Below are 57,671 nucleotides of genomic sequence, written 5' to 3'. Positions count from 1 at the left end.
AATGGCGGCCAAGGGCGCCACGGGGTGCCGCGCCGGGGAGGGAAGGGGCCTGATCGGTCCATGCACGCACATCGACGAACCCGCACTCAACTGACAGCGAATCCAGCACGGACGCGCGTCAGCGCCGTCCTGCTCGCAGCCGCGCTGGTCGCCGGCACGATCACGGCGGGCGCGGGCGTGGCGCGCGCCGACACCGCCGCGCCGACACCGCCCGACTTCCCGGCCACGCAGGTGGACCCGACGGTGATCGCTGCGGAAACCGCTGCCTCGGCCAAGGCCAAGACGACGGGTTCGCCGGTGACCGTGGACGCTGAGACCGACACAGGCACGCTGGTCACCGCCAACCCGGACGGTTCCCTCACCCGGACGCAGACCTCCGCGCCCGTGCGCACGAAGCAGAACGGCGCGTGGGTACCCATCGACACCACCCTGTCCGTGCGGACCGACGGAACCATCCGCCCGGCAGCGACCGCCACCGGCGTGGCATTCTCCGACGGCGGCGACGGCCCCATGGCCACGCTGACGCAGGGCACGAGCACACTGTCGTTCACCTTTCCCAGCGCGCTGCCCGCCCCGACGCTCTCCGGCGCCACCGCGACGTACCCGGACGTGCTGCCCGAAGTGGACCTGCAACTGACCGCGAACGCAGGCGGCTTCAGCCAACTGCTCGTGGTTCACAGCGCGGCCGCGGCAGCCAACCCGACGCTCGACACGCTGACACTCGCCGTGAAGGCCGTCGGCGTGAACCTGTCAAGCACGCAGGACGGTGGCGCCGCGGCCACGGACGCTTCCGGGACGACCGTCTTCCACACCGACACCGCCACCATGTGGGACTCGGCGGGCGCCAACGGCGCGCCCGCATCGGCCGCGACGGCCGCCACGGGTTCAACCCTCAAGAGTTCGGCGGCCACCGCCCCGAACTCGGGCGATCACGTGGCCCGCGTCCAGGTCGCGGCCGCGACCGGCAGCGAGACGCTCACCCCGGACCGGACGCTGCTCGGCGCCTCCGACACGAAGTACCCGGTGTACATCGACCCGGCCTGGTCCGGTAACCCCAGCCAGTTGCATTGGGCCCGCGTCTCCTCCAACGGCTGGAATATCTACGACTCCACCTCCACCGCTACCGGCGACCACCCGCGAGTCGGCTACGACAACTGGCCGGGTGGCGCCGGGGAGGTGGCCCGCACCTTCTACAACATGAACACCGGCGGCTCAACCGGCACCAGCGGCATCGGCGGGGCCACCGTGACCGCCGCGACCATGTACATCAACGACGACTGGGCCGCGTCCTCGTCAGCCACACCTGTGGATCTGTACGACTGCACCCGCCCAGTCAACAACGGCTGGAACTCGGCCGACCTGAACTGGTCCAACCAGCCCCTCCCGAACGTCAAGCAGGACGAACGGACCAGCTACGAGACCAGCTCAGGCACCGTCAGCCCCGGCACGCTCGCCTTCAACATGCTCGACGCCGCCCAGTCGGCCGCCTCAGGCGACTGGCCCGACATCACCTTCGTGGTGCGCGCCCCCAACGAGAGCGACAACTCCCAGTGGAAGCAGTTCGCCTCAGGGGGCGGCGCGACCATCTCGATCACGTACTTCCGTGCCCCGTACCTGTCCGGCACCTACACCACGACGCCCGGCATCACGAACAGCGGCACGTTCTTCGCCACCTCCGGCTACGTCACCATGAGCGCGCTCGGCGGCGACACCGACGGCGAGAACGTGCGCAGCGGCTACGAGATCTGGAACTGGGCCAACGGCACCAACACCACCAACGTGGCCAACTCCCTGTTCACCTCCTACACCGCCACCGGCGGCGCCTACACCTACTCCGGCAACCTGCCGGACGGCACCTATGCGTGGCGCGGCGTGACCGAAAGCCAAGACGGTGGGCAGTGGTCGGGCTGGTCGCCGTGGCAGTTGTTCACTGTCGACACCTCCACTCCTCAGGCTCCCGGCGTCGAGTCGCCGCAGTTCCCGGCGAACCAGTTCGGCGCCGCCTACACCGACACCGGGTCATTCACCATGACCGTGAACGGTACGGACAACGTCTCCGGGTACATGTTCGCCCTCGACAACGACCTGGGCACCACGGTTTACAACCCGGCCTCGCTTCCCCCGACCTGGAGCGGGGGCACCATCACCCCCGCCAAGACCTACTGGGCCGCAGCCGTATCGGTCGGTGGGCCCGCCACGGTCTCCTTCGCGCCGCTGACCGTCGGACCGCATCGCCTGTTCGTCAAGGCCGTGGACCAAGCAGCCAACACCTCGGCCGAGACCACGTACCTGTTCTACGCCGGGCTCACATCGCCGGTCTACGTGTACGGTGACCAGCTCGTCAACGGCTGCGCAATCAACACATGCAACGGCAACACCGTCACGGTCCCCGCCGCCACCGCCACCGTCACGGCCGGCGCCTCGATCATCGCCCAGTCCAATTGCTGCTACATCGTCTTCGCGGACGGCAAGCAGGCCATGCTCGCCAACGGCAGCGGCAGCGTCGCCGTCGGCGACTCGGCCACCCTCAGCTTCTACCTGCCGAAGGCCGGGTACTGGGACTTCGGTGCGAACCTGACCCAATCCGGCGACTACGGCAAGTACAACCTGACGCTGGACCAGTCAACGAACGCGTACTCGCCGCTGCTGTCCGGCTTCGACGCGTCCAGCAGCCACGTCACGACCCGCTACCAGGACTTCGGCACCGTCAAGGACAACAACGGCAACCCGGTGCAACTGTCCGCGGGCCTGCACACGGTGACGCTGACGATCACCGGCAAGAACGCCGCCTCGGGCGGCTACCAGGCCGGGATCGACGCGCTGCGGCTCGCCCCGATGAGCGCCACCTGCGCCATCAACAACCTGACCAACTGCCTGAACAACATCGCGATCAGCTCGGACAGCAACCACGGCGCCGCCGACGCGGACGGCTACGGCAACAGCTTCTCGGCTGGGGATCTGGCCGCCGCCGGTTGGAACGCCAGCACCTCGACCACGCACAACCCGATCACCGTCAACGGCGCGCCGATGTACGTGCCCGCCTACGCTGTGGGCACCGGCGACAACATCCTTTCCTCCGGGCAGACCGTCACCGTGCCGTCCAGCGGTTACGCGAACACCGGCAACGCGGTCGAGTTCCTGGCCTTCGGCACCATGGGCGCGGTGACCGGCGCGACCGGCCAGATCACCTACGCCGGGACGTGCGGCCAGTCGAGCGCCCAGGCGTACACCCTCGACCAGGTCCCGGACTGGGTCAGCGGTCCGGCCTCGGCGGCGGACATCACGTTCCCGCACCGCAACCTGCCCGGAGCCGGCCAGGACACCAAGGCGCCGAAGTTCTACGCCATCAGCGTCCCGCTCGTCTGCCCGGGACAGGCGATCACTTCGATCTCGCTTCCGGTGGTGACGAACAAGACCCTGCCCGGAGTGGCGGCACTGCACATCATGGGCATCGGCATCCGCGCCTCGTCCTACACCGACAGTTCGCTGTCATCCAACTGGACCGGCAGCTTCGCGGCGAAACAGGATTCGACCATGGGCACCTGGGTCAACCAGACCCTGCGGCTGCCGGTCACCGTCACCGTGGGCAATGGGTCCAGCGGCGGCAAGGTGCGCCTGCATTTGTCCAACGCACTCGGCACGGCGGCCGCGTCCTTCCTGCACGTGTCGGTCGCGCTCCAGGACCCCACCGCGGGCGGGGCGAACGCCTCAGCAGCGCCGGTCCCGGTGACGTTCAACAACAACGCGAGCATCACGCTGCCCGCCGGCGGCGAGATCGTCAGCGACCCGGTCACGCTCACCGTCCCGCAGCAGTCGACGCTGCTGGTGAGCATCGACCTGGGCGGCACGGTCAACAACAGCCCGGCACACGCGGCGGCACAGACCACCTCGTACGCCACGGCGCAGAACACCGGCGACCACACCACCGACACCGCGGCGACCAACTACACGGTGACCATGTCCTACCAGCCCTACCTCACCGGCGTGGACGTGCTCGCCCCGGGGGCCACCTCCGGATCGCTGGTGCTGTTCGGAGACCAGACGATCAACTCCGACACGGCGGCCGGGAACGGCAAGAGCCACCTGTCCGACGACATCGCGGCCGCGCTCGCGAACCAGAGCCAGAACAACGGCACCGTGCCCTACGGCGTGCTGAACGAGGGCCAGAACAGTTGGACGGCGGGCAACAACCTGCTGCCCGCGCTGTCCGGTTCCTCGAATCAGTACTCACCACTCAACGCGATGAACCCGGCGGACCGCTACATCCTCGACAACGCGAACGTACGCACCGTCCTGATCTCCACCGGGACCGCCGACATCCTCGCCGGGGACACCGCGGGCGACATCGAGAACAAACTGGCCGCACTCAGCCAGCAGGTCCGGCACTACTACACCGATGACGTGACCGACTACAGCGTCAACATCAACAACTTGGCCGGCCTGCTGACGGTATACATCGCCACCATCCCGCCAGACCCGGGCGCGAACTCGAACACGGGCCTGACCGCCGCGCAGGAACAGGTGCGCGAGTATGTCAATAACTGGATTCTCGGCACGTCCGACAGCTACGCGGCCGGCAACGCGGACGGAGTGATCGACTTCGCCGCGGCCCTCAGCAGCACCGGCACCGACGCGGGAACAACGGTCAACCCGGCGTATCTGTGGACGGATTCGAACGGCAACGTCCTGCCGAGCACGGCCTACTACCAGCAACTCGCCCAGCAGTACCTGATCAACACGGCCGCGCCTCCGGCCACGACGGGCACGGTCAGGTATCGACCGATGGCGCTGAGGGCGTCTTGACGCAGGTGCTGCGCAGTTGAACGCGCCGCGGAGCGTGTGAGTCAACAGGGGCCGGGCGTCTTCCCCGTCGGGAAGGCGCCCGGTTCGCCAGGTCAGCTGCGGTGTTCGGCTGCCTTCGCGCGCCAGCGCTGGACCAATTGGGCGGCGAACTCGGCGCTGACCTCGACGTGGGCCTGGTCGTTGTGCCCCAACCAGTAGAGGTACAAGTACTCGGTCGGGTGCCAGTCGAGATCGTTGCCAATGGCCTCGTCGGTCGGTACCGGACGGGTGTGGGTACGGCGCACGAGTCCAGTCGCGTCATCGGCCGTTCCGCCGTCACTGATAAGGGCGAAATACCGCACGGCCGGCTCGTCCTGCACCATGCTCACCAGCCTATCGGGCACACCTGGAATCCTGGGCTGCTCGTATAGCTCGGGGTAACCGTCTTCGCCTCAAAGCTTTCGCATGCGCGGCTTCTCGACACGCAAACGGTGGGACACTGCCGCGTGAGCACCCGTAGGGCGGCGTTCATCGCGGTTCTGCCATGAGGGCTCGTGGTACGAATGTTGATTCGGATCGAAGTTCCGGCCGAGGACACCGAGACGGAGTCTCCGCGAGTCTTCGAGATCCCTTCCGACGAGCACGACCACGACGAAGTACGGCGTCGCAGGCGACTCATCGCGGCCGCTGCGGCCCGTTGTCGAGTAAGGAACGAGGAGAGCATGGCGAAGTACGACGTGACGCAGAAGGCCGTCGAGAGTCTTTTGGCAGATGTCAAAGACGACAGGATCGCCATCCCCGAGCTTCAGCGTCCCTTCGTGTGGGACAGCATCAAGGTTCGCGACCTCATGGACTCGCTGTACAAAGGCTATCCGGTCGGCTACCTGATCACGTGGCAGTCCGTCGGAGCACACCTCAAAGGGGGCCAGGTCGCGGCGCATCAGCAGATCCTGATCGACGGCCAGCAGCGCATCACCGCGCTTCGCGCCGCGGTAGCCGGTCTGAAGGTCGTCAACAAGCGCTACAAGTCAGTGCGCATCATCATCGCGTTCAACCCCGTCACCGAGCAGTTCGCGACACTGACTCCGGTGATCGCCAAGAACCCGGAGTGGATCTCCGATATCAGTGAACTGTTCAACACGACCGCGATCTTCGGTTTCGTCAGGGCCTACTTCGAGGCCAACTCGCACGTCGACCGCGTGGCGGTCGAGACCAACATCACTCGTCTGGTAAGCATCAAGAACGCGCAGATCGGCATCATCTCGCTCAACGGCGACCTCGACGTCGAAACAGTCGCCGAGATCTTCATCCGCATCAACTCCAAGGGCGTGCCACTGAGCAGCGCCGATTTCGCCATGAGCAAGATCGCGACCTACGGCGAACGCGGCCGCAACCTGCGTAAGCTCATCGACTACTTCTGTCATCTGGCCGTCGCTCCACACGCTTACTCCGACATCCAGGAGAACGACGCCGAGTTCGCAGCCACGACGTACCTGAAGGCCATCGCGTGGCTGAAGGACGACGCCGAGGATCTGTACGATCCCGCATTCAGCGACATCATCCGCGTCGCCGGGCTTCTTGGCTTCAGCCGAGGCAAGGCGTCCTCGATCGTCAGTGAACTGTCCGGCAGGGACCCCGAGACCCGCAAGGTCGACGAAGCCCGGATCCCGGACGCCTACGGCAAGCTCGAATCCGCGCTGCTCGAGATCGTGAAGAAGTACCAGTTCGAGAACTTCATCATGATCATCAAGTCGGCCGGCTTCATCACCGCCGACATGATCGGTTCCAAGAACGCCCTCAACTTCGCTTACGCGCTTTACCTGCGTCTGCGCGCGGACAACACACTCTCGGAGGGCGACCGCCAGCACATCGTCCGGCGCTGGTTCGTGATGTCGATGCTGACCGGACGGCACTCCGGAAGCTTCGAGTCGACCTGGGAGCAGGACATCCGGCGGATCGGATCAGTGGGCGCCGCCGCCTATCTGAAACAGATCGAGGAATCGGACCTGACCGACGGGTTCTGGGACGTCGCGCTACCGGCGGCTCTTGAGACCACCAGCAACGCCAGCCCGTACTTTCAGACGTTCCTCGCCGCGCAGGTCGCCACCAAAGTGCGCGGATTCCTCTCCAGGAGCATCACCGTGGCCGCCATGCACGAACATTCCGGGGACATCCACCACATCGTCCCGAAGGACTACCTGCGGAAGAACGGCTTTCCGGACCGGGCCGACTACAACCAGGTCGCCAATCTCGCACTGACCGAGACGTCGATCAACATCAGCATCGGCAACAAGCCTCCGACTCAGTACATGGCCGACGTGGCCGCTCAGATCGAGTCGGGCCATCTCACCCTCGGACAGATCACGGACGCTGCGGACCTCGAGCGCAACCTGATCGAGAACGCCATCCCGGCGACGCTCGGCACGGTCAGCGCAAGCACGTACCCGCAGTTCCTGGCAGAGCGCCGAAAGCTGATCGCCGACGTCATCCGCTCCTACTTCGACCAACTCTGAACTGTCGGGAAACCGTGACGTGCTCGACGCGCCCGGCTTCGCTCGCACCCGGTGCGGGCCGAGCGGCGACCTACTCGGCAGGCTCGCACCCGGCAGCCCGGTCAGCGAACGCGGTACCAACGGCCAACTGCGCGTCGTGAGGGAGTATGAGGCCAGGCTTACCGGCCATATGAGAGCCCTGCAACGCACGGTGGACGGTCTGCGTATCACGACCGAGACGGTGAAAGCCGAGGTCGCGCTGGCCCGCGCGCGGCGGTTGGACGGCGATGTCGCAGACGGCTGAATCCGTTTACGTTCGCCGAACCGGAGCGGGTGGATGCGCCACGACATGACCACGCCTGCTGTGCTGATGCTGGTGCGGGTCGGGTGCCTGCTGACGCCGACACGCTTCCTGAATCAGTGCCCGGACATCAGGGCGATCACGAAGAGCACAACAGCCGCGAGGAGCAGCAGCGTCAAGTCTCGCGAAAGACCACCCCGGCGACTGTATCGGCGGCTATATCTACGACTGTTCCGGCGACGGTAGTGGTGACTCGCGAACAGCCTTCTGCGATGTGGATAGCTGCGGGCGTAGGGCATTGCTACCTCCTGGCTCCGGTACCCGGCCTGCGTCGGGACGGCATCTGTTACCCAAGCGACGGCGTTTCATGTGGCGCCGCGTCCCGCCGCGTCCCGCCGCTTCGCCCGGGTGCGGCGGCCGCTTCGCCCGCGGCCGGCGTGCAGGTTGTCTGGACACTGGTTCACCGGCTCTGGAAGACTCACCAGCTGAAGCTTTCGGACGAGGGGACGGGGCATCGGAATGAGCATCGAACTGCCCGGCGAGGTCGTATGGTTCCTCAACCTGATCGGCGTGCAGTGGCCGAACGTCGACGAGGACCAGGTGCGGGCCTTCGCCGGCCACGTGCGCGACTTCGCGACCAACCTGGACAGCACGCACCAGGCCGCGACCTCGACGATCCAGCAGATGAGCTCGGCCTACACCGGCAACTCCTACGAGCAGCTGGTCGAGACCTGGGCGCGCATGTCGAACGACCACATGAAGGAACTGGTCGAATCCTGCCACGTGGTGGCCACCGCGCTTGACGTGGCGGCGGACGCGATCGTGGCGGCGAAGGTCGCGGCGATCGCGGAACTGGTCGCCCTCGTCGCATCCTTCGTCGCCGACCAGGCCGCGGCCGTGCTCACCTTCGGCGCCGCCGAAGCGGCCGAGGCGCTGGTGATCGAAGCCGGCAAGAAGCTGATCAACGCCCTCATCCAGCAGTTGGAGCAGCAGATCATCGGCCAGGTGATCGAAGCGGCGGTCGGCCCGCTCGAGCAGGTCGTCGAGCGGGCCCTGGGCGGCCTGGTGTTCAAGGGCCTGGAAGGCGCGCTGGGGGTGTCCGCGGGCGGCGGCGGCTCGGTCGGCGCGAGCTTCAGCATCATGCCCGAGGCGCTGGCGTCGCATGCGACCGCACTACAGGGACACGCTGACGCGGTCGCCGGGCACGCCGAGACCTTCGCGGCGAACGTCGCGGGGGTCCGCTTCGGCGACTGAAGTCCACGCTCCGACAGCGCGGTGGCGGACGGCCGCCGTGGCGCCGGTAGCGGCTGAAGCGGCTGAAGCGGCTGAAGCGGCTGAAGCGGCGACGAGCCTCGTTCCGACCAGGCGCGGCAAGGCGTTGCGTCGCGTTCTGCGCGGTCTCTAGGATGAACTCGTCGGTTTACGTTGACAAATGTTGGAATTGAGAGCCCTGTGATTGACAGCGCCGGGATCGAGAGCGCCGGGAACGAGAGCGCCGGGAACGAAGCAGACCAGGCCGGGACGGTCGCGGCCGCGACCGGGTTGATCGCGCTGAGCGCGGCCGGAGCGAGCCTCGTGCTCGACGCACGGGGCCCCGGGCTGCCCGAGGTACTGCACTGGGGCGCGGATCCGGGCTCGTCGCAGGGCACGGCGGCGCTCCTCGCGCTGCGCCCGCCGGGACCGCCGCGCCCGCTGATCCCCTCGCAGGGCGAAGGCTGGTTCGGCCGGCCCGCGCTGAGCGGGCACCGCGACGGCACCTGGCGGCCGACACGGTTCGAGCTCACCGAACCACTGGCCGCACAACCGCCTGCTGCCGGCGCCGGCGCGGACGCCGGCCCCGGCGCGGGCGGGAAGATCGTCGTACGGGCCGCGGACCCGCAGGCCGGGCTCGCGTTGGACAGCGAACTGGAGTTGACCGCGCAGGGCGTGCTGCGCGTTCGCCACACGCTGACCAACACGGCGCAGACCCCTTATACGCTCGACCGGCTCGCCGCGCTGATGCCGGTGCCGGCGCAGGCCGTCGAGATACTCGACTTCGCCGGCCGCTGGTCCCGCGAGCGCTCGCCGCAGCGCGCCGCACTGCGGCAGGGCGCGTGGGTGCGCGAGAACCGGCGCGGGCGCACCGGCTTCGACGCCGGGCCGCTGATCGCCGGGAGCGCCGGCTTCGCTTTCCGCAGCGGCCAGGTGTGGGCGGTGCACACCGCCTGGAGCGGAAACCACGTGCAGTACGTGGAACGGCTCGCCGACGGCCGAGCCGTGCTCGGCGGCGGTGAACTGCTCGAACCCGGTGAGATCAGGCTGCGCACCGGGCAGTCGTATCAGAGCCCGTGGGTGTACTTCGCGTCCGGCGAGAGCGGGCTGGACGAACTGAGCGCGCGGCTGCACCGGATGCTGCGCGGCCGTTCACACCACCCGGCCACGCCGCGCCCCGTCACCCTGAACATCTGGGAGGCGGTCTATTTCGACCACACGCTCGACCGGCTGCTCGACCTGGCCGACAAGGCCGCGGCGATCGGCGTCGAACGCTTCGTTGTGGACGACGGCTGGTTCCGGCACCGGCGCACCGACGACGCGGGGCTCGGCGACTGGTACGTGGACGAGACGGTGTGGCCCGGCGGCCTGCACCCGCTCGTGGAGCGGGTGCGCAAGCACGGCATGCAGTTCGGGCTCTGGTTCGAACCGGAGATGGTGAACCCGGATTCGGACCTGGCACGGGCACACCCCGACTGGTTCCTGGCCGATCCGGCGCGCCTGCCGGCCGAACAGCGCAACCAGCAGGTGCTCGACGTGGCGCGCCCCGAGGCGTTCGGCTACCTGCTGGAGCGGCTCGACTCGCTGGTGGGCGAATACCGGATCGACTACATCAAGTGGGACCACAACCGGGACATCGCCGAGCCGCTGCACGACGGCACCCCGGGCGTGCACGCGCAGACGCTCGCCGTCTACCGACTGCTCGACGAACTTCGCGCGCGCAACCCGGGTCTTGAGATCGAGTCCTGCTCCTCGGGCGGCGCGCGGGTCGACCTCGGCGTCCTGGAACGCACCGACCGGGTGTGGGGCTCGGACAACATCGACCCGATCGAGCGGCAGTCGATCCAGCGCTGGACCAGCCTGCTGATTCCCTACGAGCTGATCGGCGCGCACGTCGGCTCCTCCCCCGCGCACGTGAGCGCGCGGGCCACCGACCTGTCCTTCCGGGCCGCGACCGCGCTGTTCGGGCACGCCGGAATCGAGTCGGACATCACCGGCTGGGACGAGCGCGACCTGGAACAGCTCGCGCAGTGGATCGCCGAGTACAAGCGGCTGCGCCCGCTGCTGCACTCCGGCGAGGTGGTGCGCGCGGACCACCCGGATCCGGCCGCGTGGCTGCACGGAGTGGTCGCGCCCGGCCGGGAACACGCGCTGTTCGCGTACGTACAACTGGAGACCTCGGCCTTCGAGCACGGCGCGGCGCTGCGCTTTCCCGGACTGGACGAGGACGCCGACTACGAGCTGACCGTGCTGCCCGTGGTCTCGGCCGCGCCGCAGACCTGGCCGCAGTGGGCGGCCGGCGGACAACCGGCGGTGCTACCCGGCAGGGTGCTGACGACGATCGGGGTCGAGGCGCCGCGGCTGGTCGACAAGCCGGGCCAGTCGTTCGTGATCGAGTTACTGCGGCAAGGGTAGCCGCAGGAGGGCCGCGGCGGACGACTGCTCGATGCCTGAGTTGAGCGAAGGGGAGAGGTAGCCGGGCTACCTCTCCCCTTCGCTCAACGCGGTGCGGCGCGACCGGGCGGATCAGAAGTCGAACAGCTCGGTGTGGATGCGCCGCCACGGCACCCCGGCCTTACGCAGGTTCTTGATCGTCGAGCGCGCCATCGACGGCGAGCCGCAGATGAACACCTCGCGCTCGTCCAGATCGCCCACGATCTCGCGCAGCCGGTGCGGCGCCATCGGGTCCTGACGCGGGGTCTTGCCGCGCTTGCCGAGCACCGGGACGTACATGAGCCGTCCCTCGGCGTCCATCTTCTCCAGCTCGTCCACCATCAGCAGATCCGCCGCACTCGACGCGCGCTGCAGGAACATCACGTCGCCCGGGCCGCCGTCCAGCGCCTCCGCGATCGCGCGCAGCGGCGTCACGCCGACGCCGCCGCCGATCAGCAGGACCCGCTGGCGCCGGCGCAACTCCGCGGTGAACGCGCCGTACGGCCCGTCCGCGACGACACGCACGCCCGGGCGGATGCGCCGCTTGAGCCTGCGCGTGTAGTTGCCGACGCCCTTGACCGTCAACCGCAACACCCCGTTGGTCGGCGCGGCGGAGAGCGAGAAGGGGTGCGTCTGGTGCCAGAGCCCGCGGCCGAGGAACCGCCACCGGAAGTACTGGCCGGCCTGCGCGCCGAGCCGGTCCACGTTGACGCCGCCGACGTAGATCGAGATCGTGTCCGCCGACTCGACCACGACACCGACGACGCGCAGCCGGTACTTGAGCGTCCGGTTCAACGGGACGTAGACGCGGTAGAGCACGATCGCGGCCGCGACCACCACGTGCATGGCGATCCACGTGTCCTTGGCGACCTGGTTGCGGGTGAACTGCGCGCCGAGGAAGACCTGGTGGAAGAAGGCCATGACCGCGGCCGGGTAGGCGACCAGGTGCAGGCTGTGCCAGCGGTCGTAGCCGAGCTTCTGCCGGAAGTGCTTGATCGACGAGACGCCGATCGCGATCAGCAGCGCGAAACCGCCGGTGGCCATGAGCACGTACGGGTACGTCGCGAAGATCGACTTGACCACCACGCTCGCCGGCGCCTGCAGGCTCATCGAATAGCCGACGATGACCAGGGCGGTGTGCGCGGCCAGCAGCATGATCAAGTACGCGCCCAGGCCGCGGTGCAGCGTGGCCAGCCAGGAGCCGATCCGCCGCTCCAGCCACGGGATGCGCGCCATCAGCGCGACCTCGATCAGCAGCAGGTACGCGCCGAGCAGACCGGTCAGCTGCGCGCCCATGATGTATTCATCGGCCAGGTGCTGGAGCCGGGAGGCCGGGGTCTGCAGCCACCACAGGAAGATCACCTCGGCGCCGCCGGCGAAGGCCAGCAGCACCAGCACCCCGGCCAGCGCGTGGCGGGAGAGCGCGGGCCGCGCGTAGGTCCAGGCTCTGGCCGGGTCGACCCAGACCTGCGGCAGCCCGGGCCGCTCGGGTATCGCGAAGCGGTCCGGCGGGGCGACGTACCCGTCGCGCTGCGGCCCGAGCGTTCCCGTCTGCGTGTCCGCCCGCCCCTGGCGCGGGATCGCCCGATGCGTTCCCGTACTGCTGACCGCGTCGGACCCGACGGCGCGGTGGGTCCCGGTGCTCGTGACCGCCCGGTGCGTGCCCGTGCTCGTGACCGCCCGGTGGGTTCCGGTACTGGAAACAGTCCGGTGCGTGCCCGTGCTCGTTACAGAGTTCGTACCCTGATCCAGGGCTCGGCCGGACGCCGCGGGCGAGGCCGCGTCGCGAGCCAGGGCGTTCGGGTCGGCGATGGCGACGTGCCGGCCGGTGGCCGTCACGTCCACGTGCCCCTGCAGAACAGCATGCTGCTGCGCGTCGTATTCAGCCCACTGCTGCATCAGCCGGCGCTGCTTCTCGCGCAGCATCCGCTCTTCCTCCTGGCGGCGAAGCCAGTGCTCACGCTGCTGCTGCACCCACTGCGGCGCGATACCGCCGAGCCAGGGGAAGTCTCTGAGCCAGGCCGGATCGCCGTCGGCTCGGTCTGTCATCGCGGACTCCGTTTCCCTACCGAGATGGCACTGCCCCCCAGTGGCACTGAGATTGCAACAGACCGGTTCGCCCAAAAGGGTATCCATGGGTCATTCATGTCCAAGATTTTGCCGTCCCTGCTGAACCGTTCCGGTGTTCGCACGTCGCAAGGTACTACACGCGAAGGCCGCCGACTCCGTTCATTCGGAGTCGGCGGCCTCGCGTCTTACCAGGTGGCGCGGGGTGACGGTCCGTCACCCGGGCGGTTCAGCAGTGACGCAAGAGGTTGCCATACGTCACGGATCCGCGTTCTGTCACGCGTTGAACAGCATTCCGTACACCGCGTAAGCCATCGCGATGTCCGACTGCGCCCAGAACCGGTGGTAGTTGAACACCGGGGCCGCGCCGCCGTTCAGGTAGGCCTGGACCTTGGACCACTGCGGGTCCTGCTGGTACCAGGAGCGGATGGACAGGAAGGTCGCTCCGGGAGCGATCTTGTCGCCGTTGGGCATGGTGCCGGACCACCCGGACGGAATGTAGACGCCGTCCTGGTTGGTGCCCGACGGGTAGACCTGGTTGAACCGGCTGTAGTCGGTGCGGGTCTCCGGGGTCGTGATACCGAGGGTGTCACGGTCGTTGGCCCACATGACGTCGAGCAGGTTCTTCGCCATGCCCGAGGCGGTGGTGTCGTTGGCCTTCTTGCCGTAGTAGGCCAGCGCCTTGATCAGCGCCGCGGCCACGCCGCAGTCCTGTCCGTAGCTGGAGACCGTCACGTGGAGCCCGGCGTTGGTCACCGAGGTCGTCGTGGAGGTCCAGTTGTCCGGCTGGCCGGACCAGGACAGGTTGGACGGGATCTGCCAGTTCCCGGTCGAGGTGTCGACCGTGACCTGCGACTCGGCCCAGGTGACCCACTTCTTCAGCAGTGCCCCGGCGGTGGTGTCGCCCGTCACGTAGTAGTACTCCGCGACGCGCTCCATCGACCAGGCCTGCATGCCGAACCACTGGTTCGACGGCGGGTCGTGGTACACCGGCTCCCAGTCGTAGTACATGCCGTAGAAGCTGGAGTCGCCCGACGGCGGGGTGCCGTAGTTGCCGTCCCAGCTGTTGGTCGCGCCACCGGCGATCGCACCCTCAGAGGACTGCAACCACTGGTAGAACTGAAGCTGGCGGGAGAGGCTGGTCTTCCAGTCGCTCACACCGGTCGGGGACTTCGGCTCCATCGCCGTGTCGGTGGTCAGCGCGTACGCCGCCAGCGGGTTCTGGTAACCGAAGTGCGCCGCGCCGTCGCCGATGCGCCAGGCCCAGCCGCTGGAGGTGGACAGCGAGCCACCCCAGGCGTAGTACCACGAGAGCAGGTAGTGCTCGCTGGAGCGACCGGAGCCCGCGGGGCAGGTGGTCGGGCCGACGCAGTTGCCGATCTGCTTGAAGTACTTGTCGAAGAACGAGTACCGCAGGTAGTCGCCCATCTTGCCGGCCTTGGCCACGGTCGCGGTCACCTGCGACTCCTTGCCCTGCGCCTTGGCCCAGGTGTCCGCCCAGTAGGCGGCCTGGATCGCGCGCGCGTCGGCGTCGGGAGCGTCGGTGTACTTCCACTGCGGCGTGCCGGAACCCGCGATGAACAGGTCCAGGTAGCCGTTCGGGCCGCCGTACTTCAGGTTGTCACACGTCGGCTGGGTGACGGTCTCCCAGACCGACTCCTGCGCGCCGCGCTGGAAGGTGTTGATGAAGGACGGGCTGTTGGCAGCGCCCGGGCCGAGCTCGCAACCACCGGAGGGGGTGTCGCCGAAGCCGTACTTGTTGTCGACGTCCTCGATCCAGTGCATGCCGTAGATGTCCCAGGTCCCGTAGGTCTGGTCCAGCTCGGACGCGAGCGGGTCGTTACCGACCGACACCGAGGTGGTGGTGGCCACCGGGTAGTCGGACGGCAGCGGCTCCTCGGGGGCGTAGGCCGCCGGGGAGGACGGGTTGTACGAGCTGTTGGTCGGCTGCGCGGCGTGGCTGGGGATCATGTAGGTTTCCATGAGCGTCCACGCGTTGTTGAACTTCGACCAGTCGCCCGAGACCTCGCCGTAGGTGGCGGTGAGCCAGATGTAGTAGCTCCACGCCTCCGAGGTGGTCTCGTGGCCGTAGTCGGGCGCCTCGGCCATGAGCGTCTCGACCGAGTGGTACGGGATGCCCTTCGAGCTGAAGTACCCGTTGGCGGGGTTGGTGATCTGGTTGTACAGCGTCAGGAAGTCCTGCGTGTACGTGCCGCCGCCGCTCGAGGCGATCTCGGTGGCGCTCACCGCGGCCGCGGTGTAGCCCGAGGAGGTGACGTTGAACGTCGTCGAGCCCGTGGACGAGGCGTCCGCGGTGATCGTGACGTTCTGCGCCGTGTTGTAGTTCGACGGGGTGAAGGTCAGCGTCGAGCCCGAGGTGACCGTCAGACCCGCGTCGCCGCCGGCGGCGGCCGCCACGGTGACCGTGACGTTCGCCGTGGGCGCCTTGTTCAGCGTCACACCGAACGTGCCGGTCTGGCCCTGCGCGATGGTCAGCGTGGTCGGGTTCGCCACGATGGCGGGGTTCGTCGACGCCGTGACGCTGATCCCGACCGGAGCCGACGTCGTCGTCGAGCCCTGGCTGTCGGTGGCCACGGCCGTGATCGAGTAGCTGCCCGCCGCCACGCCGGTCCAGCTCACCGAGTACGGTGCCGCGGTCGCCGACCCGATCAGGGTCGTGCCGCTGTAGTACGCCACGGACGTGATCGTGGCGCTGTCGAACGCGGACGCGGTCGCGGTCAGCGCGACGGTGGCCGGCGCCGAGTAGGTGGCACCTGCCGCCGGGCTCGTGATCGCCACGCTCGGCGCGGTGTGCGCGCCACCGCAGACGGTGCCGTTGATCGAGAACACCGTCGGGTTGGTGTTGGTCCCCGAGTAGTTGAAGTTGGCGCCGATGGTCACCGAGCCGTTGGTGGCCACGTTGCCGTTCCAGGCCGCGTTCACCGCGGTGATCTTCGTGCCGCTCTGCGACCAGTTCGCGCTCCAGCCGTTGGTCAGCGTCTGGCTGCCCGAGTAGCTGTAGCCGAGGGTCCAGTTGGTCCAGGCCGAGCCGAGGTTCGTGATGGTGACCGCGGCGGTGAAACCGGAGCCCCAGTCGGACTGGTCGGTGTACGTGACCTTACACTGGGTGGTAGCGGCCTGAGCCGGCAGCGCGCTCAGCCCGGCCGCGGCGAAGGCCGTGGCGATCAGGGACGCGACGACCCTTCTCAGCCTTCTTCGCAGCGGGTTGCTGCTCACTTTCTGTCTCATGGGTAGGGGTTTCTCCTTCTGGGCATCGGCGCGACGTCGCGCCGAAAAGTGCGGCGGGCAGGGCGGCGGAATCGGCGTTTCCCAGGTTCTGGGCACGCGCGGGCCCGGCGGGCGCGCAACTGTGGCGCGCCCGCCCGGCTCTCAAGGTCCGGCGCCGTCCCGGCCGATCAGGCGGACTCGCGCTGGACCAGCGAGGTCGGCAGCTTGTTCTGGGTCTCCGAGATGGACTCGTGTTCGATCAGTGCCATGACATGCCGGGCCATCACAGCGCCCTGCTCCTCCACCGGCTGGCGCACGGTGGTCAGCGGCGGCATGGTGTGCTGGGCGATCGGGTCGTCGTCGAAGCCGACCACCGCGACGTCCTCGGGCACGCGCCGCCCGGCCCGGCGCAGCGCACGCAGCGCGCCGGCCGCCATCAGGTCGGAGGCGGCGAAGACCGCGTCGAGATCCGGCCGGCGCTCCAGCAGGCGGGTCATGGCGTGCTCCCCGGATGCCTGCGAGAAGTCCCCGTAACCGATCAGTGCGGGCAGGCCGGCGGCCTCCAGCATGTCGCGGTAGCCGGAGAGCCGGTCGATGCCGACGGCCATGTCGCGCGGCCCCGCGATGGTGACCACGCGGCGCCGCCCGGCGCGCAGGAGGTGGCCCACCGCGGTGCGCGCGCCCCCGGCGTTGTCGGCGTCGACGTACCAGGCGCCGCAGGGCACCAGGGGCCTGCCGCACACCACGGTCGGGATGCCCGCCGCCTGCAGGGTCAGCAGCAACGGGTCACGGCCGTGCGCGGAGACCAGCATCACGCCGTCGGCGCTGCCGCGGCGGATGTAGCGCTCTGCGGCGGCGTACTCGTTCTGGTCGTGTACGACCAGGAACGCCAACTGCAGGCCCGCCGCGGACAGCGTGCGGGACGCTCCCCACAGCAGCCGGGCGAAGAACGGATCTGAGAAGAACCGCGCGCTTGACTCGGTCACGATCGCGGCGACCGAGCCGCTGCGCGAGGTCTGCGCACGCGGAGCGCGCCAGCGCACGTAGCCGAGACGCGCCATGGCGTCTTCGACGTGGCTGCGCGCGCCGATGCTGACGCGGGCGGATCCATTGAGCACTCGCGACGCGGTCGCCTCGGAAACTCCGGCGAGCGCGGCGACGTCGGCCAGGGTTGGCTTGCCGAACTGAGCCTTGTCCAGGTGGTTTCCGACGGCGGGCGCGGTGTCGGTTTGCTGGGGCAACTGCGACCTCCACGGTGAGGTTTCAGTAACACGACGCACGGTTGATCGGGCGGCGACTCTAAGTCGATCGGGGACCCGGGTGGGTTGCCGGTCCGCACGAACTTTTTTCGGCATCCTCGCGGAAGCCGGGTGAAGCGGGGGTTGCGAGTGAGCGCGAAGCGTGGGAGCGCTCTCTCGGAGGTGGGCACAGCGTTGCGAGCCGGAAACCTGACGTCAAGAGCGAGCCGTCGAAGAGTGTTGAAGCCGCAACTTCCGACAGGTCAACAGCGCGCTGATCGGCTCGGCCCGGCTGTAAGTTTCATAAACCGGTCAAGTAAGGCCCTTGACAGGCTATCCGACGGGAGCCTGTTCGACCTCGTTGATGGTCGGGACGCTGACCTGCGCCGCTTCGGTCCCGAAGGCGTCCAGGCGGACGCTGCCGGTGGTCACCGGACCGGTTCCGGCCAGGGCGAACTCGATCTTCGTCGGCGCCCCGGAACCGTCCGTCCACACGTCGAAGTGCAGCGTCGCGGGAAGCCCCGACAGCGACGCGACCAGGTTGGGGTCGGCGATGTGCTGGTCCGCCTCGGAGCTGTCGATGGTGCCGGACAGGTGTCCGGCGGAGACCAGATGCACCTCGTGGTACGCCCGAAGAAGTTGCGCGACGAGGTGCGGATTGCAGAAATCCCCGAAAGTTGCATCGGAGTCGTCGACCTTGAGCCACTTCTTGCCGGCGCTGCGGGCCGTGCCGGCGGTCAGCGAGACGTACTCGACGCCTGACGCGGACAGGATCGTGGTCTTGACGGAGTTGACCGTCCCGTCCATCCGGGCCAGACCGGTGGTCACGTCCCAGGTTCCTGACATCTTGATCGTCTCGGTCTGCGGCTCGGGCGAGGGCCCGGGCAGCGGGCTGGCCGTCACGGGCACACCGGTGCTCTTGGGCACGCGGGTGTCGACGGTCAGCTTGAAGGTCTTGGCCGCGTCGAGGCCGCCTGCGGCCTGCGCGAGCTGCGTCGTGGCGCTCTCGCCCGCGGTCGCCCGCGGCGAACTGGAGCACCCGCCCAGCGCGCCGGCGGTTCCCAGCGCGACGACGACGACGGCGAGCGCCGGTCCGGCGGGCCTCCGCCGCGGCAGGCAGCGACGGCGATCATGTACGCGAGCTGATCCACTCCAGCGGCTCATTGCGCCAAAGTAGAGATCGCCGGGCGGCGCGCGGAACGGTCTTTCACGACTTTCACGCGCCGCGGGGAAGGTCTTAGCGCGTTCTCAGCCGGGGCCGGCCGGTGTCGGAGCCGGTGTCGGAGCCGGTGAGATCGCGGCAATCGCGGGTAACGGCGCGGAAACGCCCCGCCTCGCTCACCACGGCGACATCTCGTCCAGGAGCGTGGCGGCCAGGTCGATCAGCGCGCGGGCTTTGGGAAGATCGTCCGCGACGTCCTGCGCCGTGGTTCGCGGCGTGTCGGCGGGTGCGTACTCGATCGTGTTGCGGCGCCTGCGCATGCGTTCGAAGGGACGCAGCGCCGAACCCATCGGGGGGTCGAGCTGAGCTCGCACGGCCTGTCCCAGTGCCACATGGCCGCCGCGGCTGGTCGCCCGCAGTCCCTGGTTTTCGAGTACTGCGGCCAGCGCCTTGCGTGCCGCGTCGTAGACGAGGACGTACGCGCCGTGCGCATCCTCGTCCTTGATGCGTTCGCCGGACCCCAGGTGTGCGCGCGCTTGGTCAAGCAGGCCGTCGGCGAACTCGCGGCTCGCGGGCACGCGCTGGAGTTCGCCCGCCGAGATCATCCGTTCGATGTCGGCCCGGCCCTGTCCCCACTTCACTCGGACCCCTCAGGTAACAGCCGCACCCGCGGTCGCTCACGCACCGAGGTGAGGAACGGATCCGTCGGCGGGTCTTCGGCCCACGCGGCGGGTCGCACGCGCTGGATGTTCACCGGGCGGTGCAGCGCGCGCGACGCGGCCGCGGCCGCCGCGTCGAGATCGTCGAGATCGGCGTCTCCGATCACCAGGACGTCCACGTCGGCGGGAATCGGTCCCGGCTCGCCCCGATAGCGCGCCGCCCACGAGCCGAAGATGACCGCTTCGCTGATGCCTGCGACGCCTCGCAGCGCATCCGCGAGCACCGGCCGCGGACCGTAGGTGACGGCCAGTAGATCGGTCAGCGGGCGCGCCACGATCGTGTCCGTGGCCGCCCGGATCAGTCTCACGTTGCCCTGCCTGCGTTCCAGCAAGTACCCGGCCTCCACCAGACGCTCGGCCTCGTGGTGGACCGACGCGACCGAGACGCCGACCAGCCGGGCCACGTGCGTCAGGCTGTATTCGTCGTCCGGATGCAGATAGAGCAGCGCCAGCAGGGCTCCCTGGGTACGCGACCGCAGCAGCGGAAGCAGCGTCGGGCCACCGTTTTTCATATCTCTTAAAGTACTTTCAGGGATATGAAAAATCAATCGCCGTCGCAGCGCGCCGCCCGAACGAAGCGGCACCGCCCGCACGCGGGTCGGCCCCGGAGCCCGCTCACACGGGTTCCGGGGCCGGCCGTCAAGCGGCTACCGGCGACGCATCTGCGTTACTTGGTGAAGCCGATGTTCTGGTAAACGCGGTCCGCGAAGCCGAAGGCGCCGAAGTTGGCCAGGGTGGCCTTCTCCGCCACGAAGTCGGGCCGCTGGTAGAACGGGATGACGCCCGCCTCCTGCCAGATCTGCGCGTCCACGGCGTTGGCGTCCGCGATCGCCTGCTTCGGGTCCAGGTCCGCCTGGGCCTTGGTGAGCATCGCGTCCAGGCCGGCGGAACCGACCCGCGCGAAGTTCTGGAAGATGTTCGTACCCTGCGGGTTCTGGTAGATCGAGGCGTTCGAGGAGACCGGGAAGTCGTTGCCGATCCAGGAGAACACGGTCAGATCGAACTGGCCCGGGTTGACGTACTTGTCGAAGAAGTCGTCCGAGTTGACCGCGTCGATGTCCAGCTTGATGCCGACCTGCGCCAGGAAGTGCTGGATCAGGGTGGCCTCGTTCGCGGAGACCTTGACGCCGTCCGGGATGACGATCTTCAGCTCCAGGGGCTTGCCGTTCTTGGTCAGGTACTGGCCGCTGCCCTGGGTCCAGCCGTCCTGCTGGAGCAGCGCCTTGGCCGCGGTCGGGTCGTACTTGCCGACCGTGCCGGCGTTGTCCTGGTAACCGTTCTGGTTGTTGACGAAGAAGTGGTTGTTCAGCGGCTTGTCCGGCCACGGCAGGCCGGCCAGGTCGGACTTGGCGATGGCGCCGCGGTCGATCGCCTCGGCGACCGCCTGGCGCACGTTCTGGTCCAGGTTCGGCGACTTGCCGTTCATCGTCAGGTGCCGGAAGTTCGGCCCGCCGGCCACCCGGATCTTCGCTCCGGAGACGCCGACCGCCTTCTTGTAGGCGCTCGCGGAGGGGCCGATGTCGAACCAGTCGATCTCACCGGAGGCGAAGGCGTCCGGCAGCGCGGCGGTGTCGACGGTCTTGTACACGATCTTGTCCAGGATCGCCGGATCGGCCCACCAGTTCGGGTCGCGCACGACCGTCACCGTCTTGTCGGTCGCGTTGAAGGAGTCGAACTTGAACGGGCCGGCGGTCACCGGGATCTTGCTGAGCCAGCCCTTGTTGAACGCCTCCGGAGTGCTGTTGGTCGAGGCCGGGTACAGCGGGGAGAACAGCGACTTCCAGTCCGCGAAGTTGCTGGAGAAGGTCACCACGACCTCGTACTGGCTCTTGCCCGCGGCCACGTTCGATATCTGCGCGTAACCGGTGGTGGAAGCCACGTTGTAGGCGCTGTTGGAGCCGTTGAGCGCCTTCCACTGGGCCGCGTAGTCGGCCTCGGTGATCGGCGTGCCGTCGGACCACTTGGCCTTCGGGTTCAGCTCGTAGGTCACCGTCTGCTTGCCGGCCACGGTCGTCACCGTCGGCTCGCCGGCCAGGTAGTCGGTGTCGGCGGACGGCGTGCCGCCCGCGTCGAAGTGGAACGGGCCCGGCAGCAGGGCGCTGACGACGTCGAAGGTGGACTGCTCCGGGCCGTCGGCCTCGTTGTAGTTCCACTGGGTGGAGAACTGGTCCAGCGGCCAGGTGAGCGTTCCACCTTGCTTTAGCTCGGACCGGGGAACCGCGTTGATGTCATTGACGGTCGCCTTGGGCGCCGACTTGGGCGCCGGGGCCGCCTTCGAGCTCGAGCAGGCACTCGCGCCGAGAGCGACCGCGAGCGATGCCGCGGTCAGCCCTACGCCGATGCGGGTGGATCGCATTTCGCCTCTCCGTTCTGGTTGGTTGGGTTGGCTTGCGGGTCATCGTGGATAGGGTCGTGCACCCGGCGCGCAGCGATGCGTGCCGGACGTCTGTCAGCCGCCGGACTCGGCCGCGATGGATCAGACCACTTCGAGCACGCTTGCGTAATGGCAGGCCGCCTCGTGGTCCGGGCCCTGCGCGGTCAGGGCCGGATCCTCGTCGACGCACCGCCGCTGGTCGCCCTCGCTCAGGGTCTTGAACTTCGGGCAACGGTTGCGGAAGCGGCAGCCGGAGGGGACGTTCGTCGGGCTGGGCAGGTCGCCGTCGAGCAGGATCCGGCGCCGCTCGCGTTCCTTGTGCGGGTCGGGAACCGGGATCGCGGACAGCAGCGCCTGCGTGTACGGGTGGCTGGGCCGGCGGAACACCGAGGCGCTCTCTCCGATCTCGACGATGCGCCCCAGGTACATGACCGCGATCCGGTCCGCCACATGCCGCACCACCGACAGGTCGTGCGCGACGAACAGGTAGCTCAGGTCCAGCCGCGCCTTGAGCTCGTCGAGCAGGTTGATCACGCCGGCCTGGATGGAGACATCGAGGGCTGAGACCGGCTCGTCGAGCACCACGACCTTCGGGTCCAGGGCGAGGGCTCGGGCGATGCCGATGCGCTGGCGCTGTCCGCCGGAGAACTCGGAGGCGAAGCGTGACGCGTGCCCGACCTCAAGGCCCACCAGGCGAAGCAGTTCATTGACGCGCGGCCCGATCTTCTCCTTGGCCCAGCGGTGCGCGCGCAGCGGCTCGGCGAGGATGTCGAAGACCGGCAGCCGCGGGTCCAGCGCCGCCATCGGGTCCTGGAAGACCACCTGGATGTCCTTGCGCAGCGCCTTGCGCTCGGAGCCGCGCAGGCCCCCGGTGCGCTTGCCGAAGACCGCGATCGAGCCCTGCGACGGGTCCGCCAGGCTGAGGATCTCCAGCAGGGTGGTGGTCTTTCCGCAGCCGGACTCCCCGACGAGGCCGAGGGTCTCACCGGAGCGGATGTCGAAGGAGATGCCGTCCACCGCGCGCACCGTGCCGACCCGGCGCTTGAACACGGTGCCCACGGTCAGCGGGAAGTGCCGGTGCACGTCGTCGAGTTCGAGCACGGACGGGCGCTGCTCGCGCGGCACCCGGGCCGAGGCGGGCTCGGGAAGCTCGGGCACCGGGAAGACCTCGGCCGCGGTGAGCGTGCCGGCGGCCAGCTCGCCGCGGCGGTGGCAGGCGGAGGGGTGGTCTTCTCCGGTGGCGCTCTCCAGGTCGGGTTCGACGCTCGCGCAGACCGGCACGGCGACCGGGCAGCGGGCGCGGAACGGGCAGCCGGGCGGCAGGTCGACCAGCGAGGGCGGATTGCCCTCGATCGGGACCAGCGCGTGCTTGACTCCCTCGTCGACCCGCGGGATCGAGCCCAGCAGGCCGATGGTGTAAGGCATCCGCGGCGTGTAGTAGAGCTCGTCGACGGTTCCGGTCTCCACCGGCTTGCCCGCGTACATGACCATCACCCGGTCGGCGAACCCCGCGACGACGCCCAGGTCGTGCGTGATCATCACGATGGCGGCGCCGGTGGCCTCCTTGGCGACCTTGAGCACGTCGAGGATCTGCGCCTGGATGGTCACGTCCAGCGCGGTGGTCGGCTCGTCGGCGATGATCACCTGGGGGTCGTTGGCGATGGCCATGGCGATCATCGCGCGCTGGCGCATGCCGCCGGAGAACTCGTGCGGGAAGGCGTCCACCCGGCGCTTGGGGTCCGGGATGCCGACCATGTCCAGCAACTCGATCGCGCGGGCGCGCGCGGCCTGCTTGGAGATCTCGGTGTGGATCTGCAGGGCCTCGACGATCTGCGTGCCGATCGCGTAGACCGGGGTCAGCGCGGAGAGCGGGTCCTGGAAGACCATCGCCATCTGCTTGCCGCGGATCTTGGACATCTCGTCGTCGTGCAGGCCGAGAAGTTCGCGTCCGTCCAGCCGGATCGAGCCCTCCACCTTCGCGGTGTCCGGCAGCAGCCCGAGCACGGCCATCGCGGAGACCGACTTGCCGGAGCCGGACTCGCCGACGATGCCGAGCACCTCACCGCGCCGCAGCCGGTAGCTCACGCCGCGCACCGCCTCGACCGTGCCTGCCTCCGAGGGGAACAGGACGGACAGGTCGCGCACGTCCAGCACGGCGTCGCCGCTCCCGCTGGGACCGAGGGACGGCTCCTGGTACACCTGGGTCACTGTGCGATCTCCACTACCGTCGTGTCGCCGGGCAGGCTCTCTTCGTCCGTCTGCCGCTGCTTGCGCTTCGCCTTGGCCTTGGCGCCCGCGGCGTTCGGGTCGAGGGCGTCGCGCAGCCCGTCGCCCACGAAGTTCACCGCGAGGATGATCAGGATCAGGATCCCGGCGGGGAACATGAACAGCCACGGATAGGTGTTCACCGCGTCCTGCCCGTTGCCGATCAGCGTTCCGAGCGAGACGTCCGGCGGCTGGATGCCGAAGCCGAAGTAGGACAGGCCCGACTCACCGAGGATGGTGACCGCGACGCTGATGGTCGCGTCGATGATCAGCAGCGAGGCCATGTTCGGCAGGATGTGCCGCAGGATGATGCGCGGCGCCGACACGCCCATGTACTTGGCCGCGAGCACGAACTCGCGGCTCTTGAGGCTGAGCGTCAGCGAGCGCACGATCCGCGCGGTGATCATCCAGGCGAAGGCCGCCAGCAGCACGACGAACAGCAGCCAGGTCTTGCCCTTGAAGGTCGGCGAGAGGATCGCCAGCAGCAGGAACGAGGGCATGACCAGCATCACGTCGATGAACCACACCAGCGCCCGGTCCAGCCAACCGCCCGCATACCCGGCGACCGAGCCGACCAGCGCCGCGATCGCGGTGGTCAGCGGGCCGCCGATCAGGCCGATGACCAGCGACTTCTGCGCGCCGCGCATGGTGAGCACGAACATGTCCTGGCCGGTCTGGGTGGTGCCGAACCAGTGCGCGGAGGACGGGCCGGTCTGGAAGTTGTCGAAGTCGATGTCCGTCAGCTGCCAGTGCGTCAGGTACGGGCCCAGATAGGCCGCCAGGAACAGCAGCACGATGACGATCAGGCCGAACAGGCCGAGCCGGTTGCGGGTGAAGCGCCGGGCGATCAGCCGGCCGCGGCCGCCGCCCCCGACTATCGGGGCCAGGGCGGTCTCGTCGATCTCCTTCGCGGCGTCGAGGGCGCTCACCGCCGGGGCTCCTCTCCGCGGCTGGTCGCTTCGGTGTTCCGGTTCATTGAATCAAAGTACTGCGTCACAAGCTCACAATGCCGGTTCCGCATCAGGCACGCACCCGGGGATCCAGGGCCGCGTAGGCCAGTTCCGAGAGCACGCCGGCGACCAGGACCAGTCCGGCGACGAACAGGGAGACCGCGGCGACCGCGTTGGTGTCGTTGCCCTGGATCGAGGTGACCACCCACTGACCCATTCCGTTCCAGTCGAAGATGGTCTCGGTGAACGTGGCGCCGGTGAAAAGCAGCACCGTGTTGTAGACCAGCAGTGTCATCACCGGGATGATCGCGGTGCGCAGCCCGTGCTTGTAGATCGCCTTGCGGCGAGTCAGACCCTTGGCGCGGGCGGTGCGCAGAAAATCGCTTCCCAAGACGTCCAGCATCGTGGAACGCTGGTACCGGCTGATGATGGCGATCTCCCCGAGCACCAGCGTGATCGTCGGCAGCACCAGGTGCTGCGCGCGGCTGAGCAGCTGCGGCCAGAAGGCCGTGATCGTCGCGTCGTATTCGTTGTCGTATTGGAAGAAGCTGGTCCCTGAGGCGTTGTTGAACCAGACCGCCAGCGCCTTGAGCAGGATCGCCAGCGCGAATACGGGAGTTGAGATGATCAGGAAGGAGGCCAGGGCGGAGAGCTGATCGCTGGCCCGATACTGGCGCACGGCGTTCCACGCGCCGACCAGGACGCCGCCGACCGCCCCGATGATGGTGGCGAACAGCAGCAGGCGGGTGGAGACCCCGACGCGCCGGGCCAGGTCCTGGCCGACGGATCCGCCCTGCACCTCGGTGCCGAAGTCGCCGTGCGCGAGGCCGTCCAGCCAGTGCCCGTAGCGGACCAGCACGTCCGTGTCAGGGTTCAGATTCTTTTCGGTGAGCATGCGCGTGATCTCGGCGGGCGGCGGCGTGGGGTGCTTGCCCTCGTAGTTCGACCTCGGGTTGAGCGCGAGCGCGGCCAACAGGTACGCGATCGACGCCCCGACAAAGGTCAAAATCACATAATTGAGCAATCTGCGCAGCAGATATGCGCCCACGCGCTACTCCCTCACCCTGCAACCGGCACCGGCGGGAGACGTCGCTCGCTCCGAGCTGGCACCGAGTTGTTCTCGGATCGTACGACGGCGCGGCAGGCTTTGTGGGCCTCTACCGGGTATTACCGCCTGGTGACACAGCCTGACGGCGGGCGCCCGGTGCTGTCCATAGGCTTCAGATCAAGAACTAATTACGTTAAGGCGCAGCCTTAGAAACGCTATTTCCGCCCTGTTACGCGCCTGGACGAAACACGTCAATAAGGGTCGCCGAGATGTAGGGAAAACCCTCGGGTTGGACAGAAAGCGAGAATTCGTTCCCCATGTTCGGGCAGGGGAATCGCCCGGGATGCGCCCGGCCGCCGGACCGGGCACAGGAGGCGTGCACCGCGCTGTGCCCGGTCCGGCGGCAGGCGACCGAGAGGCAGTCTTGAGTTGTCAGGTGTAGGAGCCGACCCGCTCGTCCGCCATGACGGGGAAGTGACAAGCCGTCAGCTGCGTCGCCCCGCCCCCGGACTTCGCCTCCAGCGGCGGCTCGACCGCGGCGCAGATCTCCTGGGCCTTCCAGCAGCGGGTGCGGAACCGGCAGCCGGAGGGCGGGTTGACCGGCGAGGGCACATCGCCGGTGAGCAGGATGCGCTCCCGGCCGGTGGACTCCTTGCGCCCCGGATCCGGTATCGGCACCGCGGACAGCAGCGCATTGGTGTAGGGGTGCATCGGACGGCCGTAAAGGTCGTCACGAGCCGCTGTCTCCACCACCTTGCCCAAGTACATCACCGCGACGCGGTCCGATATGTGCCGCACCACGGACAGGTCGTGCGCGATGAACAGGTAGGCGAGCCCGAGTTCGCCCTGCAGGTCCTCGAACAGGTTCACCACCTGCGCCTGGATCGAGACGTCGAGGGCTGAGACCGGTTCGTCCGCCACGATCAGCTTGGGGCGCAGCGCTATCGCGCGGGCGATGCCGATGCGCTGGCGCTGGCCGCCGGAGAACTCGTGCGGGTAGCGGTTGTAGTGCTCCGGCGAGAGCCCGACCAGCGCGAGCAGGTCCTGCACCTCGCGCTTGATCCCGTGCTCGGTCTTCACGCCCTGGATCTGGAACGGGGCGCCCACGATCGAACCGATGGTCTGGCGCGGGTTGAGCGAGGACTGCGGGTCCTGGAACACCATCTGGATGTCCCGCCGCAGCGGCCGCAGCGCTCTCGGGGACAGGTGCGTGATGTCCTGGCCCTCGAACACGACCTGCCCGCCGGTGGGCTCAAGCAGCCGGGTCAGCAGCCGCCCGGTGGTGGACTTCCCGCAACCGGACTCCCCGACCAGGCCCAGCGTCTCGCCCGGCTGCACGGACAGATCGATCCCGTCCACCGCCTTGACCGCGCCCACGGTCCGGCGCAGCAGCCCGCGCCGGATCGGGAAGTGCTTCTGCAGCCCGGAGACGCTCAGCAGCGCGTCGCTCGTCGATTGGGTGCCAGTGCTCATAGGTGCGGCCGGATTTCCTCGTTGAAGATCTGCCTGCGCTCGGCGATGGGCAGATGGCAGCGGACAAGATGACGGGAGTCGACCGGCAGCAGCTCGGGCACCTCGGTCTCGCACCGTCCGTGATTGCGTGGCGCGAAGGGACAGCGTGGGTGGAACGCGCAGCCGGAGGGCACGTTGATCATGGACGGCGGGTTGCCCGGGATCGGCAGCAGCCGCTCCTTCACGGCCCGGTCCAGCCGCGGCATCGAACCGAGCAGACCCCACGTGTAGGGATCCTCCGGGTCCGTGAACACCGTCTTGGCCGGCCCGTACTCCACCGCCTTGCCCGCGTACATCACCATGATGTCGTCCGCGAGCTCCGCCACCACGCCCAGATCGTGCGTGATCACGATCAGGGCGCTGTTGAACTCCTGCTGCAGGTCCCGCATCAGGTCCAGGATCTGCGCCTGCACCGTCACGTCCAGCGCCGTGGTCGGCTCGTCCGCGATCAGCAGCTGCGGATTGCACACCAGCGCCATCGCGATCATCGCGCGCTGCCGCATGCCGCCGGAGAACTGGTGCGGGAAGTCGGCGGCGCGCTGCGCGGGCTGCGGGATGCCGACGCGGTCGAGCATCTCGATCGCGCGCTTGTGCGCCTCGGACTTCGAGGCCTTGTTGTGAACCCGGTACGCCTCGGCGATCTGGTCGCCGACCTTGTAGTACGGGTGCAGCGAGGAGAGCGGGTCCTGGAAGACCATCGCCACCTTCTGCCCGCGCAGCCGCCGCACCTCTGCCGGGTCGGCGTGCACCAGTTCGTCGCCGTCCAGCCAGATCTCGCCGGACATCGTCGCGCCGCCGCGCCCGCTCTTGCCCGCTCGTCTGTGCAGGCCCATCAGCGAGAGCGAGGTGACCGACTTGCCGGAACCGGACTCGCCCACGATGCCGAGGGTCTGCCCGCGCTCCAGCTTGAAGCTGATCCCGTCCACGGACTTGACCAGGCCGTCCTCGGTGGCGAAGTGCACCTTCAGATCCCGCACGTCGAGGAAGGCGGTGGGCCCCCGCTCGCCCGTCTCGAAGGTCGGTTCGAGCTGTTCCTCGGTCATGCCAGCCTCACTCGCGGGTCGAGCACTCCGTAGAGCAGGTCCACAATCAGGTTGGCGAGGACGATGAAGAAACTCGCCATGAGCGTGACGCCCATGACCACCGGGATGTCGGCGCGGAAGATGGCGTCCACCGCGTCGAAGCCGATCCCGTGGAATCCGAAGATCTTCTCGGTGACCACCGCGCCGCCGAGCAGGTATCCGAAGTCCAGGCCGAACATCGTGATGATCGGTGTGTAGATGGCGCGCATCGCGTGCTTGCCGACCACGACACGCTCGGGAAGGCCCTTGGCGCGCGCGGTGCGCACGTAGTCCTCGTTGAGCGTGTCGAGCATGGTGGATCTGGTGATCCGGGTGTATGCCGCGGCCGAGATGAACGCGAGGGTCAGGCACGGCCAGAAGATGTTCAGGGCCCAGTTCCAGGGATCCTGGGTGATCGGCACGTACTGGATCTGGTCGATGAAGTGGAACTGGTACTGCACCAGCAGCGCGACCACCAGCGCGGTGAAGTTGACCGGCATCGAGATGCCGGCCAGAGCGACCACGATGATCGAGCGGTCCGCCAGCTTGCCCTTGTTAAGCGCCGCGACGACGCCGCCGAGCACACCGAAGAAGAGCCACAGCACCGCGGCGCCGACCGCCAGGGAGAGGGTGACCGGGAAGTCCGCGATCAGCTTCGGCCACACCAGCTCGTTGGTGATGTACGAGTAGCCGAGGCAGGGCGCCGGGCAGTCGAGTGACACCGAGCCGTTGACGAAGGTGCGCCCGGTGAAGATGCCGGAGAAGTAATCCCAGTACTGCACCACGAGCGGCTTGTCGAAACCGAGCGCGTGACCGATGGCGGCGAAGGTCGCGGGGTTCGCGGCCTTGCCCGCGTAGGTCGCGGCGAGGTCCTCACCGAACCACTGCGGCATCACGTACGAGATGATGAATGTAATTATGCTGATGACGACGACGACCAGGGCTGCCTGGAACAGTCGCCGGGCGATGTAAGCGAACACTGATATCGGCCGGTTCCGGCACGGGGGCGGATCCCGGTCGAGATCCGCCCCCACGCCGCCCTACGCCTTCACCTGCTTCCAGTTCTGCTCGCGAAAGGAGGGTTTGCCTTCCGGCCGCGGCCGGGATCCCTACTGCTGGACGCCGACTGCCGCATCATCCGGCAGGCTGTTGAGCGCCGAGTCGATGTAGTAGTTCGTCACCTTCGGGCTGCGCGCGAGCAGCAGCGTGTCGTTGCCGTAGGGGATGTACACGGCGTCGGACATGACCTGCGCGTCCAGCTTGGTGCCGAGCGAAGCCTCCTCCTGCGTGCTGGAAGCCGCCTTCATCTGGCCCAGCAGGCTGTTGACCATCGGGTCGTTGAGCCGGCCGTAGTTCGAGCCGCTGCTGGTCGCGGTGAGCACGGAGCCGTCGGTGATCTGCGAGAAGAAGCCGAAGGCGGTGGGGAAGTCCGGACCCCAGCCGGCCGCGGCCAGGCCGTAGCCCTTGCTCTTCATCACGTCCGGGCGGTCCAGGTTCTGGCTGTAGTACTTCGAGCCCTCCACCTGGGTGATCTGGGTGGTGATGCCGACCCGGGTCAGCGCGTTCTGCAGGGCGGTGGCGAAGCCGGGGCCCTTGCCGGTGTTGACCGTGATGATGCCCGTGCTGAAGCCGTTCGGATGACCGCAGGCCGTCAGCTCTTCCTTGGCCTTGGCCAGGTCGCCCTTGTTGTCCGGGCCGGCCGGGTACGGGTTCACGTTCGCGTAGCCGGGCACGCCCGGGGGCAGCATCGTGCCGGTGACCTTCGCCCCGGCCACCGTGCCGCCGCGGGCGGCGACCAGGTCGACCTTGTTCATCGCGTATGCCACGGCCTTGCGGCAGTGGATGTTGTCGAACGGCGCGACATCCTGGTCGATGGAGACGTACCGGGTGGTGTTCGCCGCCGGGTTGTCGGTCAGCTTCTTCTTGGCCGCGATGTTCTGCGCCGGGCCGATGTCGGCGGGCTGGAGGCCGGCGCCGGTGTAGTCGTAGGCGACGGTGCCGGCCAGGACGGCCTGGTCGAGCTGGGTCGGGTCCCAGTCCGTCTTCACGCTGATCTTGTCCGGCAGGGCGGGGTCGTTCGGGTCGGTGCTCCGGTCCCAGTTCGGGTTGCGCACCAGCTCGATGTCCTTACCCGCCGTGTAGGCCGAGATCTTGTACGGACCGCTGGAGACGACGTTCGTACCGGTGTAGTTCTTGCCGCCGGTCGCCGAGTTCTGGTCCACGTCGATCGGGACGGGCGCCGTCTGGGCCAGCGTCATCAGGTACGGGAAGTCCGCGTACTTCGACTGGAGGTGGAAGATCAGCGTGGTGTCGTCCGGGGTGTCGATACCCTTCAGGCCCAGGTGGTCCGACGCGGTGTCCTTGTACGGGCCCGGGTACTTGGGGTCCGTGAGCAGGCCGGAGAAGTACTCCGGACCGGCCGGGTTGACCGTGTCGACCGCGTAGGAGCGCTCGACCGCGTACTTGACGTTCTTGGAGGTGATCGGCTCGCCGTTGGAGAACTTCAGGCCGGGGCGCAGCTTCACGGTCCAGGTCAGGCCGTCGGAGGACGGGGTCGGCATGGACGCCGCCAGGCCCGGTACGAGGGTGTTGACCTGCTTCGGGTCGCCGACCTTGTACTGCAGCACCGTGCGTGCGTAGTAGCGGGAGAAGTCCCAGGAGTAGGCGTAGTACTGGTTGACCGGGTCCACGGCGTCAAGGTCCTGCGATCCGCCGAGAACGAGCGTACCGCCCTGCTTCGTGGAGGGGTTCACCAGGCCGGTCACACCATAGTTGAACTTGATCGTGTCGGAGCCGCTGGCGCCGCCACTACTGCTGCCGCAGGCGGATGCGACCGACGCGACCAGCGCGGCTGCCGCCGCGGTAGCGGCGATCTTGGTTGTACGCTGCATTCCGTGAATGCCCCTTTCAGGACTGCGCAACGGAGGGGTGTTCTGTTGGAGAACCGAGACGGACGCTTCTAGCGGCCGGCCCGGGGGTCGAGGGCATCGCGCAGGCCGTCCCCGAGGAGGTTGAAGGCGAGCACGGTCAGGAACAGGGCGATGCCGGGGACCAGCATGTAGGTGGGATCCACCTGGAAGTAGGCCACGGCGTTCGACAGCGTCTGTCCCCAGGAGGGGTACGGCGCGGGAGTGCCGACCCCGAGGAACGAAAGGTAAGCCTCGAGCACGATGTTCGCCGGGATTGCCAGCGAGGTGTACACCAGGATCGGGCTTGCGAGATTGGGCAGGATCTCCCGGAAGATGATCCTGCGGGGGTGGGCGCCCAGCAGTCGGGCGGCGTCGACGAACTCGCGGTCGCGCAGCGAGAGCACCAGGCCACGGATGAGGCGCGCCTGGTAGGCCCAGGTGAAGATGCCGATGACGGCGATCATGACGACCAGGTGCACACCGTACGCGCCGAGACCGAAGGCCTGGCTCGGGACGATCGAGCCGATCGCGATCAGGAAGATCAGGATCGGGAAGGCCAGGAAGATGTCGGTGATCCGGGAGAGGAAACCGTCGGCCCAGCCGCCGAAGTAGCCGGCGACGGAACCGATGACGATCCCGAAGATCATCTGAAGTGCGGTGGCGGCGAGCGCCACGATGAGACTGGGCCGGATGCCCACGACGATGCGGGCGAACATGTCGCGGCCGTTCTCCGGTTCGAGGCCCAGCGGATGGGAGAGGCTCATCCCGCTGCGCGCGCCGTAGGGCAGCAGCGTGCCCTGGTCGATCAGGTTGCCGTTGAACCTGAGCGGATCGAGTCCCATCGCGTGGGTGATGACGTCAGCGAAGATCGCCAACAGGATCAGCAGCAGCACGAACGTGCCGCTGACCATGGCGACCTTGTCTCGCCTGAGCCGGCCCCAGGCGATCTGACCCAGGGAACGACCCTCGATCGGGTTTCCCGGGATCGCCGGTATACCCACTTCGGCGGCTTCGTCGGCCGCCGTGTTCGGCACAGTCATCGTGATGTGACGTCCTCGTCGTTCGCGGTGGAACCCGTCGGGACCTTTGTATTGAGCGGTACGCGGGATCTTACGTGCTGACCCGGGCCGCGCGGACCCGGTGGTGCTGCAAAGGCCATGCTGCTTCTGCGCGCTTTCGTCGGATGTGATCCGATTGTGCGACACGGTCCGGCTATTGCCGTAATCGGGGTCGGGTGCCGGCCATGACGTACTGGCCGAGGCTCCCTGCGCAACGGATTTTGCGGTCCGCGCCGTCCCTGATCGCGGGAATTCCTACCATGCCCTGCCTGGGAGAACAATCCTCGGCGTTCCTGCCCGACGGAACACCCGTAGCACAATGTGTGTCCGAACTGTGATCGAACCCGTATCGGTCCGAGTTCCAGCGCGCTCGTTGTCCCGATCATCCCATACTCGCTGTATGTGGTTGTTCATGCGCCTGTGATAACAGCATCGGCCCGATGTCCCGGCCTGTCCTGGCATCGTGGCCGAATCGTTGTCAGTCGCACTCGGGTCCGTCACCCGATAAGCCCCGTCCGGGATCGGGTTACGCTGGTGAGCCGTGATCAGTCCTTCCGAGGGTCCAGCGCAACCGGTTCACTCATCCGAGGTACACGACCAGCCGGACGGCCCATTGCCCGGGCCGTCCGCGCCGTGGGACGTGGCGGTCGTCGGCGCGGGGCCGGCCGGTTCGAGCGCGGCGCGGGCCGCGGCCGAGGCCGGAGCCCGCGTGGTGCTGCTGGACCGCGCCGCCTTCCCCCGCTACAAGACCTGCGGCGGCGGCCTGATCGGCCTGTCCCGCGCGGCACTGCCGGAGGGTTTCGAGCCGCCGGTGCGGCAGTGGATCGACGCCATCACCTTCACCCACCAGGGCCGCCGGGAGCGCACCCGCCGGGACCGGGACGGCGGCGTGCTGGCCTTGGTCGACCGGGCCGAGTTCGACCACGGGCTGGTCAAGGCGGCCGTGGCGGCCGGTGCGCATCTGCGCGAGGGCGCGACCGTCACAGGCATCGAGCAGCACACGGCCATGCCTCACAACGCGGCCGCTCCTCAGGACCCGACCGCAGCGCACGACCCGGCCGTCACCCTTTCACTCGCGGACGGCTCCCGGCTGCGCGCCCGCGCGGTGGTCGGCGCGGACGGTTCGGCGAGCCGGATCGCCCGGCACGTCGGGGTGACCTGCCGTCAGGTCGACCTCGGCCTGGAGGCCGAGATCAGCGTGCCCCCGCACGTCGCGCGGGACTGGGCCGGCAGGGTACTCATCGACTGGGGGCCGGTCCCCGGCTCGTACGGCTGGGTGTTCCCGAAGGGCGACACGCTCACCGTCGGCGTCATCGCGGCGCGCGGCGGAGGCGAGGCGACCCGCGCCTACTATCGCGAGTTCATCGCACGCCTCGCGCTGGCCGAGTACCCGGCCGTGCAGGATTCCGGGCATCTGACCCGCTGCCGCAGCGCGGACTCGCCGCTCTCGCGCGGCCGCGTGCTGGTGGCGGGCGACGCGGCGGGCCTGCTGGAACCGTGGACCCGCGAGGGCATCTCCCATGCGCTGCGTTCCGGGCGGCTGGCCGGCGCGGCCGCCGCGCGCATATCCCGAGCCACGACGGACGACGGCGTTGCCGACACGGCGGCGGTCGCCGCCGCGGCCGAGGAGTACCGCCGGCGCGTCGAGTCGTCGCTCGGCGTGGAGATGGCGGCCGGGCAGCGCCTGCTGGCGGCCTTCGAGAAGCGGCCGGCTTTCTTCCACGCCGCGGTCACCGCGCTGCCCACGGCCTGGCGCGCCTTCGCCGAGGTCTGCCACGGCCGCACGACCTTCGCCGAACTGCTGCGCTCCCGCGCCGCCCAGGCCGCGCTGCGGGCGATTTCCTGACCGGGCCCCGGGGCGCCGCACCACTTCCGTAAACGCAGTGCTCTGACGAACAGGCGGTAATGCGGTCCGCGCGGGCGGACCGGTCGGCGCTACCCGGCGAAATGCCGCGTGCCGCGCACGGGTGCGTGCACCAACGACCTCTGCGGATCGCGCACTCCGATGAGGCCGAGTTGGAGCCGGGCTATTCGAGCGGCCGTTGTCCGACCGACGCGTTGCACGCCGCGCGCAAGGCGATATGGCCCGCCGTCGCGCCGGTGCGGCCTGGCAGAATATGAGTACGGGGTCTGTGAAACTTTGAGCCGTGCGGTCGCGGTTCCCCGCCGTCACCGAGGAACGGGATCGGTCATGTCATTGCGTTCGATTTCTGATTCCCGTCCCCGCGCCGCGGAACGCGCGCGGGGACTGGCACGCCGCTGCGAGCCGCGGGTGGATCAATTCGTGCGGCACCTGGTCGCGCAGTGGTGCGTCCAACTGCCCGAATATCCGACACTGCGGGGACCCGACGTCGCGGCGGCGACACGGCAGGCGGTGCTGACGTTTCTGCGCCGCGTTGAGGGAGACGCCGCGGCCGAGCACGAGGCGAGGGTCATGTTCCGCAGGCGCGCGGCCTCGCGCGCCGAGGAGGGCATGCCGCTGCCCATTCTGCTGCGCTGCTACACGATCGGGGCGCGGGCGCTGTTCGAGCAGTTGTGCGCGGCCGCCGACCGCGACGAGCAGGCAGCGCTGCCCGAAGTGGCCCGGTTGTTGCTGGTCAGCCAGGACGAGGCGATCGCGGAGGTGGCGCGCGCCTATGAGGAGGAGTTGGCGCTGCTCGCCGCCGCGCGCGGGGACCGCCGCCGCGAACTGGTTCGCGACCTGGTCGCCGGGGTGGCGCCGAAGGAGCCGGCGGCGCTGGCCGAGTTCGGGCTGGACCAGGGCGCGACCGTGCTGGCGCTGAGTTTCGGCGAGCCGGCCGACGGCGCCGCCGACGCGGCGGTTCACCGCCGGCTGCACCGGCTGCACGAAACCATCGACGCCCATTTCGGCGGCCTTGTTCCGGTGCTGCTTGAACGCGGCGGCGGCCATGTGCTCGTGCCGCGTCACGGATCCGCTTCGGGCGGCGCCGAGCCCGCGCCGCCGATCGGCGAGGACCTGGTTCGCCGCCTGACGCGCACGTGGGGCGGCCCGGTACACGTCGCGATGAGCGCCGCCGTCCAGCCCGAGTGGATCGGCGCGGCGGCGCGAACGGCGGACGAGATCCTGCGTCTGGTCTGCGCGCTCGGCCGCGCTCCCGGGGTTTATGCACTGCAGGACGTGCTGCTGGAGTACCACCTGACCCGGCATGACGAGAGCGCCGACCTGCTCGGCGGGCTGCTCGATCCGCTCGCCGGCCGCCCCGACCTGCTGGAGACGCTGCGGGTGTTCCTGCAGGAGGATTACGACCGGCGCCGCACGGCCGCCCGGCTCGGCCTGCACCCGAACACGGTGGACAACCGGATGGCCCGGGTGACCGAACTGACCGGCCTGGACCCGGCCACGCCGCGCGGCGTGGCACTGCTGATGACCACGCTCGCGTTGCGCGACCTGCGTTGAACCGCTCAGGTCGTTCGAGCGCCGCGCCGGTTCAGCCGCCGCGCCCGGTGAGTGCGGCGGTGCGCTTGCGTGCCGGCATCGGGCTCGGGCAGGTTGGACGGGTGACCAAGGATGACGAAGCGGCGCGCGACGACGCCGCGAGCAAGCAGCGCGAGAACGCCACCGAACCGGCCGCGGAGGCGATGGTCCCGGCCGGCACCAACGCCACCCGCACCGCCGCCCGGCTGAGCGAATACGGCTTCTTCTTCGACTTCGACGGCACGCTCGCGCCGATCCAGCAGGATCCGCAGAGCGTCCAGCCCGCCGTCGGAGTCCTCGCCGCCCTCAGCGCGCTCGCCGCCAGGGCCGCGGTGACCGCGGTGGTCTCCGCCCGGCCGGTGGCCTTCCTCGCCGGGCGCCTCGGCGCGGTGCCCGGCCTCCGGTTGCACGGCCTGTACGGACTCGAATACTCGGCGGACGGCGGCGCGAGCGTGCGGACCTCGCCCGAGGCCGAATCGTACGTCCCGCTGATCGCCCGGGTCGTCGCGGACGCGCGGGCCGCCTTCCCGGGCGCGCTGATCGAGGACAAGCGGCTCTCCTGCGCGCTGCACTTCCGCGCCGACCCGGATCTCGAACCTCGGATCGACGCGTGGGCGGGCGCGCGGGCCGAGGCGGACGGCCTGCTGCTGCAGCACGGCCGGATGGTGGTGGAGCTCAAACCCCCGGTGGAGACCGACAAGGGCGCCGTGGTGCTGCGCGCCGCGGCGGGCCTGGCAGGGGCCTGGTACTTCGGTGACGACCTGGGCGACCTGCCGGCCTTCGCCGCGCTGGACAGGCTGGTCGCCGAGCGGCCGGGATTCCACGCGGTGCGCGTCGCGGTGGGAGTCGCCGAGGGCCGCGGCGCGGCGCTCGGCGGGCGAGCCGATCTGCTGCTGGACGCGCCGCCGCGGGTACCGCTGCTGCTCGATTCCCTCCTGACAGAACCCCACGGGAGCGGCGCTCCGTGAGAAACTGTCGCGGTGAAGGAGCAACCCCGCACGCGCCCCGTGCCGCTGCTGTATGAGCCGGTCGCCGAGGAGTCGCAGGACAACCGGTTCTTCGGGCTGGACGAGATTACCGACGCCGCGGAGTTGCTTGAGCGCGCCACCGATCTGCACACGGCCTTTCGCGCGGCCGCGGACCGCGCCGGCGCGTATCAGGCCATCGCCGCGGCGGAACTGACCGACCCGCGCCGCTTCGACCGGATCACCTACGCCGAACTGGCCGAGCGGATAGGTGTGACCGCGGCCATAGCCGAGACGATGGCGGAACGCGGCCGGCAGATCATCAAAGACGCCGGCGAGAGCGACGGGCACCAGTACTGAGAAACTCCGGCTGACGCGCGCCGTCTTGGCCGGGCGTGCCGCCCGGATCCGCCGTCCACCGGATCGAGGCACGCGGCCGGGTCGGCGCGGGGAACACCCGCGGGTTCGCGGTAGGGTCGGTCGGCGTGGCGCGGGACGACCGGGCCGCACCGAAACCGGGCCCTGGACACGGGAATGGTGAGCCGGCGGTGACCGCCATCATGAGTACACCAACAGCAGTCGGCGGCGAATCCGCGTCAGGCAGGCCCACCGGCACGGGCCGCCGCTGGCCGCACGTGCTCGGTGTCGGCGCGATCGCTTCGATCTACGCGACGCTCTACAGCGCCTACCTGCTCGGTCTGCACGCCACGCTCAAGGACGGGTTGGCCGACGTCGGCGAGTACGACCAGGCGATCTCCGGCTACGCGCACTTCATGGGGCCGCACTCCCCGTTCATCGGGCTGCGCGGCCCCGGCGACGCGGGAGTCCTGCAGTTGTCCGACCACTTCACTCCGCTGCTGGTGCTGCTCGCGCCCTTCTACTGGATCCACGACGGGCCCGAGACCCTGTTCATCGAGACCGCGGTGCTCAGCGCGCTGCCGATCATCCCGCTGTGGATCTACGCGCGCCGCGCGGTCGCCCGCTTCGGGCACGACGGGCGCTTCGGCCGTACCGCCGCGACGGTGTCCGCGTATCTGGTGGTCATCGGCTACGGGGTCACCTGGCCGCTGCAGATGGCGCTGTGGTTCGAGTTCCACGAGGTGTTCCTGGAACTGCCGATCCTGATGTGGGCGATCGAGCGGGCGCACGCCGGGCGGCTGCGGCAGGCGGCGCTGATCAGCCTGCTGCTGCTCGGGGTCAAGGACGACATGGGGTTCGTCGTCGCGCTCTTCGGGCTCTACCTCGCGGCCAAGGACGCGACCCTGCGGGACTGGGCACGGCTGCTGCGGCGGGCGGCCCGGCGGCCCCTGCTACTGCTCGGCACGCTGCGGCGGCGCGACCGGGCCTGGTTCCTGGCGCTGGTGCCGATCGGCCTCGGCATGGTGTGGCTGGTCGCCCAGGTGCTGCTGCCGGCTTTCGGCGGCAGCCCCAACCGCGACTTCACCTACACCGAGTTCGGCCCGACGCAGTCGGCGGCGCTGCACGCGATGCTGGCCGATCCGGCCCACACCGCGCACACTCTGATCAACACACCGGTCAAACGGCAGACACTGGAGATGCTGCTGTGGCCGGTCCTCGGGCTGTGTCTGCTCTCCCCCCTCAGCCTGGTGGCCGTGCCGCTCGTGGCGGAACGGTTCCTGTCGGTCAATCAGCTCTATTGGGTGATGCCCTACCATTACAACGCGTTCCTGGTTCCGATCATCTTCTGCGGCGGTGTGGACGGAGCTCTGCGGCTCTCGCGGTGGCTGGCCTGGAGCTGGCGCAGCGCCAAGGACAAACCCGCGGTCGCCGCGCTGCGCGGCACGGCACGACGGGGTGCGCGTTCGCTCGTTGCGAGCCGTGCCCGCCCCGCGGTCGCACGCATCGAGGCGCGCGTCACCGGCCGGTATCCGCTGGCGATCAGCGCGCTGATGATGGCCTTCGCCGCCTACGTCGCCGGGTACGGGTGGAACACGTTCGCCCGCTACCCGATGCATCACATGACCATGGCGAGCTTCTGGAACACCTCGGCTCCGAGCGTCGTGGCCGCGAAGCAGGCGGCCGCCCGGATTCCGGACGGCGTCTACGTGGCCGCGGCGACGCAGCTCGGCCCGCAGTTGCTCAGCCGCGACAAGGTGGTGATGTGGGGGCCGCCCGGCGACCGAGCCTACCCGGCGCCGTCGTGGATCGTCGCGGACGTGCAGCGGTCCTCTTATCCGTTCACGAACGTCGCGGCGCAACAGGCCGAGGTGCGGCGTCTCGAGTCGGCCGGGTATCGGGTGGTCTTCCAGAGCGACGGCTGGGTCGTGCTGCACGACCCCTCGCCGCGCTGATCCGGTCAGACGACCTGGTGCAGCCAGCGCACCGGGGCTCCGTCGCCGGCGCAGCGGAAGGGTTCGAGCTCGTCGTCCCAGGGCTTGCCGAGCAGGTTCTGCAGTTCTGCCTCCAGGTCGCCGCCGCGGCCGGCGCGCAGCATGGCGGCGCGCAGCCGGTCCTCGGAGACCATGATGTCGCCGTGCACTCCGGTCACGGCGTGGAAGACCCCGAGATCAGGGGTCGAGGAATAGCGTTCCCCCTCGGCGCCGGAGGAAGGCTCCTCGGTCACCTCGAAACGCAACAGCTGCCAGCCGCGCAGCGCGGAGGCGAGCCGGGTGGCGGTGCCCGGCTCCGCGGTCCACGGCAGCTCGGCACGCCACGTGGAGGGTGCGGCGGGTTGCCTGGCCCAATCCAGGCTCACGCGCACCCCCAGCACCCCCGCGACCGCCCACTCGACGTGCGGGCACAGCGCGCGGGGCGCGGAGTGAATGTACAGGACTCCACGAGTAGGCACGTCGGTGTCTCCTTCGGTCGGCGGTCTGTGAACGAGGTGCGCCTTCCCCAGCGGCCTCATCCGTGCTGCCGACCCAGCGAGCCCGTCGCTGTGTCGCCTTCGCGAGTCGTACTAGTCTGTATATTCAGTTGTCAGGCCAACGCAACCACACAACCGGACCAATCGCGCGATCGGTACCTGCGGATGCACCGTGCATCCGCACTTGTCGTGCAGAGTGTTCCCCACAATCGAGCCCGGGTCACCTCGCGAGAAGAGCGAAGTTCCCCGTGGCCCGGTCAGGCCGCCGTCAGACTATCGTGATTCGGCGATCAACGCGTGGAACGAGCGCTGCCCGCGAGAAGGCGGCCTGCTTTCGGCCGAGTGAACGTGAACCGTCGCCGTCCCGCCGGGGAGACCTTATGCGACGGATCGGGGATGTGTCAGGCGCCCGTACGGGTGACTATCTGACGTTGAGTCAGTAGAACATCCCTGAGCAGCACCGATACATACACGGTCGCTGCGGATTAGCTCTTGTGGGGCACAACGCTTACCGGGCGCCGAAACCGACGGACCGTCAACTCCCGCCCGGTCGGCTTTCACTCCCTCGCCCTTCGTCCAGCCGGCCTTTGTCCCGTCAGCCTTTACCCAGTGCGCCGACCACAGCCCAGGCGGAGCAGCACACTCCGACGGCGAGCAACGCCACGCACAGCCAGCGGCTGCGCCTAGCCAGGGCCGCGCGGCGCAGGACCTTGCGCTCCACGGCGTAGAGGAACGACAGCTCCTGCGCGAGCCAGGCCTCAACATCCGAGGCCGGCGGGCGTCCATGGCGATCCATCAGCGTTCCGCCCCTCTCTGCTCCGGTAAGCACGGGCTCCGGCGTGCCGCGGCCCGCGCGCCGCACGCACAAAAGCCGGATGCCGGGAGCAATCGGGCGAGTACGCCGATCTACCCGGCATTGCGACTTTCTCCCACGGCGGCCACGCGGACAAGTGCCGCACGTAAGCGTTACTTACCCGTGACATTAGTCGGATGTGCATCCCAACGCACTATGTCCGGGGGGGGTTGACTGTCAGTGCTCGCTGCGCGGCGCGGTGCGCTCGATCGTGAGCAGGGCCTCCGGCGCGTGGTCGACCTGGAGCGTCGTGTGCTGGATCCCGAACTTCTCCCGCAGCAACTCCTGGAGCCGGCCGCGCACCGCGTGGCAGTTCTCCCCCGGCACGACCAGCACATGGGCCGAAAGCGCCGCGAACCCCGAGGTGATCGTCCACACGTGCAGGTCGTGCACCTCGGAGACCTGCGGATCGGCCGCCATCGCGGCGCCGACCCGTGCGGGCTCCAGTCCCGCCGGCGCGCCTTCCAGGAAGATCCGCCACGAGTCGCGCACCAGCCGGTATCCGGCGCGCGCCATCAGCGCGGCGACGAAGAGCGAGGCGATCGCGTCGGCGCGGTCGAACCCGGTGGTCAGCACGACGATGCCGGAGACGGCCGTGGCGAGGAAGGCCCAGGCGTCGCTGAGGATGTGCTGGAACGCGCCCTCCACGTTCAGGCTGGTCCGGTTCGCGCGGCTGATCAACAGCGCGGCCGCCGCGTTGACCGCGATGCCGACGAGCGCGGTCGCGGTGACCAGGCCGCCGGCCACGTTCGGCGGCTCGATCAGCCGGCGCACCGCCTCGTCGCCGAACACGACCACGAGTACGAGCAGCGTGATGCCGTTGGCCTGCGCGGAGAGGATTTCCGCGCGGCGCAGGCCGTAGGTCCACGGCCCGCTGGCCGGACGGGCGGCCAGCCGCATGGCGAACAGTGCCAAGCCCAGCGAGGCGGCGTCGGTGAGCATGTGCCCGGCGTCCGAGACCAGGGCCAGCGAGCGCGCGGACAGCCCGGCGGTCACCTCGGCCGCCATGAAGGCGAGGATCAGCCCGAGCGCCGCGGTCAGGTAGCGGCGGTCCGAGTCCGCGCGGACCGCCGCGCCGTGGTCGTGCCCGTGGTCGTGCCCGTGGCCGTGGCCGGCACGATCGGGCTTGTCTTCCTCGTGTCCCTCGCCGTCGCGCGCGCGGTCGACCTTCATGCGCCACAGCATAGCCGGTGAAACAGTATATTGAGATATGACAATGACAACGGTTGTCGGAATCATCTCGGCCCGGCCCGGCCCGGCGCCGTTCGCCGGGCCGTCCGGCCGGTCCGTCAGCCCAGCTGCGGCGCCACCTCGGCGGCGATCAGCTCCAGGTGGTCCAGGTCGGCCAGGTCCCGGATCTGAAGGTAGATCCGGGTAGCGCCCAGTTCCTTGAGGCGACCGAGCGTGTCGACCACCTCGCCCGGTGTGCCGTAGTAGCCCTTCTCGCGCAGCCACTCGACGGGCACCCCGGCCGCCTCAGCGCGCCGAGCCACCTCTGCGTCATCCTTGCCGACGACGGTCGTGCTGGCGGCGGAGAGGATGAGTGAGTCCGGGTCCCGGCCCGACTGCGCCGTCGCGGCGCGCACCCGCGCGAAGCTGGCGGCCGTCTCCTGCAGGTCGCAGAAGTTCGCGTTGAACTCGTCGGCGTAGCGGGCGGCCAGGCGCGGGGTGCGCGTCGGGCCGCTGCCGCCCACGATGACCGGCGGGTGCGGACGCTGCGCCGGCTTCGGCAGTGCGGGCGAGTCCACCAGCCGGTAGTGCTCGCCGGCGAACGAGAAGGTCTGCCCCTGCGGGGTGTCCCAGAGCCCGGTGACGATCGCCAGCTGTTCTTCAAGCAGCTCGAACCGCTTGTCCGGGAAGGGGATCCCGTACGCCGCGTGTTCCTCGCCGAACCATCCGGTCCCCAGGCCCAGCTCGACCCGGCCGCCGGACATCCGGTCGACCTGCGCGACCTGGATCGCCAGCGGGCCGGGCAGCCGGAAGGTCGCCGGGGACACCAGGGTGCCGAGCCGGATGCGGGAGGTCTCGCGGGCCAGCCCGGCGAGGGTGATCCAGGCGTCCGTCGGTCCCGGCAGGCCGGAAACCTCGCCCATCTTGAGGTAGTGGTCCGAGCGGAAGAAGCCGTCGAAGCCCAGGTCTTCGGCGGCCTTGGCGATCGTCAGCTGGGTGTCGTAGGTGGCGCCTTGCTGGGGCTCGGTGAAGATGCGCAGTTGCATGGGCCCATCCTGGCACCGGGACCGGACTCGGCATCGCCGCCTTGCGCGCCGCCCGACCGCTGTAGCCGTCGGGCGTCGGCAAGGTCGCCTTCACCGGCTCGACAGCCAACCGCTCTGGTCTCGGCAGCCACGCGTCCGGCAGCATCAACGTGTCGACTCGCCCGGAACCGGTCAGGCGAGCATCTCGTCATTTTCCGGAGGGAGCTTGTTGCCGTTGGCCGGGAAGTCGCTGGACCATCCAGGCCGCCGGAACAGGCCCCGCGACCGCGTTCGCCCGGCCCCGCCACGGCCGGGCGGACGCGGTGCCGCGCGGTTCGCGTCGCGGTGCCTCCGTCCGTCAGGATGAGAAGGACGAATCGGACAGCGAAGGGACGCGAGCGGCGGATGTCTGCGGGCACTGTGGAACGGTCTACCGGCCGGAAGGGCGGCAACTGCGCCCCGGCCCCGGGCAAGGGGCTGCTGGGCGGGCGGCTGCGCGGTCCTTCGGCGGTTTACGCGGTCTGGTACCTGCGGATCGCCGCGCTGCTGAATCTGCTCGGCGCGATCTTCGTGTCCTTCGGCAACACCGTGCACCGGCACAATTCCGGCGACTACTTCACGCCGTACCTGCTGACCGCCGGGTACGCGTCCGCCGCCTTCACCGCGTTCATGGCCGTCACGATGGGGCGGCGTAAACGCGTGGCGTGGATCTTCAACATGGTCCTGCTGACGCCGACCGCCGCGCTCTACGTCTATGCGATGATCTTCCCGCAGTTCCGCGGCCACCCGTTCGACTGGTTCTCCACCGGGTTCACGCTGCTGTTGTGGCTGGCGCTGCTGGGCGGTCGCCGCGAGTTCTACGCGAAGGGCGATCGGAACAATCCGAAGCTGGCCGCCGGGGTGCTGCTCGGCGGCGGCGCGGCCGCGGTGGCGATCGGGGTGCTGCTGGTCAGCACCTTCGGGTCGCTCGGCGTCTCCAGCCTGGGCGACCGTATCGGCTACACCCTGGCCCGCGTGGCGACCCTCGCCGGGGACGACATGGGTCCGGACGGCCTGGTGGTGCCGCACTGGGTCGGCGTCATCATCAACCTGATGAGCCTCGCGCTGTTCCTGCTGGCGCTCTACTCGCTCTTCCGTTCGCCACGCGGGCGCTGGCTGCACTCGCCCGAGGACGAGGAGCGGCTGCGCGCACTGCTCGACAAACACGGGGACCGCGACTCGCTCGGCTACTTCGCACTGCGCCGGGACAAGGCGGTCGTCTTTTCCCCGACAGGCAAGTCCGCGATCGCGTACCGCGTCGTAGGAGGCGTATCCCTGGCGTCTGGCGACCCTCTCGGCGACCCGGAGGCATGGCCGGGGGCGATCGAGGCATGGCTGACCGAGGCGTATCAACACGCGTGGGCACCGGCGGTGGCCGGGGCGAGCGAGGAGGGCGGCACGGTCTACCAACGGCACGGCCTCACCGCGCTCGAGCTCGGCGACGAGGCCGTTGTCGAGGTCGCGGACTTCACCCTTGAGGGCCGGGCGATGCGCGTAGTACGGCAGGCGTACAACCGGGTCAAGCGCGCCGGTTACACGGTGCGCGTCCGCCGGCACGAGGACATTCCCAGAGACGAGTTCGCCGCGCTGATCAAGGCCGCGGACCACTGGCGGTACGGCGAGAGCGAGCGCGGATTCTCGATGGCGCTCGGCCGGTTGGGCGACGCGGCGGACGGGCGCTGCGTGATGGTCGAGTGCCACGACGTCGAGGGCCGGCTGTGCGCGCTGCTGTCCTACGTGCCCTGGGGAAGTTCGGGGCTGTCGCTGGATCTGATGCGGCGGGACAAGGCGTCGGACAACGGCGTGATCGAATACATGGTCATCGAGTTGATCCAGCGGGCCGCCGAGGTGGGCGTCGAGCGGATCTCGCTGAACTTCGCCATGTTCCGGGCGGTCTTCGAGCGCGGTTCACGGCTCGGCGCCGGGCCGGTGCTGCGCCTGTGGCGCGCGGTGTTGCTGTTCTTCTCGCGCTGGTGGCAGCTCGAATCGTTGTACCGGGCGAACGCCAAGTACCGCCCGATCTGGGAACCGCGTTTCGTGCTCTACGGCCGGTCCAGCGACCTTCCGCGCATCGGCGTCGCCTATGCGCGCGCCGAGGGTTTCCTCGCGCTGCCCTCGATCAGGCGAGCGCGGTCGGATTGAGGCCGGCGCGACTTCGTTCACTGCGAGGATCAACCCGGAGCCAACCCCCGGGTTGATCCCGGCGTGCCGCCCGCGCGCTTAACTTCGAGCCGTACCTTCACGCGGCAGGCATCGGGGAGCGGGAGATGAGCACGGGAGCCACACGCGGGCAGACCGCGATCGCGGCCACGATGATCGTTTTCGTCGTCGGCGGGCGGTTCGCGCGAGACACTTCGCTGATCAGCCCACGGGTATTACCGTGTCGGACGTGATCGACTGGACCGCGAAGTGGTCGACCGAGCACCGTGCCGTGCCGGCGAGGTACCGCATGTTCCCGGCGCGGTTGGCCGCGCTCGGATTCATCCTGTGGGCCACTCTGACTCAGCGTCAACACGTGCAGTTCGGCACACACGGGGTCGGACTGCTCGCCGCCGTGATGCTTGCGTTCTGCGCTGCCGGCTGGGTCGTCTGGTCCGCCGGGATCTACCTCGCACCGCAGCGGATCGGCGAGCGGGCCGTGATCGTCGCGCTGTGTGTGTTCGGCGCGGCCGGCGCGCTGCTCACGGGGCTGGACCTGCCGTCGGTCGCTGTCACCTTTCCGGCGTCCGCCACGATGTCCGCGTCCGTGCGCTTCCGGGTCCGCTTCTCGCTGACCATCGTCCTCACCTTCTCCGTGATCATGCTCGTCACCACCGCGGTGTCCGGGGCGAACCCGGGCACCGCGGCCGGGTATGTCGGTGTGCTGTTCGGGTGCTACGGCCTGGGTCTCGGCCGGCACGCCCAGTCGCAGCGCGCTGCCACCGCCGAGCAGTTGCTGGCGGAGACGCGCCGCGCGAACGACGAGCAGGCGCACGCGGCGGCGCTGGCCGAGCGCGGCCGTATCGCCCGCGAGATCCACGATGTGCTCGCGCACTCCCTCTCCGCGCTGACGGTGCAGCTCGAAGCCGCCGACGCGCTGCTGAGCAGCGGGACCGACCCGCAGAAGGCGCACAATTATGTGATCAGCGCGCGGCGCATCGCGCGCGAGGGCCTGACTGAGACGCGCCGGGCCATCGCTGCGCTGCGTGAGGACACTCCGCCCCTGCGGACGCTGTTGCGTGCGCTGGCCGAATCGTACGCGTCGGACACCGGCGCGTCCGTCACCGTCGTCGCGGACCGTGAACCGGCTGATCTCCAGCCCGACACATCGCTGGCGCTGTACCGCACCGCGCAGGAGTCACTGACGAATGCGCGCAAGCACGCCCCGGGCGCACCGATCGAGCTCTCGCTGGTGTGCGCTGCTTGCGAAACCGTCCTGACGGTGACCAACGGTGCCGCGACCGCGCCGGTCACTGCGCTCGCCTCGTCCGGCGGTGGCTACGGCCTGGCCGGCCTCAGGGAACGCGCAGAGCTGGCCGGAGGCAGTCTGGACGCGGGCGCGCACGGCGACGGCTGGCGAGTCGCCCTGCGTATTCCGGCGAGCGCGCGGCCCCTTGGAACTCAGCGGCCGGATGCCGTCGCGCGGCCTTTGGTGCCTCGCCCTGGTCCAGGCCGGGTTTGAGCAACCTCGCGGGGCCGCGACGCCACTTCTCAACCACGGCCTGGTGTCCCGGCGCGGGACACTAGGCTGGAGCGGTGGACTCCGGTTCGGAAAGGCCCCAGATCCGCGTGCTCGTCGCGGATGATCAGGCCGCGGTGCGCGACGGACTGGTCACCCTGCTTGATCTCGATCCGCAGATCACCGTTGTCGCCGCCGCGGGCGACGGAAGGCAGACGCTTGACGCGGTCGCGGCGACGGATCCGGACGTGGTGCTGATGGACCTGCACATGCCTGTCATGGACGGCATCGAGGCGACTGCGCGGATCACCGCACAGTACCCGCGCACGAGGGTGGTCGTGCTGACCACTTACGCTGACGACGTCTCGATTCACGGGGCACTTCAGGCAGGTGCGCTCGGCTATCTCACCAAGGACTCGGGGCGCGAGGACATCGCCCGCGCCGTGATCGCGGCCGCGGCCGGTCAGTCGGTCCTCGACGGCGCGGTGCAGCGCAGGCTTGTCTCTGCCGCGGCCGCCGCGAGCAGCCCGGTGCCGATGGCGACAGCGCAGAGCGTATCGTCGAGACCGGACAATCTGACGGCGCGTGAGATCGAAGTGCTACGCCTGATCGCGGCGGGCAGTTCCAATGCGCAGATCGCCGCGCAACTGTTCGTGTCCGAAGCCACGGTCAAGACACACATCAACCATCTGTTCGCAAAGGCCGGTGTGCGTGACCGCGCCCAAGCCGTGCGTTATGCGTACCGGCACGGCCTCGTCGGATGATTCATCAGAGTGCTGTCGCGCGGTCAGAGTGAGTGGCAGTATGAGTCGGCCGCGGTGCCGTCCACCTGCAGTTTGGCCTCGTCGGTCACCAGTTGGCCCGTCTCCCCCGTCGCTTTCGCGTTCGTGATGTCGACCGACAGCGCTTCGAGGTCACCGGCTACAAGTTGCAGTCGGGTACGCACCTGAGCGCTGTCCGCGCTGTCGGCGGCGCCGTCGAGGGTGGTGTGTATCGCGTCGAGTTCAGCCGCGAGCGCACTCAGGTCGCCGCCGGGTGCGGCTTGGACGGCGCGGAGCCGTGATGCCGCGGTGTTGGCGTTGAGGCAGCCGGAGTCCAGTAGCGGGGCTGTGGCTGCGACGTAGGTTTCGACGCCGCCGAGCACGAGCGAGAGCGTTATTCCGATCAGCGCCGCCGTGCGTCCGGCGCCTCGCCGCGAGCGAGAGCGGCGCAACCCGATCGCGCTGAGCGCGAGCCCGACCGGAGGCAGAAACGAAACGACCGCTCCCGCCAGGGCCAGGGGGTTGCCCCGGTCCGCGGGAGGGGTCGTGTGGTCGTCCCAGTGGCCTGGGTAGTCCCCGTTCCCGGCCGGTTCGGCCGGGGGAACCTCGAACAGCGAGAGCGCTTCGTTCGAGTCGTTCGCCATGTTGTTTTTTGCCTTTGCGTTAAACCGGATAAGCGACAGACAACGATTGATGATCGTATGAGTCGCGCGCACCGTGCACCAGCACGTGCAACCAAACGCGGCCGAAAAGTGATGACGGCCGTGGAATCAGAAACGGAGGATGAACCGGCTTCGTGCAGCCGGGGCGGGAGAAACGGCGCAGGGCCGCTGCCGGCGGTGCTGCCGGCGGCGGCCCTGCTTGTCTCTCGGCGAGGAGGGGTCAGAGCTTGCTGCAGATGTCGTCGATCGCCGTGCCGTCGCCCTGGAGGCGGTCTGCGGCTGCGGTGAACTGGCTCAGTTGGCTGGTGTCGCCGTTCTGGAGCGCCTTGAGGCCGCTGAGCACGGTGCCCAGGTCGGTGTCCATGGCCTGGATCCGGTCTTTGACCGACTGGTGCTGCGCCTTGGCGAGCGCGTTGTCAAGGTCCGTCTTCAGGGTCTGGATGTCATTGGTGAACGTCGCCAGGTCCGCCCGCAACGCGGTCTGGTCGCTGCTGTCGTTGCTCACTTTGGAGCTGTCGGTCTGCAACCTGTCGAGCAGGGAGGTGACGGAACTCTCGGCCGAGGTGCAGCCCGGGTCGAGCGCGGTGCTGTTGCTGACCGCCGCGATTCCGACGCCGTAGCCGATGCCGAACAGCAGCGAGAGCACCAGTCCCGCGATGGAGAGCCCGCGGCCCTTGCCACCGGCCTTGCCGGACCGCACGAGGCCGAGGATCGAGAAGATCAGGCCGAGGATCGCCGTGAAGCACAGGATGAATCCGGCTACCGCGAATCCGTTCGTCTGTTGCGCCGGCGGCATGTAGCCGCCGTAGCCGCCTGGAGCACCGTAGGGCGGCTGGGCGCCGTACTGCGGCTGAGCCCCGTATTGCGCCTGGTCCGTGTACGGCGGCATCTGCTGCTGGGGGGCGCCGTACTGCGGCTGGGCCCCGTACGGCTGCTGCGGCTGCTGCGGCGCGCCGTACTGCGGATCGACCGGCGGCGGCGCGAACGACCCGGAGTCGCCACCGCTTTGCGGTACCGACCAGTCGCCGCCGGATTGCTGCGGCTGCTGCCCCCATGGTTCGGACACGATGTCCCCCTCTAAGAATTCAAGACGTGAGCGGCTGATCCTAGCGAGCGCCGGTCACGGGCTGCCGCACCGAGGCCCTCACCGGCACCGAATCGTGACCGGACCTTGCCTTAAATCGAGATCGAACGGCTGGTCTAAGGCAAGTCGGGCAAGGGCGCCGCGTCGACCCAGCCGTGCATGAACGGCGTCAAGTCCTGCGCGGTGTAGACAGCCGGCACCAGTTGGAGGAAATCATCACTCTGAGCGTTGCCGCTCTGGTTGCGGTTGCACCAGATCCGCAGCAGTTGGAAGAACGTCTGGTCCCCCATCGTCAGCCGCAGCGCGTGCAGGAAACAGGCACCGCGCAGGGCGACCCGCTCGTCCAGGATGCGCTCGGCTCCCGGGTCGGCTAGGACCAGGTCTTGCGCGAGGGCACGCAGCCGCCCGATCGCCGCGCGCGCGGCCGCGTCGGCGCTAGCACCCCCTGACTTCTCCAGCCAGACCCATTGCGCGTATCGAGCGAAGGCCGTGCTGAGCCAGATATCCGTCCATTTGCTCACTGTCACGCTGCCGCCGAACCATTGTGCTGCGAGGGTGCGGGCGATCAGGCTCTCTTGCGTGCGCCGACCGTCGACCAGTGAGGAGTCGAGCAGGCCGAGCGTCTGTGCGGCGTAGGCTCCGCCGAGCGGGCCCGCGGGGGTGAGCCCGGGCACGCCGTCGAGCACGGCGGTTCCGTAGACGTCGAACGGGTACGGACCGAAGAGCGAGGCGAAGACGGTGAGCATCTGGCTTTGCCTGCCGAGGTCGATGCGTGCCTGCGCGGCGAGACGCTCGGGGTACGCGTTCCGCAACTGGATGCCGGCCGGACCTGACGAGGTGTCGATCACGAGGTCACCGATCACGATCGTCGCCAGGTATGTCGCCATGGGCCCGTCGTGGCGGTAGGTCCAGCGGGTACCGAAGTCCTGTGGGCGCTTGTCCACGAGGCGCCCGTTGGCGAGCACGCGGACCCCGGTCGGCGCTGTCACCGCGATGTCGTAGGCGGCTTTGAGCGACGGGTGGTCGGCGCACGGGAACCACGTGGGCGCGCCGACGGGCAGCGACAGTACGGCGATGTCCGCACCCGCCTGTGCACTTGCCTGCGCACCAGGCTGCGCACCCGCCTGCGCGTGCACACCGTCGGCTCCGCTTGTGCCGGTCGGCTGCCAGCCCACTTGCCCGACGCCGGCGATTCGGCTTGGCACGGGCTGCCCGGAGTAAGCGATCTCCAGCTGCGCCATCCGCCCGCTCGGCAGCACAGAGCGCGGCCGGATGTGCAGCTTGTCGCCTTGCCTGGAGAACGATGCTTCCGCGCCATCGGCCCGGACGGACAAGACGGTCATTCCGGCGGCCAGGTCCAGGCTGAGCACGGAGAGTGCCTCATAGGGCAGAACCCTGATTGTGGCCGTACCGGCGACCCGTGCGGCGCCCTGCGCGTAGGCCAGATCCAGCGCGTAATGGTTGACGAGGAATCCTCCGGCGCCGTGTCCGGGAAAATACGGGTCCAGGGAGGTCTCCGCGGCCTGCCACGGCGCCGCGGGTACACCTCCGGTTCCCGTTCCTGCCGCGCATCCCGCGACGCCCCCGGCCGTCGTCGCCGTTGCCGCCGCGGCACCGAGAGTCCGCAGTGCGGTACGGCGGCTGTAGCGCGGTGAGCCGTCCGAGCGACGGGCGGGCTCGGCTGCTCGCGCCGACATGGCGATCCTCCGTCCTGAACCGCGGGCCTGGGAAAACCGGGTGGACCGCGGCGCGCGGTGTGGCCACAGTGGACCTTTCGGGCCGACGGGCCGGCCTGATGTCAACCGTACCGGTCCGCCGCGCCAACTTACGGCGTCGAAGCGGTGGCCGTGCGCAGTCCATGTCGGTACCCTTCGATAGGGTGTCCCCGCCAGACGGCGCGCCAGGCGTCGCGACGGGTGGCGCGAGCAGTTTCAACACGAGGGGAACCGAGGGGAAAACGGCGTCATGGGTAGCAGCTTCAGAGTCGAGTTGGAGGAGCTTGAAGCGGTCCGTGCCAAGCTTCAGGCACTGCTGCAGGACCACTTTCAGGCGCCGGCGAGCCCGCTCGCGGTGAACACCTTTCACAACAACACGGCGTCGGACATTCAGCAGACGGCGGCGCCGGGCGGCATCAAGCGCGCCGAGTCGGGTGACGGCTCGTCCAATTTCGGGTTGACGAACGACGGCCTTGAGGCGGCCTGGCGGCTGAACTCGGCCAACGGCCAGGTGCAGCAGGCCATCTACGGCTTGATCTCTGAGGTGAATCAGAAGATCAGTGATCTGCACGACCGGATCCAGAAGACCCATCAGTTGTACTCGACGACCGAGAACAACCTGCACTTGGACATGACCCAGGTGCAGAAGAGCACCTGACGCGGTTTGGTATCGGATCAGAACGAACGGAACGTGACGGAACCGGAAGACGCGGAGTAGGGCAGTCGGATGCCGAATCAGTTCAACCAGGGCACGATCAAGCAGTACGGCGGTGTCGCCTGGGCGAAGCAGCAGGTCGCCGCGCTGGATCCGGGGGCGATCGGTGACCAGATCGCTGGTTATCAGCAGGTAGCCACGTCGCTGAACAATATTGTGGACACGCTCAATTCTGCGAATTCGTCCCTTCAGTCGGCCTGGAGCGGTGATGCGGCGACGGCGGCTACCCAGACCTTCAAGGAGACGTCGAATCACGCGCAGAACGTCGTCGCGACGGTCAACAACACGATCTCGCAGCTGAAGACGGCGCAGTCGGCCGCCGCGTCGGCGCAGGCCGCGATGCAGAGGGTGCCCAGCGAGAAGCCGGTGCCCTCCGGCGGCCTGTTCAGCGGGATCACGAACACGTTCTCGGACATCTTCACCGGGACCGATCCAGTACAGCAGGCTCAGCAGCACAACACCGCCGCGCGCAACCAGGCGGCAGAGGTGCTCAACTCGCTGTCCACCAGCTACGACTCCGCTGCGAACAACATGAGTTCGATCGCAGGGGGCGGACACGAAGGCTGGCACTTCCAGCCCAATAATCCTTCGACTGGAGCTTTCAGTCTCGGCAGCGGCGCTTACAGCGGCCCAAGCTCCGCCAGCAGCTACACCTACAGCGGTCGTTCCACAACTGGCGGTGGCACGGCGACACACCAGTCGAGCGTCGGTGGCAGCGTTTCCGGGGGTGTCTTCCACGATGGCGGCACGTCCGTGCAGCACGTGGGACCGCTCACCTCGCCGCCGAGTTCGGCCCCGCCCGGGATCGAGAACGTCGCAACCGGAACGACCACCACGACTCCGGGACCGATCATGGGTATTCCCGGCGCCGGTCTGCCACTGCCTCCGCCAGAGGAGTCGAACAAGCCCGGTGGGCTTGGCGGCGAGAGCCTGTTCGGCGGCGGCGCGGGCGAGGAGAACGGTGCCGGCCGCACGTCCAAGTTCAACTCATCGAACGTGTTCGGCGAAGACGGTTTCGGCAGCGAATCCGGTGGCGCCGCGCGCCGCAACGGTGCCGGCCTCGGCGGGAGCGAACTGGGCGGCGAGGAAGCGCCGATGGGCGGCCGCCTCGGCGGTGGTGCCGGAAGTTCGGCGTCCGGCGAGGGTCAGGCCGGTCTGCGCGGCATGGGCGGCGGTCGGCAGGGAGGCGGGGCATCGGGTGAGGAAGAACTCGGATCCTCGCGGTACTCGCGCGGTCGCTTCTTCGGCGGCGACGAGCCCGGATCAGCGCCCGAGGAGTGGGTGCAGCCCTCGATCGGCGGCAACGAGTCGCTGTTGGTCAACGACGGCGCACGCGGCTCAGGCACCGGTCGGGTAACGTCGGCGTACGACGGGGCGACGGACGCCGATGGCAACCCGCTGCACATGACGCAGGGCATTGGCCGGCGTGGCGTCAGTCGCGATGAGGACGAGGAGCGCCGTGAGCGCCCTGATTATCTGAAGGAAGACCCGGAATGGTGGCAGAGCGCACAACGAGTAGCCCCGCCGGTCATCGAGTAGTTTTGCGTACGAGGCAGCCGAAAAAGGCTGCACTGAGGCGTGCGGGCAGCGCGGCCATCGCGGCAGCGCTGCTCGCTCTTCCTGCGGTCACCGCGAGCCCCGCACAGGCATTTTCGAGCCAACAGTGGGCGCTGGGATATCTCAAGGCATCCCAGGACTGGCAGATCTCAAAGGGTGCGAACGTCACCGTCGCAGTCCTGGACTCCGGTGTCGCCTCGATCCCCGATCTGAATGGCCAGGTCCTCTCCGGCGCTGATTTCTCCCAAGGAGCCACGAGTAGTGGCAACGGAACGACCGATACAGACAGCTCGGGCCACGGAACTGGCATGGCGTCAGTCATCGTCGGCAGCGGCACCAATGTGACTGGCCTGGCTCCTGAGGCAAAGATCCTTCCGGTGCGGGTGATGACCGGTGCCGGTGGCTTCACCGCACAAGAACTTGCCGCAGGCATTCAATTCGCCGTGCAGCAGCACGTGGGCGTAATCAATCTTTCGCTCAACAGCGCTGTGCCAGACCCCACCGTCCAAGCTGCCATCACTCAAGCGATAGATTCGAATGTTGTCGTGGTCGCGGCTACTGGAAACGAGTCGGCGAGTTCAGTCGATTATCCCGCAGCCTATCCGGGCGTGGTCGCTGTGGGCGCTGTCGATCAGGGAGGCCGGATCTGGCAGCGCTCTAATGTGGGCAGCCAGGTTGTAGTCACTGCGCCCGGCGTGGATATCTTCAGGGATAACAATCTCAATGAGCAAGGCACCGAATCAGGCACGTCGGAAGCCACCGCGTACGTTTCAGCGGCGGCCGCGCTCATCCGCAGCGCACACCCCGGCTGGACCGCCGGCCAGGTCATCCGCGACCTCATAGCCACCGCCGACCCCGGTGCGGGACAAACCGCCGGCCAGCACAGCGACCAATACGGCTACGGCGTGATCGACCCCCTCAAAGCCCTGCAAGCGCCCGCGCCATCCGACACCTCGAACCCGCTGCTCGCTTCAGGCGGCGCAGGCGCGAGCCCAGGCTCCAGTTCCACCGCCGGCACCGGCGCGGCAAACCCCACCACCGCGCCCAGCACCGAGACAGCACCAGCGAGCACGTCATCCCACACCGGCCTGATCATCGGCATCGTCATCGGTGTCATCGTCATACTCGCCGTCATCCTGCTGATCATCCTGCTCGCCCGGCGCGGCCCGAAACCACCCACCGGGCCAGGCCAATACGGCGGCGGATACCAGCCGCCCTACCAGCAACAGAACCCGTACCAGCAGCAAAACCCCTACCAGCAGCAGAACCCGTACCCTCAACAGCCTCACTATCCGCAGCACCCGAACCAGACTCCGTAACGCGGCGGTCAGCAGAGCCCAGCAGCAGGCAGCGGCACGCAGCGGCCGCGCGCAAAACACCAAGGGGCCGCCGACTACGCGAAACCATTCAAAGCTTCGCGCAGCCGACGGCCCACACAGTCGAAGCCGTCACTCAACCCGGCTGCTGCTACCGCAACCGGACCCCACGGCCGACAGGCTCAGTCCTGGTTGAAGAACCCAGGATCCGCAGACGGGCTCTGCGCGCCATCCATCAGCTCGGTGCCCTGCGGCGAAAGCAAGAAGACCCGAGAGGCCACCCGCTCTATCCCGCCACGCAGCGAGAAGATCAAACCCGAAGCGAAGTCGACGATCCGCTTCGCGTCCGCCTCCTCAAGATCCGCCAAGTTCATGATCACCGGAATGCCGTCCCGGAAATACTCACCGATCACCTTCGCGTCGGTGAAACTCTGCGGGCGCACGGTAGCGATCCGGTAGCCGGGCTGCGCACCAAGCTCCTCGCCGTACCACCGCTCGCCGTCGTCGACCGGCACAAGATGCGGGGCGGTCGCCCTGCGGCTCGAAGCCATCGCACGCCTCCCTTCCGGAGTAAGCTGTCAATCCGCCACGCCGAGCCTTCCCCGAACGGCGCAAGACTCACTACGTGACACGCGAGTAATGCCCCGTCGACGGGTCGCTCATTCGAGTGTTTCTCTTCTTAGCTGTCTACGCTAGCCGGTTTTCCGCTCGGACGACCCCCGACGCGCCGAACCCGAAGCCGCGTCAGGCTCAGCGCCGCTTCACGTCCCGCCGCAGCTATGGCAGGTTCGCCGCCGCGTACACTGCCATCGCGTCGCACACGTACTGCGCAGTACCCCGACCGTGCTTGTCGTAATACTGCCGGAACCGCTCGTCGGCCACATACATCTCACCGAGCCCCCGATACGCGGCCGCGTCAGGCGTCCAGAACAGACAAACCCACTGATAGTGCTCCGCAACAGCCTCCTGCGTGCGAGCGTCGTCGACCGGCACCGACCCCGCCGCAAACCCGGCGAAGCGCCGCGCCAAGTCCACCCCGCGCTGCGCGGCACCCGCGAACTCCCGCCGACTCCAGTCCCCAGTACGCCGACGCGACTCGGCAGCGGCCAGCGGCCACCGCTGCTCCACCTCCCTCTCGTAACGCGCCGGGTCGAAACCCTCGAACAGCTCCTCGACATCCATCTGTGCTCCTCCTGACAGTTCGTCGATCGTGAGCTGGACCGTGCCGGCCAGCCGCGCCAGCCGTTCGCTCTCCGCCAACAGCCAAGCCCGGTGCCGACCGAGCACCTCGCGCGTGCCGCGCCGGTCCTGGTCATCGATCACCGAGGCGATCGCGTCGAGTCCAAGACCGAGATCCCGCAGCAACAGGATCCGTTGCAACCGCAACAACTGCTCGCGCTCGTACATACGCACACCGCCCGGTCCAGTACCGGCCGGACGCAGCAGACCGATCGCGTCGTAATGCCGCAACGTCCGGGTCGTGATCCGAGACAGGCGGGCAACCTGTGCGATAGTCCAGCTCACAGGGTTCATCCTCCTTCAACCGCGACGCTAGGCGTTGACGCTGCGTCAAGCGCAAGCCCAAGCGGTCGCCAGAACAGACAGGCGGGCGGCCCGGGACCTTCAGCTCTGCTGCGCCGTCCCGGCCGCCGCTACATTGATCATGTTGTGAGCTGGCGAGATGAGTCCACGGTCGGACGGCGGCGAGGCCGATGAAACGCAATTCCCACCACGGGGCACCTGAAGAGCGGCTGCTCGACTCAGCCGACGAGCCGACCGGGTCGGCGCACCTCCCGGCCGCCGCCGAGACGGACGACATACAGATCACCGCGGAGCGCGCCGGTTTCGACACACGCGCCGGAGCCCGCGGGGGCCGCCGAACGCCGAGACCGATCCGGCGGCGGCTCGACAAGCTGGTGATGAACCGGATCGGGCACAGGGCATATCGCAGGCTGATGGGTTGCGACACCCTGGTCCTGACCACCGTCGGCCACCGCAGCGGCGCCGAGCGCACAACCCCGGTCGGCGGCTTCCCCGGCGGCAACGGCAGCTGGCTGATCGTAGCGGCAGCGGGCGGCACGGCGACGAACCCGGCCTGGTACTACAACATCGCCGCCCGACCCGACAAAGTCCGGATCGGCATCGAAGGCCGCCAGGTCGCGGTGACCGCCGTACAGCTCCACGGCGCGGAGCGCGCGCAAGCCTGGCAGCAGATAACCACCGCCGCACCCCAATTCGCCTGGTTCCAGCACAGAACCGACCGGGAACTGCCCGTCATCCGGCTGACGCCCCGTTCCCGTCCCACGTCACCGCGATCCTGAGGCCGCGAGCCGCAACACGCGGTCATGCGAGTCAGGTCGACCTCGCTGACCAGCCATCAGATCTCCGGATGGTTGTATCGCAGCGTCGAAATTCACTCATCCGCAGGATTCGTAAGATTTCCGGTAACCCTGACTTTCGTACCTCGTTCCCAGGGCGACGCAGCGGGTTTCGGCGCCCGCGATCGACATCCGGCCCGCCGAGCTGCGCCGACTCCGAAGCCGTACTGGCTCTCAAGGCGACCCTGGGGTTTTCACGCATGCATTCTTCGACGAAACGCCGCCTCATGCTCGGAATGACGGGTGGCCTGATGATGACCGGCCTGGGAATGGCCGGCGCGCACGCCGACACGACGGCGGCCGGCGAGACCTCGCTCTCCCACGGCGTCGCCTCCGGCAATCTGATCCAGATCCCGATCAACGCACCGGTAAACGTGTGCGGCAATCAAGCCGGCCTCGTCAGCGCCGGCGACGGCGATCAGGGCAGCACATGCGCCACCGGCGGCGGGTCGACCTCGGCGACGGGCGGCTCGTCCGGCTCGTCCGGCTCGTCCGGAACCGCTTCCGGCGACGTGATTCAGATCCCTGTCAACATTCCCGTCAACGTGTGCGGCAACCAGGTCACCGCGCTGGACTTGCTCGACTCGGTAACCGGCAGCTCCTGCGCGAATGGCGGCCCCGTGGACACCGCGACTGCGCTACCCAGCCCGAACCCCACAC

General features: G+C 68.7%; 43 protein-coding genes. 18 read left to right on the top strand and 25 right to left on the bottom strand.

Annotation, left to right across the window (positions count from 1 at the left end; genetic code table 11):
• Positions 1–60 precede the first annotated feature (60 nt).
• On the top strand, positions 61–4,803 hold the full coding sequence (locus tag KGA66_RS09750) for a hypothetical protein (RefSeq protein WP_211466926.1): 4,743 nt from the start codon (positions 61–63) through the stop codon (positions 4,801–4,803).
• 92 nt (positions 4,804–4,895) lie between these two features.
• On the opposite strand, the gene KGA66_RS09745 is transcribed toward KGA66_RS09750, so the two are convergent.
• On the bottom strand, positions 4,896–5,165 hold the full coding sequence (locus KGA66_RS09745; RefSeq protein WP_211466924.1) for a hypothetical protein: 270 nt from the start codon (positions 5,163–5,165) through the stop codon (positions 4,896–4,898).
• A gap of 339 nt (positions 5,166–5,504) precedes the next feature.
• Between KGA66_RS09745 and KGA66_RS09740 the strand changes: the two genes are divergently transcribed.
• The 4 genes from KGA66_RS09740 to KGA66_RS09725 all read left to right on the top strand — a co-directional run bounded on the left by KGA66_RS09740 (position 5,505) and on the right by KGA66_RS09725 (position 11,241).
• Positions 5,505–7,295 carry a GmrSD restriction endonuclease domain-containing protein gene (locus KGA66_RS09740; protein ID WP_211466922.1) on the top strand — a complete coding sequence of 597 codons (1,791 nt, stop codon included), beginning with the start codon at positions 5,505–5,507 and terminating at the stop codon, positions 7,293–7,295.
• Positions 7,296–7,314: 19 nt separating this feature from the next.
• Positions 7,315–7,578: a hypothetical protein gene (locus KGA66_RS09735; protein ID WP_211466920.1), complete on the top strand. Its 264-nt coding sequence runs from the start codon at positions 7,315–7,317 to the stop codon at positions 7,576–7,578.
• A gap of 516 nt (positions 7,579–8,094) precedes the next feature.
• A complete protein-coding gene (locus tag KGA66_RS09730; protein ID WP_211466918.1) occupies positions 8,095–8,829 on the top strand; it encodes a WXG100-like domain-containing protein in 735 nt (244 codons plus the stop codon).
• Positions 8,830–9,117: 288 nt separating this feature from the next.
• The gene (locus tag KGA66_RS09725; protein ID WP_246507331.1) at positions 9,118–11,241 is read left to right on the top strand and encodes an alpha-galactosidase; all 2,124 of its coding nucleotides are present in this window, start codon (positions 9,118–9,120) and stop codon (positions 11,239–11,241) included.
• A gap of 111 nt (positions 11,242–11,352) precedes the next feature.
• Here KGA66_RS09725 and KGA66_RS09720 read toward each other — a convergent pair whose 3' ends face one another.
• From KGA66_RS09720 to KGA66_RS09650, 15 genes are all read right to left on the bottom strand, one after another.
• Entirely contained in the window at positions 11,353–13,308 is a 1,956-nt protein-coding gene (locus KGA66_RS09720) for a ferredoxin reductase family protein (RefSeq protein ID WP_211466914.1), read from the bottom strand.
• Between the two features lie 294 nt (positions 13,309–13,602).
• Positions 13,603–16,575: a glycoside hydrolase family 48 protein gene (locus KGA66_RS09715; protein WP_211466912.1), complete on the bottom strand. Its 2,973-nt coding sequence runs from the start codon at positions 16,573–16,575 to the stop codon at positions 13,603–13,605.
• A gap of 167 nt (positions 16,576–16,742) precedes the next feature.
• Positions 16,743–17,753 (bottom strand): LacI family DNA-binding transcriptional regulator, encoded by a 1,011-nt coding sequence (locus KGA66_RS09710; RefSeq protein ID WP_438822028.1) that lies wholly within the window; start codon positions 17,751–17,753, stop codon positions 16,743–16,745.
• Positions 17,754–18,125: 372 nt separating this feature from the next.
• Positions 18,126–18,956, bottom strand: coding sequence for a hypothetical protein (locus KGA66_RS09705; protein WP_211466908.1), 831 nt, complete (start codon positions 18,954–18,956; stop codon positions 18,126–18,128).
• 174 nt (positions 18,957–19,130) lie between these two features.
• Positions 19,131–19,595 carry a hypothetical protein gene (locus KGA66_RS09700; protein WP_211466906.1) on the bottom strand — a complete coding sequence of 155 codons (465 nt, stop codon included), beginning with the start codon at positions 19,593–19,595 and terminating at the stop codon, positions 19,131–19,133.
• Positions 19,592–20,185 carry a winged helix-turn-helix domain-containing protein gene (locus tag KGA66_RS09695; RefSeq protein WP_211466904.1) on the bottom strand — a complete coding sequence of 198 codons (594 nt, stop codon included), beginning with the start codon at positions 20,183–20,185 and terminating at the stop codon, positions 19,592–19,594. Before KGA66_RS09695 ends, KGA66_RS09700 begins: the two co-directional genes overlap by 4 nt.
• 155 nt (positions 20,186–20,340) lie before the next feature.
• Positions 20,341–22,029 carry an ABC transporter family substrate-binding protein gene (locus KGA66_RS09690; protein WP_211466902.1) on the bottom strand — a complete coding sequence of 563 codons (1,689 nt, stop codon included), beginning with the start codon at positions 22,027–22,029 and terminating at the stop codon, positions 20,341–20,343.
• Between the two features lie 120 nt (positions 22,030–22,149).
• Positions 22,150–24,255 carry a dipeptide ABC transporter ATP-binding protein gene (locus KGA66_RS09685; RefSeq protein WP_211466900.1) on the bottom strand — a complete coding sequence of 702 codons (2,106 nt, stop codon included), beginning with the start codon at positions 24,253–24,255 and terminating at the stop codon, positions 22,150–22,152.
• Positions 24,252–25,241 (bottom strand): ABC transporter permease, encoded by a 990-nt coding sequence (locus KGA66_RS09680; RefSeq protein ID WP_211466898.1) that lies wholly within the window; start codon positions 25,239–25,241, stop codon positions 24,252–24,254. Before KGA66_RS09680 ends, KGA66_RS09685 begins: the two co-directional genes overlap by 4 nt.
• Before the next feature lie 91 nt (positions 25,242–25,332).
• The gene (locus KGA66_RS09675) at positions 25,333–26,310 is read right to left on the bottom strand and encodes an ABC transporter permease (RefSeq protein ID WP_211466896.1); all 978 of its coding nucleotides are present in this window, start codon (positions 26,308–26,310) and stop codon (positions 25,333–25,335) included.
• A 432-nt stretch (positions 26,311–26,742) separates the two neighbouring features.
• A complete protein-coding gene (locus tag KGA66_RS09670) occupies positions 26,743–27,783 on the bottom strand; it encodes an ABC transporter ATP-binding protein (protein WP_211466894.1) in 1,041 nt (346 codons plus the stop codon).
• The gene (locus tag KGA66_RS09665) at positions 27,780–28,865 is read right to left on the bottom strand and encodes an ABC transporter ATP-binding protein (RefSeq protein ID WP_211466892.1); all 1,086 of its coding nucleotides are present in this window, start codon (positions 28,863–28,865) and stop codon (positions 27,780–27,782) included. The genes KGA66_RS09670 and KGA66_RS09665 overlap by 4 nt, the downstream gene beginning before the upstream one ends.
• Entirely contained in the window at positions 28,862–29,863 is a 1,002-nt protein-coding gene (locus tag KGA66_RS31530; protein WP_211466890.1) for an ABC transporter permease, read from the bottom strand. Before KGA66_RS31530 ends, KGA66_RS09665 begins: the two co-directional genes overlap by 4 nt.
• A 129-nt stretch (positions 29,864–29,992) precedes the next feature.
• Positions 29,993–31,774: an ABC transporter substrate-binding protein gene (locus KGA66_RS09655; RefSeq protein WP_211466888.1), complete on the bottom strand. Its 1,782-nt coding sequence runs from the start codon at positions 31,772–31,774 to the stop codon at positions 29,993–29,995.
• Positions 31,775–31,842: 68 nt separating this feature from the next.
• On the bottom strand, positions 31,843–32,832 hold the full coding sequence (locus KGA66_RS09650; protein ID WP_211466886.1) for an ABC transporter permease: 990 nt from the start codon (positions 32,830–32,832) through the stop codon (positions 31,843–31,845).
• Positions 32,833–33,463: 631 nt separating this feature from the next.
• On the opposite strand from KGA66_RS09650, the gene KGA66_RS09645 reads away from it, so the two are divergent.
• From KGA66_RS09645 to KGA66_RS09625, 5 genes are all read left to right on the top strand, one after another.
• On the top strand, positions 33,464–34,696 hold the full coding sequence (locus KGA66_RS09645; RefSeq protein ID WP_246507322.1) for a geranylgeranyl reductase family protein: 1,233 nt from the start codon (positions 33,464–33,466) through the stop codon (positions 34,694–34,696).
• Between the two features lie 159 nt (positions 34,697–34,855).
• A complete protein-coding gene (locus tag KGA66_RS31525) occupies positions 34,856–36,268 on the top strand; it encodes a PucR family transcriptional regulator (RefSeq protein ID WP_498066734.1) in 1,413 nt (470 codons plus the stop codon).
• A gap of 101 nt (positions 36,269–36,369) precedes the next feature.
• Positions 36,370–37,254: a trehalose-phosphatase gene (otsB, locus tag KGA66_RS09635; protein ID WP_211466880.1), complete on the top strand. Its 885-nt coding sequence runs from the start codon at positions 36,370–36,372 to the stop codon at positions 37,252–37,254.
• A gap of 12 nt (positions 37,255–37,266) precedes the next feature.
• Entirely contained in the window at positions 37,267–37,611 is a 345-nt protein-coding gene (locus KGA66_RS09630; protein ID WP_211466878.1) for a DUF8844 domain-containing protein, read from the top strand.
• 200 nt (positions 37,612–37,811) lie between these two features.
• Positions 37,812–39,563 (top strand): DUF2079 domain-containing protein, encoded by a 1,752-nt coding sequence (locus tag KGA66_RS09625; RefSeq protein WP_211466876.1) that lies wholly within the window; start codon positions 37,812–37,814, stop codon positions 39,561–39,563.
• A 5-nt stretch (positions 39,564–39,568) separates the two neighbouring features.
• Here the strand turns inward: KGA66_RS09625 and KGA66_RS09620 are convergent, their stop codons facing one another.
• The 4 genes from KGA66_RS09620 to KGA66_RS09605 all read right to left on the bottom strand — a co-directional run bounded on the left by KGA66_RS09620 (position 39,569) and on the right by KGA66_RS09605 (position 43,147).
• Positions 39,569–40,060 (bottom strand): DUF3145 domain-containing protein, encoded by a 492-nt coding sequence (locus KGA66_RS09620; RefSeq protein ID WP_211466874.1) that lies wholly within the window; start codon positions 40,058–40,060, stop codon positions 39,569–39,571.
• A 613-nt stretch (positions 40,061–40,673) separates the two neighbouring features.
• On the bottom strand, positions 40,674–40,874 hold the full coding sequence (locus KGA66_RS09615) for a hypothetical protein (RefSeq protein WP_211466872.1): 201 nt from the start codon (positions 40,872–40,874) through the stop codon (positions 40,674–40,676).
• Positions 40,875–41,108: 234 nt separating this feature from the next.
• Positions 41,109–42,104, bottom strand: a complete 996-nt coding sequence (locus KGA66_RS09610) for a cation diffusion facilitator family transporter (RefSeq protein WP_211466870.1) — start codon at positions 42,102–42,104, stop codon at positions 41,109–41,111.
• 116 nt (positions 42,105–42,220) lie between these two features.
• The gene (locus tag KGA66_RS09605; protein ID WP_211466868.1) at positions 42,221–43,147 is read right to left on the bottom strand and encodes an LLM class F420-dependent oxidoreductase; all 927 of its coding nucleotides are present in this window, start codon (positions 43,145–43,147) and stop codon (positions 42,221–42,223) included.
• Between the two features lie 384 nt (positions 43,148–43,531).
• Between KGA66_RS09605 and KGA66_RS09600 the strand changes: the two genes are divergently transcribed.
• From KGA66_RS09600 to KGA66_RS31520, 3 genes are all read left to right on the top strand, one after another.
• A complete protein-coding gene (locus tag KGA66_RS09600; protein ID WP_211466866.1) occupies positions 43,532–45,307 on the top strand; it encodes a phosphatidylglycerol lysyltransferase domain-containing protein in 1,776 nt (591 codons plus the stop codon).
• A 247-nt stretch (positions 45,308–45,554) separates the two neighbouring features.
• Entirely contained in the window at positions 45,555–46,826 is a 1,272-nt protein-coding gene (locus tag KGA66_RS09595; RefSeq protein ID WP_211466864.1) for a sensor histidine kinase, read from the top strand.
• A gap of 74 nt (positions 46,827–46,900) precedes the next feature.
• The gene (locus KGA66_RS31520; protein WP_211466862.1) at positions 46,901–47,587 is read left to right on the top strand and encodes a response regulator transcription factor; all 687 of its coding nucleotides are present in this window, start codon (positions 46,901–46,903) and stop codon (positions 47,585–47,587) included.
• A 23-nt stretch (positions 47,588–47,610) separates the two neighbouring features.
• Here KGA66_RS31520 and KGA66_RS09585 read toward each other — a convergent pair whose 3' ends face one another.
• The 3 genes from KGA66_RS09585 to KGA66_RS09575 form a co-directional block, all read right to left on the bottom strand.
• Positions 47,611–48,228 (bottom strand): hypothetical protein, encoded by a 618-nt coding sequence (locus tag KGA66_RS09585; protein ID WP_211466860.1) that lies wholly within the window; start codon positions 48,226–48,228, stop codon positions 47,611–47,613.
• A 238-nt stretch (positions 48,229–48,466) separates the two neighbouring features.
• Positions 48,467–49,312: a DUF4190 domain-containing protein gene (locus KGA66_RS09580; protein WP_211466858.1), complete on the bottom strand. Its 846-nt coding sequence runs from the start codon at positions 49,310–49,312 to the stop codon at positions 48,467–48,469.
• Positions 49,313–49,446: 134 nt separating this feature from the next.
• Positions 49,447–51,027 (bottom strand): M1 family metallopeptidase, encoded by a 1,581-nt coding sequence (locus KGA66_RS09575; protein ID WP_211466856.1) that lies wholly within the window; start codon positions 51,025–51,027, stop codon positions 49,447–49,449.
• Positions 51,028–51,295: 268 nt separating this feature from the next.
• Here KGA66_RS09575 and KGA66_RS09570 point away from each other — a divergent pair, with 268 nt between their 5' ends.
• From KGA66_RS09570 to KGA66_RS09560, 3 genes are all read left to right on the top strand, one after another.
• Positions 51,296–51,703: a hypothetical protein gene (locus KGA66_RS09570; protein ID WP_211466854.1), complete on the top strand. Its 408-nt coding sequence runs from the start codon at positions 51,296–51,298 to the stop codon at positions 51,701–51,703.
• A 69-nt stretch (positions 51,704–51,772) separates the two neighbouring features.
• Complete coding sequence (locus KGA66_RS09565) at positions 51,773–53,299, top strand: WXG100 family type VII secretion target (protein WP_211466852.1); 1,527 nt, start codon at positions 51,773–51,775, stop codon at positions 53,297–53,299.
• A 2-nt stretch (positions 53,300–53,301) separates the two neighbouring features.
• Positions 53,302–54,636, top strand: a complete 1,335-nt coding sequence (locus KGA66_RS09560) for a S8 family serine peptidase (protein WP_211466850.1) — start codon at positions 53,302–53,304, stop codon at positions 54,634–54,636.
• Between the two features lie 179 nt (positions 54,637–54,815).
• On the opposite strand, the gene KGA66_RS09555 is transcribed toward KGA66_RS09560, so the two are convergent.
• Both KGA66_RS09555 and KGA66_RS09550 read right to left on the bottom strand, forming a co-directional pair.
• A complete protein-coding gene (locus KGA66_RS09555; protein WP_211466848.1) occupies positions 54,816–55,184 on the bottom strand; it encodes a cell division protein SepF in 369 nt (122 codons plus the stop codon).
• 226 nt (positions 55,185–55,410) lie between these two features.
• Positions 55,411–56,157: a MerR family transcriptional regulator gene (locus KGA66_RS09550; protein ID WP_211466846.1), complete on the bottom strand. Its 747-nt coding sequence runs from the start codon at positions 56,155–56,157 to the stop codon at positions 55,411–55,413.
• 188 nt (positions 56,158–56,345) lie between these two features.
• Between KGA66_RS09550 and KGA66_RS09545 the strand changes: the two genes are divergently transcribed.
• Entirely contained in the window at positions 56,346–56,954 is a 609-nt protein-coding gene (locus KGA66_RS09545) for a nitroreductase/quinone reductase family protein (protein ID WP_211466844.1), read from the top strand.
• 68 nt (positions 56,955–57,022) lie between these two features.
• Positions 57,023–57,671, top strand: a 649-nt coding sequence (locus KGA66_RS09540; protein WP_211466842.1) for a chaplin, incomplete at its 3' end; no start/stop codon positions are given.

Source organism: Actinocrinis puniceicyclus (assembly GCF_018283645.1).
Lineage (GTDB): Bacteria > Actinomycetota > Actinomycetes > Streptomycetales > Catenulisporaceae > Actinocrinis > Actinocrinis puniceicyclus.
The sequence above is the reverse complement of the archived record's forward strand: the minus strand, read 5'-3'. Positions and strand labels throughout refer to the sequence as shown.

Excerpts from the sequence above, each read along its gene's own strand:
- KGA66_RS09750 (WP_211466926.1), top strand. The coding sequence starts at position 61 with ATGCACGCACATCGACGAACCCGCACTCAACTGACAGCGAATCCAGCA.
- KGA66_RS09745 (WP_211466924.1), bottom strand. The coding sequence starts at position 5,165 with ATGGTGCAGGACGAGCCGGCCGTGCGGTATTTCGCCCTTATCAGTGAC.
- KGA66_RS09740 (WP_211466922.1), top strand. The coding sequence starts at position 5,505 with ATGGCGAAGTACGACGTGACGCAGAAGGCCGTCGAGAGTCTTTTGGCA.
- KGA66_RS09730 (WP_211466918.1), top strand. The coding sequence starts at position 8,095 with ATGAGCATCGAACTGCCCGGCGAGGTCGTATGGTTCCTCAACCTGATC.
- KGA66_RS09720 (WP_211466914.1), bottom strand. The coding sequence starts at position 13,308 with ATGACAGACCGAGCCGACGGCGATCCGGCCTGGCTCAGAGACTTCCCC.
- KGA66_RS09715 (WP_211466912.1), bottom strand. The coding sequence starts at position 16,575 with ATGAGACAGAAAGTGAGCAGCAACCCGCTGCGAAGAAGGCTGAGAAGG.
- KGA66_RS09705 (WP_211466908.1), bottom strand. The coding sequence starts at position 18,956 with ATGAGCCGCTGGAGTGGATCAGCTCGCGTACATGATCGCCGTCGCTGC.
- KGA66_RS09695 (WP_211466904.1), bottom strand. The coding sequence starts at position 20,185 with ATGAAAAACGGTGGCCCGACGCTGCTTCCGCTGCTGCGGTCGCGTACC.
- KGA66_RS09690 (WP_211466902.1), bottom strand. The coding sequence starts at position 22,029 with ATGCGATCCACCCGCATCGGCGTAGGGCTGACCGCGGCATCGCTCGCG.
- KGA66_RS09670 (WP_211466894.1), bottom strand. The coding sequence starts at position 27,783 with ATGAGCACTGGCACCCAATCGACGAGCGACGCGCTGCTGAGCGTCTCC.
- KGA66_RS09665 (WP_211466892.1), bottom strand. The coding sequence starts at position 28,865 with ATGACCGAGGAACAGCTCGAACCGACCTTCGAGACGGGCGAGCGGGGG.
- KGA66_RS09655 (WP_211466888.1), bottom strand. The coding sequence starts at position 31,774 with ATGCAGCGTACAACCAAGATCGCCGCTACCGCGGCGGCAGCCGCGCTG.
- KGA66_RS09650 (WP_211466886.1), bottom strand. The coding sequence starts at position 32,832 with ATGACTGTGCCGAACACGGCGGCCGACGAAGCCGCCGAAGTGGGTATA.
- KGA66_RS31525 (WP_498066734.1), top strand. The coding sequence starts at position 34,856 with ATGAGGCCGAGTTGGAGCCGGGCTATTCGAGCGGCCGTTGTCCGACCG.
- KGA66_RS09625 (WP_211466876.1), top strand. The coding sequence starts at position 37,812 with ATGAGTACACCAACAGCAGTCGGCGGCGAATCCGCGTCAGGCAGGCCC.
- KGA66_RS09615 (WP_211466872.1), bottom strand. The coding sequence starts at position 40,874 with ATGGATCGCCATGGACGCCCGCCGGCCTCGGATGTTGAGGCCTGGCTC.
- KGA66_RS09610 (WP_211466870.1), bottom strand. The coding sequence starts at position 42,104 with ATGAAGGTCGACCGCGCGCGCGACGGCGAGGGACACGAGGAAGACAAG.
- KGA66_RS09605 (WP_211466868.1), bottom strand. The coding sequence starts at position 43,147 with ATGCAACTGCGCATCTTCACCGAGCCCCAGCAAGGCGCCACCTACGAC.
- KGA66_RS09600 (WP_211466866.1), top strand. The coding sequence starts at position 43,532 with ATGTCTGCGGGCACTGTGGAACGGTCTACCGGCCGGAAGGGCGGCAAC.
- KGA66_RS09585 (WP_211466860.1), bottom strand. The coding sequence starts at position 48,228 with ATGGCGAACGACTCGAACGAAGCGCTCTCGCTGTTCGAGGTTCCCCCG.
- KGA66_RS09575 (WP_211466856.1), bottom strand. The coding sequence starts at position 51,027 with ATGTCGGCGCGAGCAGCCGAGCCCGCCCGTCGCTCGGACGGCTCACCG.
- KGA66_RS09570 (WP_211466854.1), top strand. The coding sequence starts at position 51,296 with ATGGGTAGCAGCTTCAGAGTCGAGTTGGAGGAGCTTGAAGCGGTCCGT.
- KGA66_RS09565 (WP_211466852.1), top strand. The coding sequence starts at position 51,773 with ATGCCGAATCAGTTCAACCAGGGCACGATCAAGCAGTACGGCGGTGTC.
- KGA66_RS09555 (WP_211466848.1), bottom strand. The coding sequence starts at position 55,184 with ATGGCTTCGAGCCGCAGGGCGACCGCCCCGCATCTTGTGCCGGTCGAC.
- KGA66_RS09545 (WP_211466844.1), top strand. The coding sequence starts at position 56,346 with ATGAAACGCAATTCCCACCACGGGGCACCTGAAGAGCGGCTGCTCGAC.